The sequence below is a fragment of the Colwellia maritima genome (assembly GCF_022669015.1).
GTDB lineage: Bacteria > Pseudomonadota > Gammaproteobacteria > Enterobacterales > Alteromonadaceae > Colwellia > Colwellia maritima.
In genome coordinates this window covers 1614802-1672472 of sequence record NZ_JAKKSL010000001.1, presented here as the reverse complement: position 1 = coordinate 1672472, position 57671 = coordinate 1614802, and the positions used below count along the sequence as shown (strand labels likewise).

42 protein-coding genes and 11 pseudogenes (2 of these 53 only partly in view) are annotated in these 57671 nt (G+C 37.1%); 20 read left to right on the top strand and 33 right to left on the bottom strand.

Annotated elements, in window-relative coordinates; all coding sequences use genetic code 11:
• From fabZ to rpsB, 12 genes and pseudogenes are all read right to left on the bottom strand, one after another.
• A protein-coding gene (gene fabZ / locus L3081_RS08250) for a 3-hydroxyacyl-ACP dehydratase FabZ (protein WP_274620370.1) crosses the window boundary here: on the bottom strand, window positions 1-374 show its 5' portion. 94 nt of this gene lie to the left of the window's left edge; only the first 374 of its 468 coding nucleotides appear in the window; the start codon lies at window positions 372-374; the stop codon falls past the left edge of the window.
• Window positions 375-483: 109 nt separating this feature from the next.
• Window positions 484-1530: a UDP-3-O-(3-hydroxymyristoyl)glucosamine N-acyltransferase gene (lpxD, locus tag L3081_RS08245; RefSeq protein WP_242284815.1), complete on the bottom strand. Its 1047-nt coding sequence runs from the start codon at window positions 1528-1530 to the stop codon at window positions 484-486.
• 3 nt (window positions 1531-1533) lie between these two features.
• Window positions 1534-2052, bottom strand: coding sequence for an OmpH/Skp family outer membrane protein (locus L3081_RS08240; RefSeq protein ID WP_242284813.1), 519 nt, complete (start codon window positions 2050-2052; stop codon window positions 1534-1536).
• A gap of 125 nt (window positions 2053-2177) precedes the next feature.
• Complete coding sequence (gene bamA / locus L3081_RS08235; protein ID WP_242284812.1) at window positions 2178-4652, bottom strand: outer membrane protein assembly factor BamA; 2475 nt, start codon at window positions 4650-4652, stop codon at window positions 2178-2180.
• A gap of 220 nt (window positions 4653-4872) precedes the next feature.
• Window positions 4873-6235, bottom strand: a pseudogene (gene rseP, locus L3081_RS08230) (sigma E protease regulator RseP).
• 39 nt (window positions 6236-6274) lie between these two features.
• Window positions 6275-7468, bottom strand: a complete 1194-nt coding sequence (ispC, locus tag L3081_RS08225) for a 1-deoxy-D-xylulose-5-phosphate reductoisomerase (RefSeq protein ID WP_242285680.1) — start codon at window positions 7466-7468, stop codon at window positions 6275-6277.
• 38 nt (window positions 7469-7506) lie between these two features.
• Window positions 7507-8373 (bottom strand): phosphatidate cytidylyltransferase, encoded by an 867-nt coding sequence (locus L3081_RS08220; protein WP_242284811.1) that lies wholly within the window; start codon window positions 8371-8373, stop codon window positions 7507-7509.
• Between the two features lie 137 nt (window positions 8374-8510).
• Window positions 8511-9269 (bottom strand): polyprenyl diphosphate synthase, encoded by a 759-nt coding sequence (gene uppS / locus L3081_RS08215; protein WP_338027184.1) that lies wholly within the window; start codon window positions 9267-9269, stop codon window positions 8511-8513.
• An 88-nt stretch (window positions 9270-9357) separates the two neighbouring features.
• Window positions 9358-9915, bottom strand: a complete 558-nt coding sequence (gene frr, locus L3081_RS08210; RefSeq protein ID WP_242284809.1) for a ribosome recycling factor — start codon at window positions 9913-9915, stop codon at window positions 9358-9360.
• Window positions 9916-10033: 118 nt separating this feature from the next.
• Entirely contained in the window at window positions 10034-10762 is a 729-nt protein-coding gene (gene pyrH / locus L3081_RS08205) for a UMP kinase (RefSeq protein ID WP_242284808.1), read from the bottom strand.
• Window positions 10763-11064: 302 nt separating this feature from the next.
• Window positions 11065-11913 (bottom strand): translation elongation factor Ts, encoded by an 849-nt coding sequence (tsf, locus tag L3081_RS08200; protein ID WP_242284805.1) that lies wholly within the window; start codon window positions 11911-11913, stop codon window positions 11065-11067.
• 197 nt (window positions 11914-12110) lie between these two features.
• Window positions 12111-12842 (bottom strand): 30S ribosomal protein S2, encoded by a 732-nt coding sequence (gene rpsB / locus L3081_RS08195; protein WP_242284803.1) that lies wholly within the window; start codon window positions 12840-12842, stop codon window positions 12111-12113.
• Between the two features lie 394 nt (window positions 12843-13236).
• Between rpsB and L3081_RS08190 the strand changes: the two genes are divergently transcribed.
• The 9 genes from L3081_RS08190 (at window position 13237) to L3081_RS08150 (ending at window position 20967) form a co-directional block, all read left to right on the top strand.
• Window positions 13237-13875 (top strand): DsbA family protein, encoded by a 639-nt coding sequence (locus L3081_RS08190; RefSeq protein WP_242284802.1) that lies wholly within the window; start codon window positions 13237-13239, stop codon window positions 13873-13875.
• A gap of 26 nt (window positions 13876-13901) precedes the next feature.
• Window positions 13902-14690 carry a type I methionyl aminopeptidase gene (map, locus tag L3081_RS08185; RefSeq protein WP_242284800.1) on the top strand — a complete coding sequence of 263 codons (789 nt, stop codon included), beginning with the start codon at window positions 13902-13904 and terminating at the stop codon, window positions 14688-14690.
• A 39-nt stretch (window positions 14691-14729) separates the two neighbouring features.
• Window positions 14730-16547: a [protein-PII] uridylyltransferase gene (glnD, locus tag L3081_RS08180; RefSeq protein WP_242284798.1), complete on the top strand. Its 1818-nt coding sequence runs from the start codon at window positions 14730-14732 to the stop codon at window positions 16545-16547.
• A gap of 131 nt (window positions 16548-16678) precedes the next feature.
• The gene (locus L3081_RS28120) at window positions 16679-17365 is read left to right on the top strand and encodes an ACT domain-containing protein (RefSeq protein ID WP_242284796.1); all 687 of its coding nucleotides are present in this window, start codon (window positions 16679-16681) and stop codon (window positions 17363-17365) included.
• A gap of 31 nt (window positions 17366-17396) precedes the next feature.
• Complete coding sequence (gene dapD, locus L3081_RS08170; protein ID WP_242284794.1) at window positions 17397-18230, top strand: 2,3,4,5-tetrahydropyridine-2,6-dicarboxylate N-succinyltransferase; 834 nt, start codon at window positions 17397-17399, stop codon at window positions 18228-18230.
• Between the two features lie 253 nt (window positions 18231-18483).
• Window positions 18484-19119, top strand: coding sequence for a hypothetical protein (locus tag L3081_RS08165; protein ID WP_242284793.1), 636 nt, complete (start codon window positions 18484-18486; stop codon window positions 19117-19119).
• Window positions 19120-19123: 4 nt separating this feature from the next.
• Window positions 19124-20014, top strand: coding sequence for a hypothetical protein (locus tag L3081_RS08160; protein ID WP_242284790.1), 891 nt, complete (start codon window positions 19124-19126; stop codon window positions 20012-20014).
• Window positions 20015-20062: 48 nt separating this feature from the next.
• Window positions 20063-20761, top strand: a complete 699-nt coding sequence (prs, locus tag L3081_RS08155; protein ID WP_242284788.1) for a ribose-phosphate diphosphokinase — start codon at window positions 20063-20065, stop codon at window positions 20759-20761.
• An 8-nt stretch (window positions 20762-20769) separates the two neighbouring features.
• A complete protein-coding gene (locus L3081_RS08150) occupies window positions 20770-20967 on the top strand; it encodes a hypothetical protein (RefSeq protein ID WP_242284787.1) in 198 nt (65 codons plus the stop codon).
• A gap of 73 nt (window positions 20968-21040) precedes the next feature.
• Here the strand turns inward: L3081_RS08150 and L3081_RS08145 are convergent, their stop codons facing one another.
• Window positions 21041-22561 (bottom strand): fumarate hydratase, encoded by a 1521-nt coding sequence (locus tag L3081_RS08145; protein ID WP_242284785.1) that lies wholly within the window; start codon window positions 22559-22561, stop codon window positions 21041-21043.
• A gap of 249 nt (window positions 22562-22810) precedes the next feature.
• Between L3081_RS08145 and pabB the strand changes: the two are divergent.
• From pabB to L3081_RS08130, 3 genes and pseudogenes are all read left to right on the top strand, one after another.
• Window positions 22811-24252 (top strand): annotated as a pseudogene (gene pabB / locus L3081_RS08140) (aminodeoxychorismate synthase component I).
• Entirely contained in the window at window positions 24245-24862 is a 618-nt protein-coding gene (locus tag L3081_RS08135) for a CoA pyrophosphatase (protein ID WP_242284784.1), read from the top strand. The pseudogene pabB and the gene L3081_RS08135 overlap by 8 nt, the downstream one beginning before the upstream one ends.
• 144 nt (window positions 24863-25006) lie before the next feature.
• Window positions 25007-26383, top strand: a complete 1377-nt coding sequence (locus tag L3081_RS08130; protein ID WP_242284783.1) for an L-serine ammonia-lyase — start codon at window positions 25007-25009, stop codon at window positions 26381-26383.
• A 53-nt stretch (window positions 26384-26436) separates the two neighbouring features.
• Here the strand turns inward: L3081_RS08130 and cysB are convergent.
• A pseudogene (cysB, locus tag L3081_RS08125) lies at window positions 26437-27409 on the bottom strand (HTH-type transcriptional regulator CysB).
• Window positions 27410-27732: 323 nt separating this feature from the next.
• On the opposite strand from cysB, the gene L3081_RS08120 reads away from it, so the two are divergent.
• Both L3081_RS08120 and L3081_RS08115 read left to right on the top strand, forming a co-directional pair.
• Window positions 27733-28500 (top strand): hypothetical protein, encoded by a 768-nt coding sequence (locus L3081_RS08120; protein ID WP_242284782.1) that lies wholly within the window; start codon window positions 27733-27735, stop codon window positions 28498-28500.
• A 125-nt stretch (window positions 28501-28625) separates the two neighbouring features.
• Window positions 28626-28994, top strand: a complete 369-nt coding sequence (locus L3081_RS08115; protein WP_338027178.1) for a ribosome recycling factor family protein — start codon at window positions 28626-28628, stop codon at window positions 28992-28994.
• A 241-nt stretch (window positions 28995-29235) separates the two neighbouring features.
• Here the strand turns inward: L3081_RS08115 and topA are convergent.
• A pseudogene (gene topA / locus L3081_RS08110) lies at window positions 29236-31914 on the bottom strand (type I DNA topoisomerase).
• A 422-nt stretch (window positions 31915-32336) separates the two neighbouring features.
• On the opposite strand from topA, the gene L3081_RS08105 reads away from it, so the two are divergent.
• Window positions 32337-33443, top strand: a complete 1107-nt coding sequence (locus L3081_RS08105) for an arginase family protein (protein ID WP_242284780.1) — start codon at window positions 32337-32339, stop codon at window positions 33441-33443.
• Window positions 33444-33594: 151 nt separating this feature from the next.
• On the opposite strand, the gene L3081_RS08100 is transcribed toward L3081_RS08105, so the two are convergent.
• Both L3081_RS08100 and L3081_RS08095 read right to left on the bottom strand, forming a co-directional pair.
• Complete coding sequence (locus L3081_RS08100) at window positions 33595-35754, bottom strand: Ig-like domain-containing protein (RefSeq protein ID WP_242284778.1); 2160 nt, start codon at window positions 35752-35754, stop codon at window positions 33595-33597.
• Window positions 35711-36076, bottom strand: coding sequence for an Ig-like domain-containing protein (locus tag L3081_RS08095; protein ID WP_242284777.1), 366 nt, complete (start codon window positions 36074-36076; stop codon window positions 35711-35713). Before L3081_RS08095 ends, L3081_RS08100 begins: the two co-directional genes overlap by 44 nt.
• A 234-nt stretch (window positions 36077-36310) precedes the next feature.
• Here L3081_RS08095 and L3081_RS08090 point away from each other — a divergent pair.
• A pseudogene (locus L3081_RS08090) lies at window positions 36311-37649 on the top strand (dicarboxylate/amino acid:cation symporter).
• A gap of 104 nt (window positions 37650-37753) precedes the next feature.
• Here the strand turns inward: L3081_RS08090 and sohB are convergent.
• From sohB to rppH, 13 genes and pseudogenes are all read right to left on the bottom strand, one after another.
• A pseudogene (gene sohB, locus L3081_RS08085) lies at window positions 37754-38819 on the bottom strand (protease SohB).
• A gap of 143 nt (window positions 38820-38962) precedes the next feature.
• Complete coding sequence (locus L3081_RS08080; RefSeq protein WP_242285666.1) at window positions 38963-39580, bottom strand: EAL domain-containing protein; 618 nt, start codon at window positions 39578-39580, stop codon at window positions 38963-38965.
• A 7-nt stretch (window positions 39581-39587) separates the two neighbouring features.
• Complete coding sequence (locus tag L3081_RS08075) at window positions 39588-41159, bottom strand: sensor domain-containing diguanylate cyclase (RefSeq protein WP_242284775.1); 1572 nt, start codon at window positions 41157-41159, stop codon at window positions 39588-39590.
• 5 nt (window positions 41160-41164) lie between these two features.
• Window positions 41165-41659 carry a Rab family GTPase gene (locus tag L3081_RS08070; protein ID WP_242284765.1) on the bottom strand — a complete coding sequence of 165 codons (495 nt, stop codon included), beginning with the start codon at window positions 41657-41659 and terminating at the stop codon, window positions 41165-41167.
• Between the two features lie 142 nt (window positions 41660-41801).
• A complete protein-coding gene (locus L3081_RS08065) occupies window positions 41802-42218 on the bottom strand; it encodes an OmpA family protein (protein ID WP_242284763.1) in 417 nt (138 codons plus the stop codon).
• A gap of 26 nt (window positions 42219-42244) precedes the next feature.
• The gene (locus tag L3081_RS08060; protein WP_242284761.1) at window positions 42245-42661 is read right to left on the bottom strand and encodes a hypothetical protein; all 417 of its coding nucleotides are present in this window, start codon (window positions 42659-42661) and stop codon (window positions 42245-42247) included.
• 17 nt (window positions 42662-42678) lie between these two features.
• On the bottom strand, window positions 42679-43563 hold the full coding sequence (locus tag L3081_RS08055; protein ID WP_242284759.1) for a hypothetical protein: 885 nt from the start codon (window positions 43561-43563) through the stop codon (window positions 42679-42681).
• Window positions 43563-44108: a hypothetical protein gene (locus L3081_RS08050; protein WP_242284757.1), complete on the bottom strand. Its 546-nt coding sequence runs from the start codon at window positions 44106-44108 to the stop codon at window positions 43563-43565. Before L3081_RS08050 ends, L3081_RS08055 begins: the two co-directional genes overlap by 1 nt.
• 354 nt (window positions 44109-44462) lie before the next feature.
• Window positions 44463-45314: a thymidylate synthase gene (locus L3081_RS08045; protein ID WP_242284756.1), complete on the bottom strand. Its 852-nt coding sequence runs from the start codon at window positions 45312-45314 to the stop codon at window positions 44463-44465.
• Window positions 45314-46169, bottom strand: a pseudogene (gene lgt / locus L3081_RS08040) (prolipoprotein diacylglyceryl transferase). Before lgt ends, L3081_RS08045 begins: the two are co-directional and overlap by 1 nt.
• Window positions 46170-46220: 51 nt before the next feature.
• Window positions 46221-46927, bottom strand: a pseudogene (locus L3081_RS08035) (sulfite exporter TauE/SafE family protein); the annotation flags it as partial.
• Window positions 46928-47023: 96 nt separating this feature from the next.
• Window positions 47024-49300 (bottom strand): annotated as a pseudogene (ptsP, locus tag L3081_RS08030) (phosphoenolpyruvate--protein phosphotransferase); the annotation flags it as partial.
• 77 nt (window positions 49301-49377) lie between these two features.
• Entirely contained in the window at window positions 49378-49905 is a 528-nt protein-coding gene (gene rppH / locus L3081_RS08025; RefSeq protein WP_242284754.1) for an RNA pyrophosphohydrolase, read from the bottom strand.
• A 139-nt stretch (window positions 49906-50044) separates the two neighbouring features.
• Between rppH and mutH the strand changes: the two genes are divergently transcribed.
• Window positions 50045-50725 (top strand): DNA mismatch repair endonuclease MutH, encoded by a 681-nt coding sequence (mutH, locus tag L3081_RS08020; RefSeq protein ID WP_242284752.1) that lies wholly within the window; start codon window positions 50045-50047, stop codon window positions 50723-50725.
• Between the two features lie 12 nt (window positions 50726-50737).
• Here the strand turns inward: mutH and L3081_RS08015 are convergent, their stop codons facing one another.
• From L3081_RS08015 to L3081_RS08005, 3 genes and pseudogenes are all read right to left on the bottom strand, one after another.
• Window positions 50738-51607 carry a D-hexose-6-phosphate mutarotase gene (locus tag L3081_RS08015; RefSeq protein ID WP_242284751.1) on the bottom strand — a complete coding sequence of 290 codons (870 nt, stop codon included), beginning with the start codon at window positions 51605-51607 and terminating at the stop codon, window positions 50738-50740.
• A 110-nt stretch (window positions 51608-51717) separates the two neighbouring features.
• Window positions 51718-53928, bottom strand: coding sequence for a patatin-like phospholipase family protein (locus L3081_RS08010; RefSeq protein ID WP_242284749.1), 2211 nt, complete (start codon window positions 53926-53928; stop codon window positions 51718-51720).
• A 141-nt stretch (window positions 53929-54069) separates the two neighbouring features.
• Window positions 54070-54911, bottom strand: a pseudogene (locus L3081_RS08005) (HDOD domain-containing protein).
• A 239-nt stretch (window positions 54912-55150) separates the two neighbouring features.
• Here L3081_RS08005 and trhP point away from each other — a divergent pair.
• The 3 genes and pseudogenes from trhP to L3081_RS07990 all read left to right on the top strand — a co-directional run.
• A pseudogene (trhP, locus tag L3081_RS08000) lies at window positions 55151-56565 on the top strand (prephenate-dependent tRNA uridine(34) hydroxylase TrhP).
• 11 nt (window positions 56566-56576) lie between these two features.
• Window positions 56577-56825, top strand: a complete 249-nt coding sequence (locus L3081_RS07995; RefSeq protein WP_242284747.1) for a YfhL family 4Fe-4S dicluster ferredoxin — start codon at window positions 56577-56579, stop codon at window positions 56823-56825.
• 190 nt (window positions 56826-57015) lie between these two features.
• Window positions 57016-57671: the 5' portion of a hypothetical protein gene (locus L3081_RS07990; RefSeq protein ID WP_242284746.1), read on the top strand. Its footprint extends 508 nt past the window's final position; only the first 656 of its 1164 coding nucleotides appear in the window; its start codon is at window positions 57016-57018; the stop codon falls past the right edge of the window.

Here is a 57671-nt window from a genome sequence, read left to right as displayed (position 1 = left end):
TCTTTAATAAATTCAACATGAAGATGCATGGTGTCTCCTGGTACAACAGGTTGTTTGAAACGTGCTTTATCAATAGAAGCGAAAAGATACATTTCGTTTCCTTCTCGACCTTCACTGCTTTTAAAGCCAAGTATGCCCGTTGCTTGTGCTAATGCTTCTAAAATTAATACACCAGGGAAAATAGCAGCATCAGGAAAATGTCCAGTAAAAACAGGTTCGTTAATGGTAACATTTTTAATTGCATGTAAACTTTTATAGGGTTCGTGATCAACTACTTTATCTACAAGTAGCATGGGGTATCGATGCGGGATCAGCTCTTTTATTTCATTTAGTAATATGGGTTTTGCTATTCTGTTTATATCAAGAGAGTCCAATGGATTGTTCCTTTCAGTGGCTTGTACTAATTAATGAGTTAATAAATTAGTACCTAGGTTTGCGTTATTTTATGTTGCCTTTGCGGCTATTATTATACTTAACTATAATCTAATTATTATTTTCGAATTCTTTTTCTAATGCTTTGACACGTTGGGTTAAACTATCTAAGCGTTTTACCCGTGCATTGGTTCTATTCCATTCCTTATTAGGGGCTGCAGGCATACCTGAAGAATAAACACCAGGTGTAGAAATATCTTTTGTAACCATAGCCATACCTGTAAAAGTACAGTTATCCGTGATATTTATATGCCCATTAATACCAACAAGCCCGGCTATGGTACAATTTTTTCCTACCACGGTACTGCCGGCAATAACGCTACAAGCCGCCATGGCAGTATTTTCACCAATAACAACATTGTGCGCTATTTGAATTTGGTTATCGAGTATAACTCCGTCTTTAATGATCGTATCTTCCAGGGCACCTCTATCGATAGTAGTACTTGCCCCAATTTCAACACGGTCACCAATAACAACACGCCCTAATTGAGGTATTTTATGCCATTTGTATTGTGCATTTACTGGAGCATAACCAAAACCGTCAGAGCCAATAACCGTATTCGCTTGAATTAAACAGTCTTCACCAATAATGACATTATGATAGATACTACTATTTGCCCAAAGGCGGGTACCTTTGCCAATTGTTGTATTTTTTCCAATAAAACAACCCGCACCAATACTAACATTATCTTCTAGCTTAACACCTGACTCAATAACGGCATTAGCACCAATATTCACATTTTCACCTAGGGTTACATCATTAGCTATCACAGCACTAACATGTATCCCTTCAGCAATGTTCGGTGTTGTATCAAGTAAGTTAGCTAATATAGCATACCCCATATAAGGGTTATCCATTACTAATGCATTAACAGGACATTGTTCTAGCATGTCAGGAGAGATAATCACTGCACTAGCACGAGTATCACTAAGCTGTGAAATATATTTTTTATTTGCTAAGAAAGCAACATTGCCCTGCTTAGCATTTGCCAGTGTTGCTAAACTAATAATATGACTATCCGCAGAACACTGTGTGTCATGCTTAACAATTAACTCAGCTTGTATATGTGTTGCTATTTCAGCAAGAGTATAAGTCATAAATTATTTAAGTTTACTTACTTGCTCAACCACTTTAACAGTGATATCAGTAGCAGGCTTTGAAAATACAACTGCTTGTTTTGCAAGTACTAGATCATAATTATTTTTAGCTGAAATATTATCAACCGCTTGAGTAACTAACGCTAATAATTTATTAGTTTCTTCGTTTTTACGAACTGAAACTTTTTGTTGAAATTCTTTAACTTTTACTTGGTATTGTTGATATAAACCCGCCATTTTATTTTGCAGATCAGTTTTTTCTTTTTCACTCATTAAAGAGCCATTACGTTTTAAGTTTTCGTCTTCAAAAGTTAAATCTTTTTGAAGTTGTTCGATCACGCCTTTTTCATCCTTAAATTCTGCTTCTAAAGTTTGCATTAAAACAGCAGCTTGAGGAATTTGGCTCATGGCTTCTTGCATATTAACTACAGCAATTTTTTGTTCGAAAGCCATTGCACTACTTGCGAGTAACATAGTTGATGCTGTTGCGGTAATAACCATAGATTTAATAAATTTGTTCAATGTATTTTCCTCTTGTCTTTTTTGTATTTAAATTGAAATATCTTTTATGCACATAGGTTAATTTAACAGCTAAGTGCTATTGTTTACTAGGTAAAGTTTACTCAGTAGCAAGACTATGTATATATTTAAAATGTTTTACCAATATTAAAGCTAAAGAAAGATGTATCATCGTCTTTCTCTTTCTTAATTGTTTTAGCAAAGTTAAATATCATCGGCCCCATAGGTGATAACCACTGAATGGATAGTCCACCCGATGCACGATAACGCTCAACTTCTGAATAATCACCAATTTTGTCAAATTCCACGTCCGCTAAATCTTGGTAGTCTTTCATATCAAATTCAGTATCCCAAACATTACCAACGTCAACAAAAAAACTAGTACGAACACTGTTAGAGTAGCCTTCATCCAAGAATGGCGTAGGAACAATTAATTCAATCCCACCAACAGCAATTGCATTCCCCCCTACACTACGTGTAGATGCTCGAATATAATCATGATCAGGACCTAAACAACAAGCACTGCTTCCTGTTGCATTAGGTGTTCCACCAATCGTTGTTGGAAAACGATATATTGCTCTCGGGCCAACAGTATTGTTTTCAAAGCCACGTAGTGTATCTGAACCACCGGCCCTAAAGTTTTCCCAAAAAGGAAGTAACTGATCATTACCATTGACTTCACCGTAGCCATTACCATAACCTAACTGTAAACGCGTCAAGACTGTCCAACGCTGATCACGTGTTAGCGGAAAATAAAACTTACTATCAAAGTTCACTTTAAAATACTGAACATCCGAGGTGTTAGGTGTCGTCATCTTGAACGATAATTGTTGAGATGAACCCGCCGATGGAAAGGTTCCTCGGTTCAATGTTGAGCGAGAAATATTGGCATTAACATCATAATTATTTAATGTTTTTAACGTGCCTGGATTATCTGACTCTGAGTGCAAATCGTAAAAAGTTTGGATCTGTTCATAAGTTTCTAATGACGTAATACTATTACTCTTAAAGCCTACACCAAAACCAAGTCGTATATACTCGTTAATTGGGAATCCCCAGTTAAGACCGATACCATAAGTTTTGTTATTGTATTGTTCTAGATTAGCTTGTCCCGCATCAAACGCTTGATAAAATATTTGCCCACCTAAAGAGACTGCATCAACGGTAAAGTAAGGGTCAGTAAAAGAAAACGTAGCACTTTTTGAATATGTATTAGTATTGATATTAAAGCCCAAACGGTTACCGGTACCCAAAAAGTTATTTTGTTGTATACCCGCATTTAAACTTAACTTAGTTGAGTCACCATAACCAATACCCGCAGTAAAAGAACCAGACGCTTGTTCTTTTACAGTAAAGTCTACATTCACTAAATCTTCTTCACCGGCAATTTGATTAGTCTCAAATTCCACCGTTTCCATGTAAGGTAATCGAGATAAACGTGCTTTAGAGTGTTCAACCATGTTGTTGGATAGCCAAGCACCCTCCATTTGTCTCAATTCACGGCGTAATACCCTATCAGCAGTAACATGATTGCCACTAAAGTTAACTTTATTCACATAGATACGTTTACCAGGATCAATGGATATAGCCAACTTAACTGTATGGTCTTCATCATTAATTTCAGGGATGGTAGTTACTTTAGGATAAGCATAACCAAATCGACCAAGAAACTTACTAATAACTTCTTCGGTATACGTCACTTCAGCACCATTATAAAGCCTATCGGCTTGCAATGGATTTATCGCTTTAATGGTTTGATCAAAGCCGGCCATATCACCAATAAACTCTACTTCACTGATAGTGTAAGTTTCACCTTCAGTAACATTTAACGCGATATAGACTGATTCTTTGTCCGGTGTCATAGACACTTGTGTAGAATCTACTTTAAAACGCAAATATCCTCGATCCAAATAGTAGCTACTGATAGTTTCCATATCACCTTGTAACGTTTGCTTTTGGTATCGATCTTGCGCCATAAAATTCCACCATGGCGAGTCGAACGTAAGTTCTATCTTATCAAGCACCTGAGCATCAGTAAAAACTTCGTTACCGATTAAATTAATTTGTTTAAGCGCGGCTGCATCGCCTTCAGAAAATTTAAATTCTAAATTTACCCGATTACGAGGTAGATGAGTGATTGTGGTTGTAACATCGGCATTATATTTTCCCACACTATGATAGAAATCTTCCAATCCCATCTCAATGCCTGAAATAACAGTTCGATCTAATGTTTCACCAACACGTATATTACTACCATCTAAACTTTCAGTTAACTGCTCATCTTTTAAATCACTATTACCATCAAAAGTGATTTCACTGATTGTTTCACGTTCTCTTACACGGTAAATAATACGGTTACCATCACGATACACGCGAATATCATTAAAGTGACCAGATTTATATAAAGATTTAATTGACTGGGAAACTCTAAATTTATTTAAATTATCGCCGACGTTAAAAGGAATATGTGTTAATGCTGCGCCTAACGCAACACGTTGTAAGCCTTTGACTTCGATATCTTCAACCTGAAATTCTTCGGCTGCCTGTGTTGTTGTACCTAAAGCGCCTAGTAATACGGCAAAGGCTAATTTTTTAATTATCATAAATGTTTACTTTATTACTTCTTTTAGTTTCTACACTTAGGAGCTAGATTTAAAACCTAAAGCCTACAATTAACCTACTATCTTCACTTCAAAACTCAATCAAACTCACTTAACCTCAATCAAACTCACTTAACAATGTAATACCCATTCATCACTATAATGCAAAAGTGCTATAAGCTTTAATTAAGACAAAAGCTACAACACTCACCATCAAGTATTTTTAATTCAATACCCGGCTAAAATCATTAAACAATGCTATACCCATTAATAGCAATAAAGCTAAAGCGCCAAACTTAAATCCGACTTCTTGGACATTCTCAGGAACCGGTTTTCCTGTCAAAAGCTCTATAAGATAATAGAGTAAGTGTCCGCCATCAAGTATTGGTAAGGGTAAAAGGTTAATAATTCCTAAATTAATACTAATTAGCGCCAAAAAGCCTAAAAAATATACAAAACCATACCCTGCACTGTCACCTGCTCCTTGCGCTATTGCAATTGGCCCACTCAAATTTTTTACGGAAACATCACCTGTGATTAATTTTCCGATCATATCAAAACTCAACGTAACTAAATTCCATGTACGTTTAATACTTTCTCCTACGGCAGAAAATAATCCATAACTAATGTTAATTTGATACTCGTCTGGCCGGCTATCAGTTTTAGGTGAAACACCTAAATAACCAATCAATTTACCATTTTGCTCAACACCTTTTGGTGTTATCTCTAATACTTGTAATTTTCCGAAGACGTTCAACGGTAATAGTTACCGTTTGATTTGGGTAAAGCTTTATTTTTTTTGAAAAATCAAGCCACCCTTCTTCTAATGTTTCACTGTTTAAAGCGATAAGTTTGTCACCTGCTTGTAAACCACCTTCTTCTGCGGGGCTATCTTTGCCAATACGCGCTAATTCATTATATACTTTTGGTCGATACGGCGTAATACCTAAGCTCGTTAACGATGATTGTTTTTCGGGTGAAAACTCCCAATCTTTAGTTGTTAATTCGTAGCTTTTGGCATATTGGCTATTATTACCTTTAGCTTTTATAATGATAGAGTCTGAGCCTATTTCACCAACTAGCGCCAAATTCACGTCTTGCCAATTACGTGTTTGATTACCTGCTACCTCAACAATCTCGGCATCGTTAGGCACTTGAGCAATAGCGGCTATTGATCCTGGAGTAATATCACCAATGATTGGCTTAATACTTGGCACACCAATTAAAAACATTAAATAAAAGGCAAATATCGCGAAAGCAAAGTTAGCTAAGGGTCCCGCCGCAATAATGGCAATGCGTTGATAAATAGACTTCGAATTGAAGGTTTTATCTTTATCTTGCTCCGACACATCATCAACACGTTCATCAAGCATCTTTACATAGCCGCCAAGTGGAATCATTGCGACAACATATTCAGTACCATCAGCAGCCTTTTTACGCCATAGTGCCTTGCCAAAACCTACTGAAAAGCGCTCTACTTTTACGCCATTTTTACGTGCCACCCAAAAGTGACCATATTCATGGACTGTAACTAAAATACCTAGCGCTATAACAAAAGAGGCTAAATTCCATAAAAACTCAAACATTTTTCTTTTTAATCCTTAAATTTGCCAATAAAAATTTAACTAGAAAGTCGCTAATAATTGTTTAGCAAATTCTCTAGCACGCGTATCTAAGGAAATAACCTCATTAATATTACTTACCTGTTCTGAGACAAATTTTTTCACAGAAGTTTCATTTATTTTAAAAATATCGTTAAATTTAATTTTTTCGTCTAAGAAAGCATGCACTGCAATTTCATTAGCAGCATTCAGTGCGGTGCAAGCTCCCTGACCACTTTTACATGCCTCTATTGCCAATTTCAAATTAGGATATTTCTTAAAATCTACTGCTTGAAACTCAAAAGATCCAGTACTAAAAAAGTCTAACGGTGCTACGCCTGAATCAATTCGTTCAGGGTAAGCTAACGCATGTGCAATAGGAGTTCGCATGTCAGGATTCCCCATTTGAGCAATAACAGAACCATCTATATATTGAACCATAGAATGAATTGTACTTTGAGGATGCAGCACAACCTGAATGTCTTCTACGTCTACATTAAATAGCCACTTAGCCTCAATCAATTCTAGCCCTTTATTCATCATAGTGGCGGAATCGACTGAAATTTTTCTGCCCATATCCCAATTTGGGTGAGCACACGCCTGCGCCGGTGTTACAGTTTCAAGTTCACTAAAATCCCAAGTGCGAAAAGGGCCACCTGAGCCCGTCAGAAGTATCTTACTAATGCCATTTTGGTTCAATTGACAATGCCCAACTCGCGCTTGTTCTTGCCAAGGTAAACTTTGAAATATAGCGTTGTGCTCGCTATCAATAGGTAATAATTCGGCTCCTGATTGTTTTACTGCTTCAATAAAAATAGCACCAGATGTCACTAAAGCTTCTTTATTTGCTAATAAAACCCGTTTACCTGCTTTAACAGCCGCTAAGGTCGGCATAAGTCCTGCAGCACCAACAATCGCGGCCATAACAGTATCAGATTCAGGGTTATGAGCAATATCAAGCAAAGCTTCACTACCATAATTAACTTGGATTGCACTTAAGTTTTCCTCAAGTAAACGCAATGACAATTTTTGGGCAGCATGTGCTGAGCCTATCACAACGGTTTGAGGACAAAATTCAATACATTGCTCAACAATTTTTTCTATACTGGCATGAGCTGATAAACTCACAATATTAAACTTCTCTGGGTGTAAACGAACCACCTCTAAGGTACTTTGACCAATAGATCCCGTTGAACCTAATATACATAGGTTCTTGATACTCGAAGCATTAGGCATTTTTGATTCTATCACTTATGTTACCAACCAAAAAATACGTAACAGAGAGCATAAATTGGAGTGGTAGCCGTTAAACTATCTATTCTATCTAGAATACCACCATGGCCTGGTAAAATAGAGCCGCTGTCTTTAATACCCGCTTGACGCTTGAACATACTTTCGTTCAGATCACCTAAAACCGATACTGTTGTAATTAATACCGTCACTAACAGAATTGTAATAATTTGATCAGAATTCCATGACAGTTGATAAGCGGCAATTGCCACTAATATACAAGCAAAAACAACGCCACCCAAAAAGCCTTCAAAAGTTTTTCCTGGACTAACATTTGGCATCAATTTATTTTTCCCAAAAGCCTTACCAACAAAATACGCACCGATGTCGGCACTCCAGACCATTAAAAATAAAAACATAAGTAATTGGGCACCATGGTATGTGTCTGTTTGGTAATCGTTTGTACGAATTACCATAAAAGCAAGCCATGTTGGCACTAACGTTAGCCAACCAAAGACCCCTCGTATTGATCGATGTTTAGCCCAAAAATTACTGGCATTGGGATAAGAGAACATTAAAAATGCTGACAGTATCCACCAACAAACAGCTAACCAGAGTAAAGCTAATGCATATTCATCTAGTTGGGTTGCAGTAATCCATAACTCCGTAGGGGAAATAACTGACCAAATAGCCGCAATCAAAATGATAGTAGTTGCTGCGAAACCTATTCTTCGTTTTTTTGTATCAAACCCCATTAAAGGACCCCATTCCCACGCACCAATACCAATAATAGCGACCAACAAGGCTGCAAAATACTGTAAGGGTAAGTAAAAAATAGCTGAAATTGCAGCAGGAGCTAAAATCAATGCTGTAATAATTCGTAATTTAAGCAAGGTATATCCTTTTTATTTTAGTAATATTCAAGTCTTAGTTTTTATAATTTAATTGACTTAGTTACTTATACCAATCCCACTAACTATGTGTTCATTTCTATTTGTTAAAATAGAGCACTTAATTAATGAAACTGGTATTATTCTTTTGCCTGTTTAACTTGTTCACCCGTTTGACCATAACGACGTTCTCGTTGGTCAAAAACATCTATTGCTTTCTCAAACTGTTCTTCATCAAAGTCAGGCCACAGAATATCGGTAAAATATAATTCTGCATAGGCTGCTTGCCATAATAAAAAGTTACTAATACGATAATCACCACCGGTACGAATCAATAAATCGAGCGCCGGTAATTCGGCTAAACAAGTCTGTGAATGAAGTAATTTTTCATCAATGTCTTCCAAAGATATTTCACTATTTTTAACTTGACTCGCCAATATTTTAGCAGCGTTAGCAATATCCCATCGACCACCATAATTAGCCGCTATTGATAAAATTAAACCGTCGTTGTTGGCAGTTAGCTGTTCTGACTTTTTAATACTTTTTTGTAATTTATCAGAAAAACGACTTACATCCCCAATCACTTGAAAACAAATATTATTTTTATGCAAACGCTTCACTTCTCTCGTGAGCACATACATAAATAAATCCATCAATACACTAACTTCTTTTTCGGGTCTTTGCCAATTTTCACTGCTAAAGGCAAATAACGTTAATGCTTTAACCCCTGCTTTGCGCGCACCTTTAACAACCGCACGTACTGACTCTACGCCCGCTTTATGACCTGTAACACGTCTTTTTCCCTGAGCTTGCGCCCAACGTCCATTACCATCCATAATAATAGCAATATGTGCAGGAATTTTTTGTGCTTTATCTAGTGAGACTATATGAGTAGTCACTAACTATCCTTTCGTACCAAATTTTATTAAACAAACAAAAACGCCAGTATGTATTAACAATACCCTGGCGTTTATTTACAGAAACAACTTAAATTTCCATCAACTCAGCTTCTTTTTTAGCTAATATATCATCGACTTGTTTAACAAAAGTATCTGTCACTTTTTGAATTGTATCTTCTGCTTGGTGATGTTCATCTTCACTAATTTCTTTATCTTTCAACAAGCTTTTAAAATCTGAATTAGCATCACGACGAATATTACGAATAGCCACTTTTCCGCCTTCTGCTTCACCACGAACAACTTTAACTAAGTCTTTACGGCGTTCTTCAGTTAATGGTGGTAGTGGAATACGTATAAGCGTGCCATTTGATTGAGGATTCAAGCCAAGATCTGATTTCATGATCGCTTTTTCTACTGCTGAAATCATCCCTTTATCAAACACAGTAACAGAAAGGTTTCGAGCATCAGGCACTGAAATATTGCCAACTTGGTTTAATGGTGTTTCCATACCATAGTACTCAACACTAATATTATCTAATAGTGAAGCATGCGCACGTCCTGTTCTAATTTTATTTAAGCTGCTCTTTAGAGATTCTATGCTTTTTGCCATGCGATCTTGCGCATCTTCAATAATTTCGTCTATCACAGTATTTCTTCCTACAATTATATCAATAATGTTAAATTCAAAATCTTATACAACACCGCAAACTATAGAATATTTGCGGTGTGTTTAACCTGAGTTAGGTTATTTAAACAAAGTCAGTTTATGACTTTCTAATTACGGTGCCTTCTTCCTGTCCCATAATAACAGCTTTAAGTGCGCCAGGTTTATTCATGTTAAAGACACGAATAGGCATGTTATGGTCGCGAGCCAAGGTAAAAGCGGCTAAATCCATTACTTTTAATTCTTTGTCTAATACTTCATCAAACGTTAATTTACTATATAGCTCAGCTTCTGGATTTTTCACTGGATCTTCTGAATAAATGCCATCAACTTTCGTTGCTTTTAATACAACATCTGCTTCAATTTCAATACCGCGTAGGCACGCCGCAGAATCAGTGGTGAAAAAAGGGTTTCCTGTACCTGCTGAAAATATAACAACACGGCCTGATTTTAATAAACTGATAGCATTGGCCCAATTATAACGTTCACAAACACCCGCTAAATCAATTGCTGACATTAAGCGAGTATTAACAAAGGCACGATGAAGCGCATCACGCATTGCTAATCCGTTCATTACCGTTGCTAACATCCCCATTTGGTCACCAACAACACGATTCATGCCGGCTTGGGCTAGTCCAAGACCACGAAACAAATTTCCGCCACCGATAACTAATCCGACTTGAATATCCATTTCGACTAATTCTTTAATTTCTTGTGCCATGCGATCAAGAATTTTAGGATCAATACCAAAGCCTTCTTCACCCATAAGCGCTTCACCACTAAGTTTAAGAAGAATACGACGATAAGATGGTTTTGAATTAGTAGTCATGTGAGAAAATTCCTATTTGGCTCGCAAAAAAAAGGCTAGGGTCAAAAAGACCGCGAACATTTTAATACGTTTAGCTTATCCAAGAAAGCCTTAACTGAAAAAACTCCCTTTTATTATGCTATTTAAATGTTTTCCATGAAAAAATCGCATAAAAAAACGCCTACCAAGGTAGACGTTTTATTGTAATTCTAACTAGTTGCGCAAATAACAAGATGCTTGGGCTTTTTTATCTTGATCGCATATGCAATATGTGACTCAGTGAAAAGCAAATGCAGCAATGTTATCGGTTCAAATAGGAAGAATTAAGCTTTAGCAGCGGCAATTTGTGCTTCTACTTCTGCAGCGAAATCTTCATCTTTCTTCTCAATACCTTCACCTACTTCTAAGCGAACAAAAGAAGAAATAGTAATGCCTTTCTCTTTTAATACTTCACCTACCGTTTTCTTAGGTTCCATAATGAAAGCTTGGCCTGTTAATGAAACTTCACCCGTAAATTTACGCATACGGCCAGTTACCATTTTTTCAGCAATCTCTTGTGGCTTGCCTTCATTCATGGCGATATCAATTTGGATAGCTTTTTCTTTTTCAACAACTTCTGCAGGCACATCTTCTGGAGAAAGATATTCAGGCTTACTTGCTGCTACATGCATTGCAATATGCTTAAGTGATTCTGCATCACCTTCGCCGGCAACAACAACACCAATAGTTGCGCCATGACGGTAAGAAGCTAACGCGGCACCTTCAACATACTCAACACGACGTACATTGATGTTTTCACCAATTTTAGTTACTAACGCGATACGTTTTTCTTCAAATTGTGCTTGAAGCGTTTCAATTGTAGATTTAGCTGCTAATGCAGCGTCTAATACTTCATTAGCAAAAGCTAAGAAGTTAGCGTCTTTTGCTACGAAATCTGTTTGACAGTTCACTTCAACTAAAGCAGCAACACCGTTTGCATCTTTAATTAAAATAGCACCTTCAGCAGCAATGTTACCTGCTTTTTTAGCTGCTTTTGCTTGACCATTCTTACGCATATTTTCAATCGCAAGTTCCATGTCGCCATCAGCTTCTTGTAACGCATTTTTACAATCCATCATGCCCGCAGCTGTGCGTTCACGAAGTTCTTTAACCATTGCAGCAGTAATTGCCATGAGTTAATTCCTCTGTTTTCAGTTATCCCCATATGGCTGTTTAAGTAATGAAACTCGCCAACAGTATAATCACGGGAATAAATAGTAAATTAGGTGTCATAAAAGCAAAGAATAAATAATATGTTATTTCAATGCTTTTATGATAAACGAAATGTTTTGCTTAATTACGTTTTATTTATTTAATAATAAAAAGGTAATTATTCAGTTTCAACAAAACCGTCTTTTTCAGCTTGTACTACGATGTTTTTTTCACGACCAAAGGCAAGCACTGCATTAGCAACAGCGTCACAGTATAAAGTTACTGCACGGATTGCATCATCGTTACCAGGAACAATGTAATCAATGTTATCTGGGTTTGAGTTAGTATCAACAACAGAAATTACTGGGATACCAAGGTTGTTTGCTTCTTTAATCGCAATATGTTCGTGATCGGCATCAATGATAAAAATAGCATCAGGTAAACCACCCATGTTTTTAATACCACCCAAGCTTTTATCAAGCTTTTCCATTTCACGAGTACGCATTAACGCTTCTTTTTTAGTTAAAGCTTCAAAAGTACCATCAGTGCTTTGTGACTCAAGATCTTTTAAACGTTTGATTGATTGACGTACTGTTTTCCAGTTAGTCAACATACCACCTAACCAACGGTGATTAACAAAAAACTGATCAGATTTAATGGCTGCTTCTTTGATAGCATCGCTTGCGGCACGTTTAGTACCAACAAATAGAACTTTACCTTTTTTAGAAGAAACATTGTTAATAAAAGCAAGTGCTTCATTAAACATAGGTACAGTTTGTTCTAAGTTGATGATATGAACTTTATCACGAGCACCAAAAATGAACGGTTTCATTTTTGGATTCCAGTAACGAGTTTTGTGACCAAAATGAACACCGGCTTTAAGCATATCGCGCATTGAAACGTTTGACATTGTATTTTCCTTTATGGGGTTAAGCGTTCATACACCCAATATACACGACTCTATTCGCTGTATTCTTGTGTTATTTGATATAATAACAACAAGGTATGATTCAGCTGAGCACCCCGGTATACCTTTACTAGATGTATGTGAGTTTATAATATAATCAAGTTGCTTCTTCGCAAACATTGACCTGTTTAATTGCCGTAGAAATAAGCATCATTTATCAGTTGTTAACTGAATAACAAATAGATAAATAATCACTTAGATTTCAGCGCGGCATTTTATACCACAAAATGACAATTTTAACCAGAAAAAATTTCACTGGGATAATTCAACTTATCACGGTAAAATTAGTAATTATTGGGCTAACTAATGTGCTCAAACAAACGATTTTAGGTAAAAAATGACAACACACAAAGTACCTGCACAACTATTCTTTCTATATGATAGCCACTGCCCTTGGAGTTATGTTGCAACGAAGCTTGTAAACGAAATACACAATGCCTTTCCTGATATAACGCTAAATTTATGGCATACTGCCTTTTTTGACGGCAAGCACGATGAGCCAACTCAGAATAAGTTGAATGAAATTAAAGCGGTTGAGCAACAAGCCAACATTCATTTTTCAAGTCCTTATCTGAAACTACTTGAACAAAATAAAAATTCAATTTTAGCGGCTAATTTAATGACATGGGCACAACATAAGACGCCAAATTTAGCATTACCATTATTAAATGCACTACAAAAAGCACATTTTGAGCAAGGTAATCCAATAACGCATCCATCAGAATTAGCAACAACAATCGCTGACCTAAAATTATCGCCCCCTACAAAAGTATTCAAAAGTGATAAACTCAGCAAAGACGCAATGATGCAATTAGAAGAAATCTATGCATTGCAAGATCTAATAAACACCGAAGCCATACCGGCACTGTTGTTAGCCATTGATGATCAGTTAATACTTTTGAATCATAACTTCTATTTATCAGAGCCTAAGGCGATTGTTGAAGCGGTACAGTTAGAATTGAATAAATACACCTAAACACTAATAACGAGTAAGAGAACAGTATGTCCATACCAATTAAAAGCCAAGATGAAATAGCGAAAATGCGCATAGTCAAGCAACTAGCTTGTGATGTTTTAGAGATGATTGCTCCTTATGTAAAAGCAGGTGTCACAACAGATGAGTTAAATACTTTATGTGCCGATTACACTGAAAAAGTACAAGAAGCTATTTCTGCTCCACTAAATTATCACCATTTTCCAAAGTCTATTTGCACCTCCGTCAACCATGTTGTTTGTCATGGTATTCCTGATGATACCGTATTAAAAAATGGCGATATCATCAATCTTGATATTACCGTGATTAAAGACGGTTATCATGGTGATACCAGTAAAATGTTTCTTATAGGTGATGTTTCTCCTGAAGACAGCCGATTATGTCGTTTAGCACAAGAGTCATTATATATTGGTCTAAAAAAAGTAAAACCTGGCGCTACCTTTGGTGAAATTGGTTCTGCTATTCAAAAATTTATCAAAAGTAAAGGACGTTACTCAATTGTTAAAGACTATTGTGGACACGGAATTGGTGTAGAATTTCATGAAGAACCACAGATTGTTCATTACAAAAACCATGATAAAACTAAGATGGTTGAAGGAATGTGTTTCACCATTGAACCCATGATTAACTTAGGTAAAGCCAACACGGTATTAGACAAAGAAGATAACTGGACCGTGTACACTAGTGATGGCAAAAAATCAGCGCAGTGGGAGCATACCTTAGTCGTGACAAAAACAGGCTGTGAAATTTTAACCTTACGTAAAGAAGAAACCATAAGTCGAATTCTTCACAATTAAAACGACTTAAATTCATCAAATAACGACATAGGTACATACGTGAATAATCACCCTATACAAAGTGACATAATCCCAGAAACGTTTATTAATAGCTTAGCTATTACAACCGATATTTTATCAAGTAAAGATATTTGCCAATTAACGCTAAGCTTTCATGAATGGCTTAATAGTGCCTTTGCCGATAATGATGTTAAAGACTTATTAATAGCTCGTGCCGTATTTGTTGATGCCATATTAACTAAATTATGGTGTCAACATCATCTTGATGAATTTCAAATCGGCTTAGTTGCTGTTGGTGGTTATGGACGTGGTGAACTTCACCCTTTTTCAGATATTGATATTTTAATATTAACTCAAACGGAAATTGATTTAGAATTAGAAGAAAAAATCTCCAGTTTTATCACGCAACTTTGGGATATAAAACTTGATATTGGTCACAGTGTACGTTCTATTAAAGAATGTATTAAGCAAGCGATCGATGATGTAACCGTTGCAACCAACTTAATGGAACTACGGCAAATTACCGGGAATGAGATATTAACGCAACAATTACTGCCTTTGATCAATGAAGATGTATTTTGGACGTCAGAAAAATTCTTTATAGCCAAACGAAAAGAACAAGCAAAAAGACATTTGCAATACCATGGTGCCGCATACACGTTAGAGCCAAATTTAAAAGCTAGCCCAGGGGGATTACGTGATATTCAAACCATTGCTTGGGTTGCAAAACGTCATTTTTTGGCAGATTCTTTAGAAGAGTTAGTAGAACATAATTATCTTTATCCAAATGAATTAGCCGAGCTTATTGAAGCACAAGATTATTTATGGCGAATGCGCTTTGCTTTGCACTTTGTTGCTAAACGAAGCGAAAACCGTTTGTTGTTCGACTATCAAACCGATGTGGCCAAAATGATGGGGTTTGGCGATGAAGGTAAAGCCCCAGTAGAACGTATGATGAAGCGTTTTTTTCGCATTATTGCACGCGTTGCCGAGCTAAATACCATTTTATTGCAACGCTTTAAACAAGAAATAATTCAAGATCCAGAACAAGCTAATAGTAAAATGATCAATCAGGATTTTGAATTGGTGGATACATTGATTAATACCACCAATGACAGAATTTTTATGCGACCTGTCAAAATGATCGAAATGTTCTTAATTATTGCTCAACAACCTGAAATTAAAGGGATTCATTCTCATACACTCAGATTAATGCGAAATGCAAGACGACGCTTGATTTCAGGTTTAATAGACTATGAACAATGTCGTCAAATATTTATGGCCATTATTAAGCATCCTCGCGGTTTAGGTTTAGCATTCAATTTAATGCATAGGTATGGAATTATTGGCTCGTACCTGCCATTATGGCGTAATATTGTCGGTCAAATGCAGTTTGATTTATTTCATGCATACTCTGTTGATGAACACAGTTTCCGCGTAGTTAAAAACCTATATCAATTTAGCCAAAAAGAACACAACCATAAATACCCTTTATGCAGTAAAATAATGCAGAAAATTCGTAAGCCTGAAGTTTTATACTTAGCGGGAATTTTTCATGATATTGGTAAAGGCCGAGGTGGAGATCATGCAAAACTCGGCGCTGTAGACGCCTTGTTTTTTTGTCAATCACATAAAATGAGCAATCACGACAGCAAAATGGTGTCTTGGTTGGTAGAAAAACATTTACTTATGTCAGTAACCGCACAACGACGCGACATTAATGATGAAAATGTTATTCGTGCTTTTAGTAATATTGTACGCGATGAAGCACATTTAGATTACTTATACTGTTTAACCGTCGCCGACATGCGAGCCACGAACGAAAGCTTATGGAATAGCCGAAAGCAAATCTATTAAATGATCTGTATTTCAATACATTAAGAGCATTACGTCGTGGATTATCAAAACCTGTAGAAACTCGCTCTAAAATTCGGGAAAATCAACAGCAAGCAAGGGATATTTTAGTTGAAACTCAAGTTGACGAAAATGTGCTTAATTCCTTATGGAAAGAATTTAGAGCTGACTACTTTTTACGTTATTCTCCAGAGCAAATAGCCAGACACTGTCAACGTATAATCGGTCATAACAGAGAAGAACCACTGGTAATTATCAGCCCTAAACCCTATCGAGGGGGAACTGAAGTTTTTGTTTTCGCTAAAGAAAAAGTGAATACTTTTGCCACTATTGTTGAGTTATTAGGTAGTAAAAGGCTGTCGATCCATGATGCAAAAATAATTACCACGAAAACAGGTTATACCGTTAATACGTTTATTATTCTTGATTCTCGTGGCAAAGCCCTTAAAGAAAGTTATCAAACGAGTGAAATTGCTAACGCTTTAAGTACGAAACTGAAACAAGACAACCTATGTGATATTCCGCTGCAACCGGCGCGTAGAGAAGTGAAACAATTTAACTTTCCACTAAGGGCAAGTTTTATCAAAATCAGCTCCAAAACGAAAACGATGATTGAAATTATTGCCTTAGATAGACCCGGGTTACTGGGTAATATTGCCCAGGTATTTCAACAACTTAATATTAGTATACATTCAGCAAAAATAACCACTTTTGGCGAAAAAGCCGATGATGTTTTCACTATTTCAACCAATGAAAACGCAGCATTAACAGAACTAGAAAAACAACAACTCGCTGATAAACTAACCCAAGAAATAGATTAAACAATTTGAAATAAGTAATAGGAATTTATAAATGACTGATTTAACCGCCTTAGAAAGTACAATTGAGCAAGCTTTTGAAAACAGAGCAAATATTAGCCCTGCAACCGTCTCTGATGAAGTCAAAACTGCTGTACTAGCTTCAATAGCAGCACTCAATAATGGCTCTGCACGTGTTGCAGAAAAAATAGCGGGCCAATGGCATGTACATCAATGGCTTAAAAAGGCTGTATTATTATCATTTCGCATTTGGGACAACCAAGTGATTGATGGGGCCGAAAGTACTTTTTTTGACAAAGTCCCCATGAAATATAGCGATTACACCCAAGAAATGTTTGAAGCAGACGGTGTGCGTGTTGTTCCTGGAGCCTCAGTACGTACCGGCAGCTTTATTGGTAAAAATGTTGTAGTGATGCCTAGCTTTGTAAATATAGGGGCATTTGTTGATGAAGGCTGTATGGTTGATGGTTGGGCAACCGTTGGCTCGTGTGCTCAAATAGGTAAAAATGTACATTTGTCTGGTGGCGTAGGAATAGGTGGCGTATTAGAGCCATTACAAGCTGGCCCAACAATTATCGAAGATAATTGCTTTATTGGCGCACGTTCAGAAATAGTAGAAGGGGTTGTAATAGAAGAAGGTGCTGTTATTTCAATGGGGGTATACATTGGTCAAAGTACCCGTATTTATGACCGCGAAACAGGTGAAATACATTACGGTCGTGTACCCGCAGGTTCGGTTGTAGTTCCCGGTAACTTACCATCAAAATGTGGTAAATATAGTTTGTATGCTGCAATTATTGTTAAAAAAGTTGATGCGAAAACTCGTGAAAAGACTGGCATTAATGAATTATTACGTTTAGCTGAATAAGAACATCGGCGTAGATTAAAAGTTAAGATAAATATTTCTCCGCTAAACACAAAGCCAATAGTCTTAAACTGTTGGCTTTTTTATTACACCAATTATATTAAATATACCCAAACCTCTATAATATTACATACGATATGATCTACATTAACCTAGTTGCGATTTTTTTTGTTTACACTATTCAAAATAGGTACGGAATTTCTGTACCGTGTTTTACCAAGTAACGTAATAGCCCATGAATTAGGATGAATAACCTATGCTTAAACTTAAATCTGTTGCCATAGATACTTTTAAAGAAAATGTTGTTTATTTACATCGAAACTGTCCTTTGTATCGTACAGAAGGTTTTCAAGCATTAATGAAAATAGAAATTTACATTAGAGGAAATGGCTCGCCTGTATTAGCTGTTTTAAACATTGTCGATGATACTGCCATAGTCGATATAGACGAATTAGGGTTAAGCACTCAAGCTTTTAAGCAGTTAGGACAACCGGAGGGCATCAAAGTTTACATTGCACCGGCCAAGCCCCCTATATCACTTAAAGCTGTTCATAAAAAAATTGCCGGTGAAAGCCTCAGTGAAAATGAATATCATCTTATTTGCCAAGATATTTTAGAAAATCGTTATTCAAAAATGGAAATAGCGGCATTTTTAGTCGCCTGTAGTCATAATGGATTAGAACGTGAAGAAATATTCTTTTTAACAAAAGCCATGGTTAATTCTGGGAAAACTCTTAATTGGGGGGAGCCTATTGTGGTAGACAAACACTGCATTGGCGGAATACCTGGAAATCGTACAACGATGATTGTCATGCCAATTGTCGCAGCGCATGGAATGCTAATGCCAAAAACGTCTAGTCGAGCAATCACTTCCCCCAAGAGGCACAGCTGATACAATGGAAGTATTGGCAAAAGTTGAACTTTCCCTAGAAAAAATGAAAAAAATTGTTCAGTCTCACCGCGGTATGCTTTCTTGGGGCGGAACAGCAAAACTAGCGCCAGTTGATGACATTTTAATTTCCGTGGAACGCCCTTTATCAATGGACTCTACGGGCCAATTAGTCGCCTCCATTTTATCAAAAAAAATTGCAGCCGGTTCCACTCACTTATTAATTGATATTCCTATTGGTGCTTCTGCTAAAATTCATGATAAACAGGAGGCATTACAATTAAGAAAACTCTTTGAATATATTGGTGACCTGTTTGCTTTACATATTGAAGTGGTTTTCACTGATGGATCTCAACCAATAGGCAATGGTATTGGTCCAGTATTGGAAGCAAGAGACGTGTTACAAGTGTTAAGTAACCACATTGACGCACCTGCTGATTTGCGTGAAAAATCACTGCGCTTGGCCGGTCGTATATTAGAATTTGATCCTGATGTAAGAGGCGGCCAAGGTTATGCTACAGCGCGCGACATACTCGAATCTGGACGGGCTTTTGATAAAATGCAGGCTATTATATTAGCGCAGGGCGAACAGAAAAAACACGAGAATCAACCACCTTTACAATATGAAGTTATCGCGTATACAAATGGCTATATACATACAATAGATAACTTAAAAATAGCCAATATAGCCGACTTAGCCGGTGCACCTAGAGACAAATGTGCGGGTATTGATTTATCAAAAAAAGTAGGGGATCACGTAAATAAAGGTGATACGTTATTTACTATCTACGCTTGTTATAAAAGTGAACTTGAATTTGCTAAGAAACTCGCTGATGAAGGCAATGTTTATACTATTAACGCAAAAGCGCCCTCTAATAACGCACATTATTATATCTAGCTTATCTCATTTTACTAATTTAGCGCTCAACAATAAACGGGAACTAACATGACATTGCTACTAGGTTTTGACGACTATTTACCTCAAGCTGAAAAGCTTGCGAATGACTTAACTCTTCCAATGAAGGTAGTTAACTTACATCAATTTCCAGACGGTGAAACAAAAGTCACCTTACCCCCCTCATTACCACAGAAAGTAATTATTTGTCGTAGTTTACATCAACCAAATAATAAATTAATTGAGCTGATAATAACGGCTGCGGCTGCGAAAAACCAAGGGGTTAAACATATTACTTTAGTTGCACCCTACTTATGCTATATGCGCCAAGACAAAGCCTTTCATACCGGGGAAGCGATTAGCCAGAAAATTATTGGTAAATTACTAAGCGAATATTTCGATCGAGTTATCACAGTGGATCCGCATTTACATCGCATTAATAATTTAGGCGAAGCAATCCCCAATAGTGAAGCCGTCACATTGAATGCCACCCTCGCTATCAGTGATTTTATAAAGCAAAAATTCACTCAACCTATTATTATTGGACCTGATGAAGAGTCTCAACAATGGGTTAAAGCTATTGCTGCCCCGCACCGTTGGATGTATACCATAGCCACAAAAGAACGATACAGTGATACACAGGTGAAAGTCAGTTTTTCAGACAATACCAGTGAAAAAAACATATCATTAGATTTAGCAGGACAAGATCTCATTATTGTTGATGATATTGCCGGACAGGTAAAACACTAATACAGGCGGTGATCCAACTTCAGCATCAAAAGCCAAGAAGTATCTCAATCATTGTGACCCATGCATTTTTTGTTGATAGTGCAATAAAGCAACTTAACGAGTTAGGTGTTAGTAATATATGGAGTTCTGATAGTATTCCTCATGCTACTAATGCCTTTAGTATTATCGATACTGTCGCTGAGAAAATAAAAATGACCTTGAAATAAATGGTATTTCAAGGTCATTCACTAATGTTTTCATGGTCAATTACTAAGGGTTAGTCTTTAACGATTAACATTACTATTTTTGACCTGATTCTTCAATTTTAAGTTTCCAGATAGCAGGGCCAGTCACATGTGCAGACTCTCCGTTGCTATCTACAGCCACGGTCACGGGCATATCTTCAACTTCAAACTCATAAATGGCTTCCATTCCTAAATCTTCAAAGGCGACAACTTTCGCTTTTTTAATCGCTTTAGAAACTAAGTAAGCAGCACCGCCCACGGCCATTAAATAAACAGACTTGTGCTTTTTAATATTTTCTACGGTCGCTGCACCACGTTCTGACTTACCGATAGATCCTAGAAGACCCGTTTCAGCCAAGATCATTTCAGAAAATTTATCCATACGTGTTGCTGTTGTAGGGCCTGCAGGACCAACGACTTCATCACCAACGGCATCAACAGGACCAACGTAATAAATAAATTTGTCTGTAAAATCAACAGGTAACTTTTCACCGGCAGCTAACATGTCTTGAATACGCTTATGGGCAGCATCACGGCCAGTTAAGATAGTGCCGCTAAGTAGAACAGTTTCCCCTGTTTTCCATTGTGCTATATCGGCTTTAGTTAAACCGTCAACATTAACACGGCGAACATTTTCACCCACTTCCCACGTAATATCTGGCCAATCTTCTAATTTAGGTGGTGTTAAATCAGCCGGGCCAGTGCCATTTAAGTGAAAATGAACATGACGCGTTGCTGCACAGTTAGGAATCATTACAACAGGTAATGATGCTGCATGTGTTGGAACAGCATTAATTTTTACATCGACAACGGTAGTTAAACCGCCAAGACCTTGTGCACCGATCCCTAATTTATTCACCCGATCGAAAATTTCTAAACGTAGCTCTTCTTCTGAATTTTGAGGACCTCTATCCATCAATTCTTGAATATTAACAGGATCCATCAAGCTTTCTTTCGCTAATACGGCTGCTTTTTCTGCCGTACCACCCACACCTATACCTAACATACCAGGCGGACACCAACCTGCGCCCATCGACGGCAACGTTTTCACTACCCAATCAGCAATAGAGTCATTAGGATTTAACATCACCATTTTAGTTTTGTTTTCACTACCGCCACCTTTAGCCGCAATCATCACTTCAATTTCATCGCCTTCAACCAAGTCGACATGTACAACAGCAGGAGTATTATCTTTCGTATTTTTACGAGCACCGGTAGGATCAGCAACAATAGAAGCACGTAATGGATTATCAGGATTCATATAAGCACGACGTGTGCCTTCATCTACCATTTGTTGCACTGTCATATCGGTTTTATCCCAGGTAACGCCCATACCTACTTTCACAAAACACGTAACAATACCTGTATCTTGACATATAGGACGTTTACCCGTAGCCGCCATACGCGAATTAATAAGAATTTGCGCAATGGCATCTTTGGCCGCTGTATTTTGTTCTTTGTGATAAGCTTTTTCTAACGCTTGAATAAAATCAAGAGGATGATAATAAGAAATATATTGTAGTGCGTCTTCAACACTGTCGATTAAGTCTTGTTGTTTGATAATTTTATGGGACATGGTGCTCTCAACTCTCGTTAACGGTGTGAATACCCAAGTACACTAAAACCTGCAATTTCAATTCATTTGGGTATATAATTTGTTTTCATTATAATACCTTTCTATTGAAACTGCGGCTAGTAGCCAATAGTAGAATATGAACATTTATTAGATAAATATCTAATAATTTTTTAAGCAACTGAATAGTCAATAACTTGAGTAACTACCGTCTTGCAATCCAACAATCTATCACTGAGTAAACCATTATCACTGTCTGTTGAGAAATTAACCTTAGCAAGAACAGTTAAACCCTTAGATTTATTTACACCATTAGCGCAAGAGCCTTGGGCTATTTGGTTAGATTCAGGTGAAGGTGGGCATATTAATGCCTGCTTTGATATTTTGGTTTGGCAACCTGAAGTGACCTTATGCACTTACGGCGATAATACACAAATACATTATAAAAAATCCGATAAAACTGAGATAAGTGATGATGATCCGTTTTCTTTATTAGAAAAAATTCAACCTCAAGTAATTTCAACAGTACATGCGACGCAATATGACTTACCTTTTTTAGGGGGGGCATTAGGGTATCTTGCTTATGATTTAGGTCGTCGTTTCGAAAAATTGCCTACAAACGCAGAACAAGACATTAGCTTGCCTGAAATGGCAATGGGCATATATAGCCAAGCCGTGATCTTTGATCATAAACGGCAACAGTACTTTTTACTCTGTCCTGCAGAAAAACGTATCGCCTTGGAAAAGTTTATACAAGCATTAGTTACTCGACAACAAAATAACGCAAAACCTTCGCAAAACTTCACTTTAACAACGCCTTGGCAAAGTAGTATGGATCAAGCTTCGTATATTGAAAAATTCAACCAAGTCCAACAATATTTATCCACGGGTGACTGTTATCAAATTAATTTAGCACAACGCTTTAACGCACAATATTTAGGGGATGAGTTTCAAGCATACTGCGCTCTTAGAATAGAAAACAAAGCGCCCTTTTCAGCATTTATACGTTTGAATAATGCCTGTATTTTAAGTCTATCGCCTGAACGTTTTTTGCAATGTAAAAATAATAAAGTACAAAGTAAACCCATTAAAGGTACTATGCCTAGAAGCAACAATACTGAACAAGATAGCGCCAACGCTGCAATATTACTCAACTCAATAAAAGATCGAGCTGAAAACTTAATGATTGTTGATCTACTGCGTAATGACTTATCAAAAGTGTGCACCCCAAACAGTGTTGTAGTGCCAAAATTATTTGATATCGAAAGCTTTCCGGCCGTACACCATCTTGTAAGTACAGTTGAAGGCGAACTTGCTGAGCAATATAGTGTGAATGATTTATTGCGTGGTGCATTTCCTGGTGGGTCAATTACCGGTGCCCCAAAAATTCGCGCAATGGAAATTATTGAACAACTTGAGCCCCACAGAAGAAGTGTCTACTGTGGCAGCATAGGCTACATTTCAAGTTGTGGTACGATGGACACCAAGATCACTATTCGCACCTTAATCGCGTTAAACAATCAAGGTACCTCTAGATCTTCCTCTGTCACTAATCAGATATACTGTTGGGTGGTGGCGGCTTAGTTGCTGATTCAACCGCTTCAAGCGAGTTTCAAGAAACCTTTGATAAAGTAAATCGAATTTTGCCCATATTAGAGCAATTAGGTAAACAAGAGGGTAAACATAATGGATAAAGATGAGTTTTTATTTAGATTTCATTTAAAACAGCAATATGATTCTTGTCATAATTACCAACACCATGCCCCCTTAAGATCTGCAGCAGTGCTAATCGCATTGTTTGATGATTCCAAGACAATGGCTAATCAACTAAATACTGAACAAGATACCTATTCAACAAATGGTCTACAAGTACTATTAACTAGACGTGCTAGCCATTTAAAACACCATCCTTCACAAATAAGTTTTCCTGGGGGCAAAGTAGAGCATACTGATATAGATCTAACGCACACAGCACTGAGAGAAGCACAAGAAGAAATAGGGCTAGATCCGGAAAACGTTACGGTTATTGGACAATTGCCAAGTTATGAAATTATTAGTGGTTATCAAGTTACACCTATCGTCGCGATGATTGATTCACTTCAAACTTATATAAAAGACAAAAATGAAGTAGATGAAATATTTCATGTGCCATTACAACATTTTTTACAAGATGAAAATCACCATATCATCGATTCTTATCGGCATGGACGTCATCATAATGTCCACTTTTATCCCTATAGACACTATAACATCTGGGGTGCGACAGCAGCCATCATGAAAGATTTAGTCAATAGAATAAAATAACCTTTACCACATGAGTGTTTCACTTCAAACATGCTCGTTAATTATTGCGAATATTTATTGTCAAAAATAATAACTTTCAGCTATCATTACCATATTAACATCAGCCAAAACATAAATTATTAAAATTTTATTCGGAATTAAGTCATGATTAGCGTATTTGATATGTTTTCAATAGGTATTGGTCCATCAAGTTCTCACACTGTTGGTCCAATGAAAGCAGCCAAGTTATTTGAAGAAGCACTCAAAAAACAATCGTTGCTCACTAAAACCGACCGTGTTAAATGTGAATTATTTGGCTCTTTGGGTCAAACAGGCATTGGTCATGGTACAGGTAAAGCAATTATTCTAGGTTTATCAGGTGAAACGCCTGAAGACATCGCTGTTGATTCAATAGACACTATCCTGTCTCAAGTGGTTGAAAGTGAAAAAATACTACTCGATGGAAATTATTCTGTTAATTTTCCTAAAGATAATGCCATTATTTATCATCATAGAAAAAGGTTGCCTGCCCATTCAAATGCATTGACACTTTTTGCTTACCAAGGTGAAACAATTATTTTACAGCAAACTTATTACTCTATTGGTGGTGGTTTTATTGTACAAGATTGTGATTTCGAGAAAGAAAAAGATAAAGCGTTATCCCTGCATGAAAATATCGATAGGCCTCATCGATTCACTAACGCAGCTCAACTCCTTGCCATTGCGCAAGAAAGTGGCTTAAGTATCAGTACTATTATGATGCAAAATGAAAAGTGCTTAAATGATGAAACTACAATTCGCTCTAAACTCGTAGGTATTTGGCAAGCGATGCGCGGCAGCGTAGATCGAGGAATAATTACCGAAGGGATTTTACCCGGTGGTCTGAAAGTGAATCGTCGTGCGCCGGCATTATATCGCTCTTTAATGGTTGAAAAATCAAGTGACCCTCTTACAGCAATGGACTGGGTAAACTTATTTGCATTAGCTGTTAATGAAGAGAATGCTGCAGGTAGTCGTGTAGTTACAGCTCCGACAAATGGTGCAGCAGGGATCATTCCTGCCGTATTGTGTTATTACGACAAATTTGTAAATCCCGTTTCTGATGATGATTGTATACGTTATTTACTTACTGCCGCTGCTATTGGCATTTTATATAAAACCAATGCTTCTATCTCTGGCGCCGAAGTTGGTTGTCAAGGAGAAGTAGGCGTTGCTTGTTCCATGGCAGCCGCCGCTTTAACCGAGATTATGGGTGGCTCTCCTATACAAGTTGAGAATGCTGCTGAAATAGGTATGGAACATAATCTAGGCTTAACCTGTGACCCGGTAGGTGGTTTAGTGCAAGTTCCCTGTATTGAACGAAATGCCATGGGGTCAGTTAAAGCAATCAATGCTTCTAGATTAGCTCTTCGCGGAACGGGGACATCTAAAGTTTCTCTAGATAAAGTCATCAAAACCATGTGGGATACAGGCAATGATATGAAAACTAAATATAAAGAAACTTCTCGGGGTGGATTAGCAGTGAATATTACTGAATGTTAGCAAGTATCTAGGTATCATTTTACTCACTGATAACTTTTAATATAGTAGTTACATTACCTAATGGGTAATGTAACGTCAGCGAACATTTCATCAACTTCTACATTATTTTTTAACAACATAGCTTGTGTAACCACATGTTTATTTAAATGCGGCGCAAAACGTTCAATAAAGTCAAACATATAACCTCGTAAAAAACTACCACGTCTGAAACCTATTTTAGTTGTACTGGCTTTAAATAAATGACTCGCATCAATACTAACAAGATCGTTATCAATAGCAGGATCGATCGCCATCGTCGCTATGACACCGACGCCGACGCCTAGACGAACATAAGTTTTAATCACATCGGCATCTGTTGCAGTAAAGGCAATTTTAGGCTCTGCTCCTGCTTTCTCAAAAGCAGCATCTAACTCGGAACGCCCAGTAAAACCAAAAACGTAAGTCACGAGAGAATACTTTGCAATATCTTGAATCGTTAAATTTTGTTTGCGCGCTAAAGGATGATCTTTTCGAACAATAACACTACGGTTCCAATGGTAGCAAGGCAACATCACTAGGTCATTGTATAAATGCAAAGACTCTGTGGCTATAGCAAAATCAGCCTCACCTTTCGCTGCTGCATCGCTAATTTGCGGGCGTACCTTGAGACATTTGTAGTGAAACTTTACTATACTTCTTAATAAAGCCTTGTATAACTTCAGGTAAAGCATAGCGAGCCTGAGTATGTGTTGTCGCAATGCGTAATTTCCCTTCATCTGGTTGCGTATGCTCACGAGCAACCGCTTTTATACCTTCAACTTTAGAAAGAATTTCTTGGGCAATGTTAATGACCTCTTGCCCTGCGGGTGTAACATGTGTGAGATGCTTACCACTGCGACCAAAGATTTGAATTCCCAATTCATCTTCAAGCATTCTAACTTGCTTGGAAATACCGGGTTGAGACGTAAAAAGTACCTCTGCCGTCGCAGAAACATTTAGGTTATTATTGAGTACTTCTACTATGTAGCGCAATTGTTGCAATTTCATTATGTATACCTAAGCTGCTTCAAACGTCGAGTGTAGGAACTTTTTTAGACCAAAATAATATACTTAATTGAAGATTTATTCCATATCAAATTTAATTTTTTGTAAATTAAATTCACCATAATTTAAAAAATTGCGTAATAACTTTATTACCTAACTTATAACACAAAGAAAATAATTCAACATTCAAACCATCATTTATCCATCTAAATCTTTAAATTAGATAATAAATTGTAAGTTACGCTTTGCTAAGCATCACATTTTTTGTAGACTGCTAACTATCATCGTGGATAGTTGTTCACATTTTTAAAAATAAGAGCTTTAACATGGTCGCTATTATTATAGGTTTACTCATTACCTTAATCATCTTTGTTGTTGTAGTTAGCGCAATACAGCAACATAAAGAAAAACAAGATGCAGAAAAAAGAGTAAAAGTAGCAAAACAGAAAGCCATCATAGATGAAAGCGAAGAGCTTATTCTAAATTTATCAAATATTCCTGCCAGTCCAAATATTGCGCAAATATTAAATAAAAGGTGTCTAAATGCAGCGAAAGAAATGCAGAAACTAATGCCTGATGTTACGGGACTTAAAAAGAAAATTTCCGCGCTAAAATCTCGTTTAGACGCAGCAGAAGATTTAGCAGCGAGTCAAAATAATGAAGCAAATTTTATTTTACCTGATAATGAGAAACAAATATTAGCAACCTTGCAATGCATAAAGAAATTGCGTGCAATATTAAAATCGGAACAATCGAAAGGTGCATTAGACCCAAGTACCTTTACGCAAGAAGATCAGCGTTTAGATGCAATGCAATTAAAAATAAACATTGAAAGTTTACTTAAACGAGGCTGCCAAGCACAAAATAAGGAAATGTTTGGCTCTGCACGCCAATATTTTGAAAAAGCATTACAAACCTTGGAAAATCATGGTAAAAAAACAGAATACACTACAGCCAAAAACGCCGAAATAACCACTTTATTAGAAGAAATCACTGAATCTTTAAAAATAACTAATGCATCTGACGCAGCAAGAAAAGCCAAAAGCGAAGAGAACGAATTAGATATCTTGTTCCAACCTAAAAAGAAATGGTAAATTTTATTTAGGTGGTTACTTGTTCAAACATAATAGAAACTTAATTACATTTTACTAAAGTGTTCCATTAACTTATTAAGCCGGCTGTTCTTTGGCTTTTTCATAGGAATAATTGAGATTATAGCGTGGAAAAAGTCAATTCCATTACATTAAATTCTTTTTTGAGAAGAACAATGAAGGCTTATGCTTTAAAGGCTCACATAAGGTTGCAAGGCTGTGAGCTGAAACGTATAGGGCGCTCTCGTCATTGGCTACTCAATGCTAATTTTGAACAAATACAATCTATTATAGAATTTATAGAATCATCAAACGAGCCAAGTTGGCTGTGGTTAGCAAAACAATTAAAAAGTGAATATCAACATTTAAGCCATGAGGAATTATTAAGAATCGCGGCAACAATTGACAAAGTAACCATCAGTGCTTTAATCGCACGAAGTGATTGTACAATAGCACAAGCAAGAAAAGTCATTGATGAATTAGAAGGATTAGATTGAACACAAAGTTCTAGAACAAGTAATACCCGTTTCATTAATTAAGTAATCTATTTTATACGTAAAAAAATTGCCTAATACAAGGCATTTATTTCAATAACGAGTTGTTCTAATGATTAAATAAATGACGAGGTAGTTGGTGATTTCTGCAAGTAGAAATGATCACATAGTTGCTAAGATTGGTATAACAAGCAGAAAAACGAAAACAACTTGTTGAAAAGTTGTTTTCGTAACTAACTTAAAATTAACTTTCTTCTTTAGCGACTGCTTTTTTCTTTACTGCCACTTTCTTTTTGGCGACTTTTTTCTTCGGTTTAGGAATATCTTCAACCCATTTGCCATCAATATACTTGGCAGTCCGGCCAATAGCCTTACCTTCAATCTCTGTCATTACATACTGTTCTTTAGTTTTACGACTATAGCGAACAATACTAGGATTACCTTTATTGTCTTGCGGCGGGGCATCAGCTAAATAATAGAACTTAGGTGATATTCGGTCTCTAAAACGCTGTAACTCTTCTACTTTTGGTGCTCTTGTTTCACGCGAGCGTGGAAAAGTATTGGCAGCCAAGAATATACCGACTGCACCATCACGTAATACAAAATGTGCTTCAGACTTTTCACAGGCAAGTTCAGGTAATTGAACAGGATCTTCTTTTGGTGGCGCAGCTTCACCGTTAGCAAGTAACTTACGAGTATTCTTACACTCCGCATTGGTACAATCAAAATACTTACCAAAACGGCCAGATTTTAATTCCATATCAGCTTGGCAGCGATCACATTCGAGGACAGGTCCATCATAACCTTTAATTTTAAACGTGCCCTTTTCAACTTCAATACCATCACAAATGGGATTATTACCACACACATGCAATTTTCGAGTTTCATCGATTAAATAACTATCCATTGCGGTATTACATTTTTTACAACGTGCATAGCGCGCAATGCTTCAGTTTCTTGATCTTCAGCTAAGACACTTACAGCTTCCTCACCAGGCGTTAAGTTCATGGTGGTAGTACAACGTTCTTTCGGTGGCAAAGCATAGCCTGAACACCCTAAGAACACACCTGTTGAAGCCGTTCGAATACCCATTTTACGTCCACATGTTGGACAATCAATGTCCGTTAAGACGGGATCGTTATTTGGCATGCCTCCTTCTTCAGAATCAAGGTTGGCAAGTGCTAACTTTTTACTGAAATTTTCATAAAATTTATCTAAAACAGCTTTCCAATCAAGTTCACCAACAGCAATCGCATCAAGTTCTTGCTCCATATTGGCGGTAAAATCATAACTCATTAATTTTTCGAAACTAATCGAAAGGCTATCAGTAATTATTTCACCCATTTTCTCAGCATAAAAACGTTTTTTATCTAACCGTACATAACCTCTATCTTGTATGGTTGAAATGATAGACGCATAAGTTGATGGGCGACCGATAGAGCGTTTCTCTAACTCTTTCACCAAAGAAGCTTCACCATAACGTCTTGGTGGCTTAGTAAAGTGTTGTGCTGCTTCTAAGTTATCTAATGTTAAGGCTTCACCTACCGTTAAATCAGGTAAATGCTTGTCATCGCCTTTAGCCAGTTGAGGATGAACGCGCGTCCAACCATCAAACTGCATGACACGACCTTTCGCTTTTAAATCAAAGCCGCCTGCACTGATTGTCAATGTACTTACGGTATATCGTGCGGCCGTCATTTGACAGGCAACAAACTGGCGCCAGATTAAGTCATAAAGCTTTTTGGCATCGGGTTCAATACCTTCCATAAAAGCAGATTCAACTTTTACATTTGACGGACGAATCGCTTCATGTGCCTCTTGTGCCCCTGCTTTTGAGCCATAAACTTTCGGTTTTTCTGGTAAATAGTTTTCACCAAAGCTTTCACTAATAAAAGTTCGGCACATATCAACCGCATCTTTACTTAAGTTTGTTGAATCAGTACGCATATAGGTTATGTGCTTGACTTCGTATAAACGCTGTGCTAACCCCATGGTGCGTTTTACACCATAACCTAATTTAGTGCTCGCGGCTTGCTGTAGTGTTGAGGTAATGAAGGGAGCCGACGGAGTACTTTTTGAAGGTCTATCTTCACGTTTACTCACCACATAATCCGCTCGGTTTTAATACGGCTAATGCCTTATCGGTATCCGCTTTGTTTGTGGGCTTGAATGCTTTGCCATTTTCATGGGTTACATCGAGCGTTAACGCTTCACCTGAACTTGCATGAGTATCGGCAACTACTTCCCAAAACTCTTTGGGGTCGAAAGCTTTTATCTCACGCTCTTTCTCAACAACTAATTTCACTGCCACGGATTGCACTCGACCGGCCGACAAACCACGAGCAACTTTTTTCCACAGTAACGGGCTAACCATAAAGCCCACAACACGGTCAAGAAAACGGCGAGCTTGTTGTGCATTTACACCAGGCATACTTAATTCGCCAGGGGTAGCAAAAGCTTGCTTGATTGAGCTTTCCGTTATTTCATTAAAAACAACACGACGGAATTTATCGTCATCCCCACCAATTAGCTCTTTTAAATGCCAGGCAATCGCTTCTCCCTCGCGATCCAAATCGGTTGCGAGATAAACAATATCTGCTTTTTCTGCCAGTTTTTGTAGCTCGGTCACTACTTTTTCTTTTCCTGGAAGAATTTGATAATTAGCCGCCCAATTTTTTTCAGGATCGATTCCCATGCGGTTAACTAACGCTTGTTTGTCACGTTTAGCTTTGTATTTAGCTTTTGCTTCAGGTGCCATTTTACGCACTTCTGCAGGTGATTTAGTGGCAACTTTCTTCCCTGTACTGCTGTGGGGTAAGTCGCGCACATGCCCAACACTCGACTTTACAATAAAGTCTTTTCCTAAGTATTTATTAATTGTTTTCGCTTTGGTCGATTCGACAATAACAAGTGATTTTGCCATAAAAGTTTGTAATCCTACTTACTTCAACCGTTTATCTACAGGTGAAGTTAAATTAATTTCTGTTTTATTATTCATTCACTATTTGAGTTAAAAAGTGCGAGCATACTCTTTAATATCACTCAAACAAGGCTAATTAAGGGTATCGTTTTTAAAATATGATTGCATACCTATTTATACATATATCTATAATTATGCAAATTGACAAGCATTTATTTTTTGAGCCTGCTTGCCCGTCTATTACTCTTAGCTGCTTTTGACTATAATGCGCATGTACTCATACTAATACCAAGCTTATAAAAAATAATTAACGCTATTTTCAGCGCAATCATAATCGACTTTGCGGAAAAAAATAAGGGTTAACGTCTAAAAAACTAAATTAAGCAGGTAATTTTTATTTATTAATATCTTATACTGAGGCTACAATGTCGCAATTACCCGAACAACTAAAAAATAAATTAATTCACTGTTTATGCCCCCCAGGAAATGGTGTTTTTACTGTCAATACTGCAAAAGAGCGTAAAGCGCAATTACATCAAACAATTTTTGGTCAGGCTAGTGGCATTGAAGATTTATGGAAAAGTTCTTTAGACACGCTGCCTGATACCTCTCGTGCCATTATTTTAGGTGTAGCATCAGATTGTGGCGGCGGAATTCTTAGAGGAGCTAATTGGGGACCATTATTTCTACGTAGCGCCTTGCTAGAAAAATATCCACAATTGAATACATTTGATCTTGGGGATGTTCGCGTCATTCCTCATTTATTGTCAGATAAATATTTAAACGATGCAACTATAGCTAACTGTAGAAAAGCACTATATCAAGATAGCCAAAGTGAATATTATGTCAGTCCATTAAGTATCACCGAAGATGTATTACATGACTTTTATGCCGCTTTTCCTGATAAAGGTATTTTTGGTATAGGTGGCGATCATAGTGTTAGCTATCCGCTAACCAAAGCATATTTACAAGCCAAAAAACAACAAGGCAAGCGTACTGGCATTATTCATTTTGATGCACATACAGATTTACTCGTTGAACGATTAGGAATCGATTTATGCTTTGGCTCGTGGTGTACCCATATTTTAGATGATTTACCTGCGCCAGAACATTTGATTCAAGTTGGTATCCGCTCAAGCGGAAAACCTAAAAGTCATTGGGAAAGTACATTTGGCGTAAAACAGCACTGGGCAGCTGAAGTAAAAACATTAGGCGTTGAAAAAGTCATTGAAAATATTCTAGCGCAATTGGCCGTTCAGAATATTGATGAGTTATATGTTAGCTTTGATATTGATGCCATTGATGACAGTTATGCAAGTGCTACTGGCACACCTGAACCAAATGGCTTAATGCCGGCTGAAGCAATGGCAATACTACGAGCTATTGCTGCTCAATATCCAATAACAGGGGCTGATATGATGGAAATAGCGCCGTTTACTGACAGCTCTGGATTAGGGGTAATTAGCCAAGAAAAAACATTAAAGGTAGCAGGAGAAATATCTGCATTTTTAATTAGTGAAATGAATAAATAGTACTAAATGACCTGATGTGATGGTTTCCTCCCAATACGTCATCTATGTACCATGATTGAAGTTGTTAAACACAATCAAAAATGCCGGTAACTTTACTGTTTGCTTTATTAAGTAAACGGTAAAGTTAACGGCATTTTCAGTTTTATAACAATTATTCTATGATAATTCTAACAGGAGAAAAAGGGGTTATAATCGCACCGTCTAACGTTTCAACACTTACATAAAATACGCCTGAAGTCGCTTCTTTCGCGCCTTTAATGCCAACAACAAAGGTTAACCCACCATTATGATTATCATTAGGCCAGTCAAAACTACTAGGTGTTGCCCCACCACCTACCGAGGGAGTGAAAGTAATTTTGGATCCCGCCGGCATAGGCTGATTATGTAAATCCGCAATAGTTAAGGTAACAAACCCCGTATTTTCACCAGTAATATATAAGATTTCATCCGATGGATTAAATTTGGAATTAGGTACACTAGCAGCCTGATCATTTGGATCATCGGGGTCATCAACAAAATTTGGATCATCAACCATTAATTCAACAGCATCCTCTGTTGCAATAAGTTCCAAATTTGCTGTACTCCCTGACATCACTAAGGTTAATTGAGCTCTTACATTAAGTGATTTGTTATCAGAACAACCTGCATGCGCAGGAATAGAACAAAGCACACCATTATATTTCCCATCGTTAGTTGTAAAAACACCGTCATTATTAAAGTCTAAAAACTCTTCTAACTCGCCACCAATTTGTTCTGATGCATTAGTTTCGCCGGGGTTATAAAAACCATCTTCGTTATAATCAGCAAACGCTTCTTTTAAGTCATAAGGGCGACCACTGACATCATTCCCTTTAAAAGCGGTTACTTCGCTAGCATCAAAACGACCATTTCCGTTTAAATCAGGAAATGATTCTTCACCAATTGCCGTTGCAATAATGGTTGCCCTGCCACCGTATCTTTGTCCCATCGTATTTTGCTCTTCAGGCACATGATTTGGGTTGTTCACATCACCTAATACATGCCCTTCTGGACGAGGATATTGGCTTGTCCAAGTTACACTACAAGCACCATTAGCAGTTACACACGACGGCTCGATAGAGCCACCTTCCGTTGTAAAACTGACTGCAGTGCCATCTGGTACAGGATTGTTATATGCATCAGCTAAACGAGCTGTTACCTCTACCGTTGTACCATCACGACTCCGACCTTCTGGGTTTAATATATCTGCAGATAAACTAAAACTATCTTGATCAGGAATACCCGTAGACACCACTAACACACTTGATTGTGATGAAATAGCAGGGTCGCTACCATCTATGGTTGCTTGTACTCTCACACTCGTTGCAACAGTCCCTGAATTAATCACCGTTTGCACAATACCTAAATTATTTGTTGTAGCGCTGTCAGGAATAAGTTTAATACCACCAACATCCGTATTTAAAGAAAAGTTAACTAATTGATTATTTACAGGGTTTGAGTTGGTATCTAATACTCTAAACTTAACGGTTGAACTTTCTGAACCGCCTAAACTACCCGTACCCAATATAGAAATATTTTCTGGCGAGGCTGAAATAAACTCAATACTACCAATATTAGCAGGCAAAACATTCACAGACGTTGTTGCTGATAAGTTAATACCACCCGCATTAGCGGTAGCATTAATAGGATCATTTCCAACACATCCTTTTGCCAGGTAGGTACTGGTTGCTGTGCCATTAGATGTGGTAATTGGTGAACTTAATTCAGCTGTTGGTGTATTTAAACTAGAACAACTAGACGAGAAATTTACATCAACAGGCTCAGTAAACAATGCACCTTGATCATCAATAATACTGACCGATACCACGGTTGTACCACCGGCCGAAATCTGCGCTAAACTAATTTCTGCTTTCCCTTCAATAAAAGGACTTCCACTCCCCATTACAACAGTCGATGAACCAACAACTAATAATGCTTCTCCTGATTCGCCACTTTCAATTGAAGCGGTAACGGTTCCTGCACCTAAGCTACCACCGGCTAATATATCAACACTAGCTTCGTTACTATCATTTGTAATAGCAGTCGCTATAGGAATAATACCGACATCAGTTGTAAATGTAACAATCATAGGTTTATTACTACCATTAACCGTAGCAATCACTTTACCCGGCTTAGATGAAGTAATGGTGCCCGTTGAATTCCCATCACTATCAACCAAATCAACAGTAATATAGACGTCACCAACAAGGATGTCATCACCTTGTGTGCTGAAGGCTATTGAGCCTTCCTCACCGGAAGAAACAGAAGCAAATATGGTACCGGACTCGCACATTACCTGCGGTAAGCGTTATTTCGGCAATACCTTCGTCATTAGTTAGCGCGGAACCAGAAGTAGGAGATAAAGCACCAAGATCGGTTGAAAAAGTAACCACTGTATTGGCAACAGGAGTACCTTTACTCGTCACTTTTGCTAATACTGTCACAGGCTCTTGTCCAGTCACATTAGAATTAGAAAGTGCTAATGCAATAACAACTGTACTCGAGTCAGAGCCTCCACTATCTGTCGAAAGGCCTGCGTCACCGCCTCCACATGCTGTTAACGTGGTTAGCGTCATTAATAACAGAGTAAAACTAAATCGTCGAAGTAACTCCATAAAGGTATCCCTATTGTCTTATGATTAAACTAAATATCCAACTTTAAACATATTAACTGATAAATAACAAAAAAGTACAACTTAATCCTCAATAAAAGTAAAAAAAGCGTAATCATCCGGCAAGTTAACTAAAAAATAAATTTATCCCTTGGTTAAATGTGTAAAAATGTTTTTAATCTTTTGATTTGTTGCTAACCTAGCAAGTCTAACAAAATAATAACGCATATAAACACTATGACTTCTTCTCATAAAAACAGTTTAACAACTCGCATTGTCATCGGCATGATTGCGGGAATAGTTCTTGGTTCTTTCTTACAGTGGCTAATGCCAAATGGCCGTGATTTAGTCTTTAGTTTATTCTTTTTTGATCTATCACTTCAGGGTTTTCTTGTTAATGGTGTACTCGAAATAATAGGCCAAGTTTTTATGGCAAGCTTACGTATGTTAGTTGTGCCTTTGGTATTTGTTTCGCTTGTTTGCGGCGTATGTTCGCTGCAAGATACCACTAAATTAGGTCGTATAGGCGGCAAAGCTATTGGTTTATATTTGATTACAACAGCCATCGCAATTAGTTTTGCTATCTTCGTTGCCATACTTGTTGGCCCTGGTGAAGGCGTTGGGATGACGGCAAGCACCAGTTTCAGCTCAAGAGAAGCGCCTTCATTAGCACAAGTGATTATCCAAATGTTTCCTACTAATCCTTTTGATGCTTTTGCTCAAGGGAAAATGTTACAGATAATTGTTTTTGCACTTTTATTTGGTATTGCAATTGCTCTATCGGGCAAAGTCAGGTGAACGGGTCGCTGCACTTTTTGAAGATTTAAGTGAAGTAATCATGCGATTAGTTGCCATTTTAATGAATATTGCACCCTATGGCGTATTTGCCTTATTAGCAACATTATTTACTACCGTATCTATAGAAACTTTCGGTAATTTGATCATTTACTTTTTAGTCGTCTTCTTTGTATTAATTGGTCATGCCCTGATTACTTATCCATTAATACTTAAGCTGCTGACTGGATTAAACCCCTTTATTTTCTTAAAAAAAATGCGAGATGCCGCTATATTTGCCTTTTCAACAGCGAGTTCAAACGCAACCATCCCTGTTACACTAGAAACAGCGACAAGAAAAATGGGTGTTAAAAATTCAATCGCCTCATTTACGGTACCATTAGGAGCCACTATCAACATGGATGGTACCGCTATAATGCAAGGTGTTGCTACCGTATTTATTGCCCAAGTGTTTAGCCAAGATTTAACCCTAGCTGATTATGTCACGGTCGTTTTAACAGCAACCCTGGCGTCTATTGGTACGGCAGGTGTACCCGGTGTTGGTTTGATTATGCTAGCTATGGTATTACAACAAGTGGGCTTACCCGTTGAAGGAATAGCCTTAATTATTGGTGTTGATAGATTGCTTGATATGACCCGTACAGCAGTTAATGTAACTGGGGATAGCATGGTTGGTATTATCGTAGCAAAATCTGAAGGGCAATTTGACAATGATATGTATCTCGATGCCGAGGCAGGCAATAAGATAGAAGAAATAGACTTTCATCATTTGAAAGATTAATAACAAATAAAAAGGCTGTAAGTGTACTACCTACAGCCTTGGTTTAGACTAACACTTGTATTTAATTTACAAAGAGCCTTTACAACGCGAATTACTAGTCAACGTTAGCTTGGAAAGATACGATTTTTTTGCATTAGTTTGCCCAATACACTATCGACAGAAAGTGATGCTGCTTTTCCTAACTTCTCTGCTAAACCTTTTTTCACCTCATACTTAATGGCTACAACTTTATGGCTTTTGCTGCGCTTTTGTAAATACTCGTCACTGGTTTGTATTGAATCAATCAGCCCAAGTTCTAGGGCTTTAGTGCCAAACCAATGCTCACCCGTTGCCACTTTTTCTAAGTCTAAGTCCGGGTCTGTGTTCATTAACAAAATCTTTGAATAAAACATGGGTTTCTTCAAGTTCTTCAATGAATTTTTCTTTGCCTTTCTCTGTATTTTCACCAAACATAGTTACAGTACGTTTAAATTCACCGGCAGTAAACTGTTCAAAATCTATATCATTTTTCTTTAATAACTTATTAAAGTTCGGCAATTGTGCAATGACACCAATAGAGCCAAGAATCGCAAAAGGGGCTGCAATAATATTATTGGCAACACAAGCCATCATGTAGCCGCCTGACGCCGCAACTTTATCAACGGCAACCGTTAAAGGTATTTCATGTTGACGAATTCGGTCAAGTTGTGATGAGGCTAAACCATAACCGTGTACCATTCCTCCGCCACTTTCTAAACGAACAAATACCTCATCATTTTTTGTTGCAACAGATAATATAGCTGAAATTTCTTCGCGAAGGGAACTGACTTCCTTGGCGTCAATGCTGCCTTTAAAATCAAGAACGAAAACTTTAGATTGAGTTTCGGTCATATCCTCAGAGCCTGACGTGCCTCTTTTTTTAGCCGCTGCTTTGTCTGCTTTAGCTTGCTCTTTTGCAAGTTTTTTATCATTTTTTTCTTTGTGCTTTAATTCTTCTTTATTCAACAATGCATGAACAATTTCTTGTTCTACTTCTTCAAATTGTTCAGACAAATCAGTGATGTCTAATTCACCTTTTTTATGTTTATTTTTAATCGCTGATGCTGTGGCTACTGCTACAATAGCAATAACGGCAATGACAAACGTAACAGTTTTGGCTAAAAACAAACCATATTCGTATAAAAATTCCAAGCTTTACTCCTGAGCGCTGCACGCTATGTTAAATGTTCATATCAAGTTGATAAGGCTATATGACAATATGGGGATAAAAAAAATAAAAAAAACCTTTAGTTTCAGCTAAAGGTTTATTGCTTAATTTAAAGTCTTACTTTGTACTATATGCTATTTTTAGACCTCTTAGTTTCAAGTAACTCAATAAAGGCATCAAATGGAATGGGCTTGCTAAATAAATACCCTTGTACTGAATTACACAAATTATCTGAGAGAAAATCCAATTGTTCTTGGGTTTCCACACCTTCTGCAATCACACCTAAATTCAAATTATGTGCCATCGCTATTACCGCTCTCACAATCGCTTGATCATTGTCATCACTCACTATATCTCTGACAAACGACCGATCTATTTTCAAAAAATCTAGTGGCAATTGCTTTAAGTAAGACAAGGAACTGTAACCCGTTCCAAAATCATCAATAGCAACACTCATACCGATAGCTCTTACTTTATTAAGCAATTTTTCAGTAATAGCATAATCATCTATCAATACACCTTCCGTTATCTCTAACTCTAGTAAGCCAGGATCAACTTTATAATGCTTAACACAAGCATGCAAATGAGAAAAAAGATTCTCATCAAATACTTGGGAAGGGGAAAGGTTCATTGATATTTTAACTTGATATCCCAGTTTGTTAATTTTTTCTGCTATTTGGCAAGCCGTATTAATTACCCACTTGCCAATTGTAATAATTAAGCCGCTTTTTTCAGCAACAGGAATAAAAACGTCAGGGTAGATAATACCTTTTTCGGGATGATTCCGGCCGAATTAACGCCTCAGCTTTCACTATTTGATTCCGTTCCAGATCAATAATGGGCTGTAAAAACAGTTCAAACTCATCATTATTAATGGCTTCTCTTAAGTCATTTTCAATCTCAATTAACTTATGTGATGCATCTTTTAGTGATTGTGAATAAAACTGTAATGAGTTAGCTTTCACTTTTTTTCCATTGTAAGCACTCAAATCAACAAACTTCATTAATTCTTCAACACTTTGCGCGTCTCGAGGAAAGTTTGCAGCACCAATACTGATAGTGATATTAAAACTACCCGACTTACGTGTTTCAAAACTTTTTTTCGTACAATCAATAATTCTTTTAACTATGTCTTCACACCATTGCTGATTATCAATCTGCGTCAAAATAATCGCAAATTCATCTCCTCCCACTCTGGCAATAAAATCTGATTCTTTAATCGTACGCTTTATACGCCCACTGAGTTCCACAAGGAGCTTATCGCCCTCATCATGTCCATAAAACTCGTTATGACGCCTAAATTCATTGATATCAACATAAAGTAAGTAAAAAGGTGTATTTGTAGCAATCTGTTTTTCAAGGGTTTGCCAAAAGGCAATACGATTAGGTAACTCAGTTAACATGTCTTGCAGAGCAAGTTGTTCATTTCTCTGCACTAAATATTTTAGATTACTGATATCATTGGCAAATACAATCCAATTTTTCACTTGGTTAAACTCATCTACAACCGGGTACAATGCTACTTTAAGCCACTTTAAGGTTGATGGTGGCGACATCCAACAAAGCTCTCCATCCCAACATGATTTAGTTGATATTATTCGTTCATATTCTGGTAATTGATTTTCTAATAAATGTAGGATTACATTCATTGGCTTCGATTGTTTTTTATTAATATCCTCACCCGAAAGGTTGTCTTGGATGCTATCTTGTTCAAATAACTTGAGGGCTGCTGTATTGGCAATAATAGTAACTAAATCACTGTCAGTAATTAACACAGCAAAACCGGCGTTTTCAATCGCTTTAGTTAATGCAGTAAGAATATTATTTTGTTTGGTTGGTTTTTTTAATATGGCAAGCAATCGTTCGTGTAAATATTCATTTTGCTCAACTAAGCGATCATTATGTTGTAAAAGCTCTCGAGCCGATTGCAAGGTGTTTTGACGAAAAGTAAATTCTTCTGCTTGATTACTGATAATCAGTAGATTGTACGAGGCATGCCTGATAGCAATCGCTTCTAAATGTAAGGCTTTATCCTTTGAAACAACTTCGGTCCAAAAACCAGACCGTATTCTGGCATTTTTATTGCCTCGCCATATGAGCCGGCCATCAATAAGAAAATCTTGTAAAAAAGGCGTACTTTCATCGATTCTGAAAACAGAATTATCCTTGGAATGAGGAAATAACTCTCGAACCCACTGATTTTCGCCTTCAATTAGTCGAACCGTTCCCGTATCCTCATCAACAACCTCAAGTACAACTTGTTCCATGGCATTTAGTACATTACTGAGTACCTGACTTGGATCATTATTGAATGAAGTGGCCATGCGACTTAATCCTTTAGCAGCAATCGCGCTAACGTAGAAAACATATTTTCTACGTTCTCTCCTGTTTTCGCACTCGTATAAAATTGTAGATCAAAAAGGTCTTTATAGTCTTCTAACCCTTTATCTTCCCAACGCCATTCTGGCTGAAGATCTTGTTTATTTATTGCTAATATTGCAGGACAGTTAGATGATTTTCTAGCAAGGGCATGAATATTTAAACCTTGCATCAGCGACGATATTCGAGTTTGGTCCACCACAAGAATAAAGGCAGAAGCACCACGTAAATAGCGCTCTTGGAAAACATTATAGCGGTCGTTACCTTCAATATCCCATAGTAAAAATTGAACTTTTACATCATCAATTGAAACCACTTTTTTATCAATTTTAACCCCAATCGTTGTAAGATATTTTTCATTAAAAATACCTTCAACAAATTGTTTAACTAAACTTGTTTTTCCAACGCTAGAAGCACCTAGCAGACAAATTTTATGTTGATACAAAAGCCATCTCCAATCTATGGACTATTTAATTTCAAACGCCATTTTATATACGGCTTATCCTTTGAACCCTTTTTTCATTATAGTTATTTATAGACAAAAAACATTATAACCTTCAATAATTAATGAAAAAGATTTGTTTTCATTAATTATTCTTTTTCACCGATAACACATTAAACATCACTTTTCTTGCTTGATTTTTGACCTTTATTATCTCTATTTGCCCTAATCCCGTAATAAACATATTCTGTTCATTAAACCCTAATTCGTTTAGAACTTTGCCAGTGTTTTTGGCCCGTTGAAGGCTCAAACGGGTATTATTTATTCTATTGCCTGTATTATCACTAGAGCCAATCACTAATAAACCAATATTTAATTCAAGCTGTTCTGCCAGTTGGGTTAATTGTTGTAAATAAAGAGACACTTGCTGCAAAGTCATATGCATTGTTGGTGTTATTTCATCACTTTTAACAGGGAAATCAAGTTGTATTGTAGATATTCTTGCTACAAGGTCATTAAACACTTGTTGAGTAATGGTTTTATTCGTTGCGATTCCATTCATTGAGGGTAATTTTAGATTATCGATGACTAGATTTTTTCCTTCCGAGAAACCGGAATAGCAAGGCCTTGCTTTAATTTTTCTAGTTGTAGAGAGTCTAAAATACCTGAAATCTTTAGAATTTCATTCTCCCATACCATTTTCAACTCTGGGTATTGAGATAATAGTTGCTTTGCACGAACAAATAAAATTTCAGATGATAACGAATGATAATGGCGTTCAGTTAAAATAAGTTGCCCAATTGTTAACTTATTGTTTTCTAGCCAATCTGCTAACTTCACGGCATGAGGATCACGTAATATATCAAGCTTAACCTTTTTATCACCAGATACTTCAATACTGTTAACGACAACGCCAGGTTGGCGATCAAACAACATCAACTGATCGGTTAGCTTATCATTTTCCCACCACTGAAAAGCTTTAGAACAGAAGATGGCTACAATCATCAAAACTAATATCCAGGCTAGCCACGGTTTTTTTGAGTTGTTGATTCTGGCTTTTTTTGTTCGGAAAGTAAGCAATCGAGTAATAATGCTTCACAATTAACAAAACTTTGATTATTGCCATCAAATTGATTCAATTCACGATTATAAAGGCGATGAATATCTTCTAACGTTATCTGCAATTGATTACTGATGGCTTGCGGCGGATTTCCCATAACAGCGGCAGCAATTGAAGCATAAGGACCCGGTTTTATTAATAAGTTAAAGTTATCTGTTGTAACTGTTTGTAATTGTTCTTTAGGACCATTGTCACTATCCAAAAAAGAATCACCGACAAAATCATTAATAGCAGTCAACATGGATGAGATTAAATCAGCATCACCTTTACTTGCTTTACTTAAATTGACAGAGTTGAGTAATAATCCAGTTTCTCGGTGAATAAGCAAAACATGTTCGACTCGATAAGAAAAAGTTTGTGAAGCAACATATTGAGAAAAGCTGACCCCTGCTTGCCAAGCTTTTATCCGCCATTTCAATCCTTTAAGGGTAAAGCTACTATCGATTAGCTGATTTGTTTTTTCCATAAAATCAGTTAAAAAAGAAGTTACGGATTTTCTAACTAAGCTTCCCATTAATGGGTAAAGCGAATTAACTAATTTATCACTATGGTGCATCACCGAATGCTCAACAGAATCTTCGATTAGCGGTAACAAAACCTTATTTACCGATCCATCTTTCTGTTGTCTGTCATGTAAAGCCTCTGTGAGAACATCACCGACAATATCTCGGGCTTCTTTTTTGATACCATCAGTCACCACTTGGTTGTTTTTACCAAGTATCAAGCCTCTGAGTTGATCGAGTTGCTGTTGAGAGTTAACTTGTTCGCTTGATGCAGACTTTTGCATTATAACTGGTCATCTTCCAAGTTCGTTGCCATTGTCGCTAATAATTTAGCAAGGGTTTTACGATCCGTTTTAGATGAACTTAGTTCTTTTGAAACCTCTTCAAGGTGATTTTTCAATTGTTCCAGTTGCTCATTGAAAGTACTCGATAATGATGTGCTTTCATTATCAAGAGTCTGTTCAATACTTTTAAAATCTTGTTGCGTAGCAGCAGCAAACATTTCATGCTCTGATGCCAAACTTGCATGTTCTTTTTGAATAGTCGATTCAATATCTTCATGCATTTTATCAACAAAATGTATTCGTTTATCCAACTCATCCAATTGATGAGTTATATCTTCTTGCATTTTATCTAAACGAAGTGAAAACTTTTTATCCTGCGCATTTAGCGCTTGTTCCATATCACTGCGTAATGTCGCTAACTGTTTAATTAATTGTTGTTGAGCATCGCCAAAAACTATCTGTCGGAGCCGGTCGAGTTCACTTATTTCATGGGAGGAATGCGCAGAATCTGGTTGGGTTTTATCATTATTTTTCTTATTTGACATACTTACATCCGTTTTCAGTAAAATAACTCTTTAATACTGAGTGTAACAGTAAATTTGAAAAATGCTTTTTTTTTGTTGTTTTTTTGTACTTGTTTTTTGATTTTTTCTAGATCAAACGTATTGATTTAACATGGGTTAACAGATCTAAATACCTCTTTAGTTGTGCTCAATCTCCATAATAATCAGGATTCATCCTATATTCCAAACGAAATGCCGAAATATGATTGTTAAATCCTGTAATGTATCAAAAAGACAGAAAATTATTTCGATTTAAAATCAACTTAAGTGATTGATTTAGAAAATTGAGTGCGCTAGAAAGAGCGTAATGCCTACAACACCACACTCAAACACATGTTAAACCGCAAACGGATATTGAATCGCGTCGTGGCATTGATATCCTTCTACTGAAAAATCATCCATGGTTACCCAGGTTTCAAGATCTTTAAGCGATTTAATATCAGGATTGATAATTAACTTAGGTAAAGGTAACGGTTCACGTTTTAGTTGTACGTCTTTCATCAGCGCTAATTGATCCTCATAAATATGCGCATTCACAATTTTATGATAGGCGACTCCGGGTTTAAGACCCGTGATTTGCGCCATAATGGCTAAAAAGAAAAACACCTGCACTTGATTGAAATTCAAACCCAGTGGAACATCACAAGAGCGCTGATAACTAGTTAAATAAAGCGTGCCATCCAAAATTGAAAAATTATGAGTATGCATACAAGGTCTTAAACAGCCCATGTGAAATTCACCGGGGTTGTAAAAAGTCAAAATTTCCGCACGGTCATCTATCCCTTGGCTTAAGTTGTCCACTATTTTTTGCAATTGGTCAAGACTACCCCCATCAGGTTTAGCCCAATTTCTACCTTGCACGCCATATACTCGCCCCATATCATCCTCACCTTTGCGGAAAATATTATTGAGCCAAACATCGTTTAGGTTTGCATTCGCATCCCATGTTTTTGTACCAAGTTTGCGAAAGTCCGCTGCATTATCATATCCACGAATATAGCCAATAAACTCAGCTATCGCCGATTTAAAAAAACTCTTGCGCGTGGTGATCATGGGGAATTCATTCGCCGCAACATTATACTCTAAATCAGCATTGATCACGGTTAAGCAGCGTTTACCTGTACGGCTATTCTCAACCCAAGAGCCTTGTTCAACAATGCGTTGACATAAATCTAAATAAGCCCGCATTATACTTTTCCTTTTTTATCCATAGTTTTACCATTAGCCGTTTTTGTGTTTGCTATCGCAGATTTTTCTTGAATTAAATAACCGAGGTAAATAATTAGCATGCCGCCTAAAATCATCGGAATACTTAATATTTGCCCTTTTGAAATAAAGGAAAAATATAATCCTAAATGCGCATCAGGCTCTCTATAAAACTCAACAATAGATCTAAATACACCGTAACCAATTAAAAAGATCCCCGAAGCCAAGCCAAGATTTCTTGGTTTACGGGTAACAAAATACATAATAATAAACAGTACTACACCTTCTAAGAAGAACTCATATAATTGTGATGGGTGTCGAGGTAGTTGCAGTGAATCAGTGGGAAATACCATCGCCCATGGAACATCTGTTTGCCTGCCCCACAACTCCGCATTGATAAAATTACCTAATCGCCCCATGCCTAATCCAATGGGTACAAGAGGCACAACAAAATCACCTACCGATAAAAATGATTTTTGGGTTTTTCGAGCAAAAATATACACAGCTGCCGTCACACCTAATAAACCACCATGGAATGACATACCTCCTTGCCAAATTTGGAATAGGTAAAGTGGATCAGATAGAAAATATTCCCATTGATAAAACAGTACGTAACCAATGCGTCCCCCTAAAACCACCCCTAAAAACCCATAAAACAATAAATCACTGACTTGCTCACGAGTCCAGAGCCCCTGGCTTTTATCTGCTGCTTTATTGGCAATAAACATTGCCCCAATAAAACCCACTAAATACATCATGCCGTACCGAAAGTGCAACAGGTCCTATACTAAAAATAATAGGATCAATTACGGGAAATTGTAAAAACTGTTCTGTCATTTTTTATCCATCTAAAGTTTCGCGACTATGTTTACATTCGCGTGAGAAAAATTAAGTTAACACCATTTTTATTGCCACCAAAATAAGAAATATGGCAAAACATTTTTTTAATGTTTGTACGGGTAAATTTATCGCAAATTTAACACCAATTGGTGCAAATAATGAAGATGTTAGTACTATACCTGATAAAGCAGGTAAATAAACATACCCTAAACTCCACTCTGGTAATAAGTGATTATCAAGACCCGTAAGGATATAGCCTAAGGAGCCAAACAATGCCACCATCACGCCACACACTGTTGCTATACCAATACAATGTCTAAGAGGCATGCCAAAATAAGTTAATACTGGCACTAAAATAGCCCCTCCACCATCCCCATTAAACTCGCAATGGTCCCTGTAAGAAAACTAATAAATTGTAACGTGATTTTTCCAGGCATCTGGCTAGCTCGATTTGCCCGAATAGAGACCAATAAATAAGTAGCAAGTATAATAACAGCGCCCGCGAACAAATTTTTCAATGCTTGTGCTGAAAGTTGATCAGCAATAAAAGCGCCAACTAAGGCACCTACTGCAACAATAAACATTAACGGTTTGGTTATTTCCCAAGGAATATTTTTATTTTTATGGTGAGCAATGGTAGCACTTGATGAGGTCATAACAATAGCCGCAAGTGACGTAGCTAGTGCCATTGGCATGATAACTTCGTGACTAATACCTAACTGAGGTAATAAATACACTAAAGCGGGTACAACAACCAAACCACCGCCTATACCAAGCAATCCGACTAAAAAACCAGTGAATGCTCCAAGTAATATGCAACTAATAAAAATTAAAAACATTACATTCCAAAGACGAATAAACCCACCTAAATCTAATTGTTCAAGTTGCTCGTTCAAATAACTATGCACTTGTTTAGCCGTGGTAAGTTTTAAGGTATGAGACAAAATAATTTTTGCCCTTGTAAAATCTACGTGTCGAATAACCCATTTTATTCGCGCTATATTATGCCCATTCATACTGAGTTTATCAAAACCCATTGCTAATAATAATATTGCCCCTGCGGGTTCACCTGCCAATTCACCACATAAACTTAATGGCACTTTGAATTTCACTGACTGTTTAGCAATAGTATTTAATGCTCTAAGTACGGTCGGGTGATACGCGTCATGCAAACTAGCAACTTGTGCATTATTACGATCAACAGCTAACAAATATTGCGTCAGGTCATTACTCCCCACCGAAAAGAAATCGACTCGTTGCGCTAACTCTTCTAGTTGAAATATGACTGAAGGCACTTCTAGCATAATACCTATTTTAGGACGAGGTAGTTGAACTAAACTTAACTCATCATTTACTTCACTGTGTTCCTCATTACTTACTTCAAAGTAAGCTTGATTTATTAAGCGGATAGCTTCATCTACTTCATTAACATTGGACACCATAGGTAACATTATTTCTAAATTATTATGGTATTGATTCGCTCTGATCATAGCTCTAACCTGCACTAAGAATATTTCAGGATGATCCAAGGTGATTCGAATACCGCGCCAACCTAAAAAAGGATTATCTTCAGTAATGGGAAAATAAGGTAAAGACTTATCCCCCCCTACATCTAATGTGCGCATGGTTACCGCTTTGGGTGAAAACTCCGCTAATATTTTTTCATACAGTTTGGTTTGTTCTTGTTCTGACGGAAAGCAGTGACGATCCATAAAAGGAATTTCGGTACGGTACAAACCTATTCCTAAAGCATCCAAATTATCAGGACACTCAAAACCTGTAGATAAGCCGGCATTCAGTTGTAATTCTATTTCTTTACCATCTTGAGTTATGGTAGGTAAATGCACTTCTTGCTGAATTTTACTAATTAATTCGCTTTCCTGAGCAACTAAATACTGATATTCACGTTTTAACGCATCATCAGGGTTAATAAATAATTCACCACTATAGCCGTCAACAATGGCTTGTTGACGATCAAATTGTGCAATAGGAATTCTAGCAAGTCCCATGATAGCAGGAACTTCTAATGCGTGAGCTAAAATAGCGGCATGTGAGTTAGCCGATCCAGACAATGACACTATCGCTTTTAACCCTTTATGCTGATGCTCAGCCGGCATTGATGCACTCACTTCGTCGGCAAGTAAAATAAATGCTTTGGGTAATTTCAGTTTCTGCGATTTTTGCTGAAGGTTAAGTAATAGTCGATTACCTAAATCGCGAATATCGCTAGCACGTTCTTTGAGATAACTATCATCAATGGCCTCAAATTGAAGCACATAGTGTTCAATAACAAGTTTTAATGCACTTTCTGCTTGCCAACCCAGTCCTATTTTTTCAACTTCCTGACGAATATCCGCCTGCGATAATAACTGCTTATAGACATCAAAAATGGCCAAATTGTCATCGGTAATAAATTCACTGAGTTTTTGGCTTAATTGTTCAAATTCTGCCGGCGTTTTACTCACGGCTCTTTCAAAACGTTTACTTTGTTTGTTTTGCTGAGCTACACTAACTTTTTTTAGTGCCAGTGTTGAGAGTTCAACTTTAGGTTGGTATACAACAATTTGGCTTAATGCAATTCCTGGTGCTCCCGCAATGCCTAGTAAATGTTTTACGCTTTTATTTTTATCTTCTTGATTAAATAAATTTTTTATTTCTGCATTCGCTAAAGCGTTGGCTAACTGTGCAGCAAGTGTGACTAAAAATGCTTCTTCATTTTCAGTAAAGTTTCTCGCATGCTTTTGTTGGATAGAAAGAATACCCAACACTTTTCGTTGATGGATAATAGGGGTTCCCAAAAAAGCATTAAAATCATCTTCTTCAACTTCCGGCGCATGTACAAAATGTTGATGCTCACGTGCATTAGCAATATTGATGGGTTCTTCTCGCTGACCAACCAAGCCAATTAGCCCCTCAGAAAAGCCTATTGTTGTTTGTCCAAAAGACTGTTGGGCTAAGCCGTCAGAAGCCATGAGTAGAAAATGCTGTTGCGAATAATCGGCCAAATACACAGAGCAGCAATCAGTCTTTAATGCTTTTTTAATTTGATTAACCATACGCTCTAATGCTATTTGCAATTGCGTTTCTTGACTGAATTCAAGCACTATTCTGCGTAGCGTGGTTAACATAATGTCCTATAGATTTAATAAAATGGATAAAAAAGCCCACGTTAAGCAGGCTTTAAAGGTCTAACTCATAGTAATAATTAAGCTGAACGTTTACGCCGGGTAGGTCGCCTGTCGGGGCGTTTTTCGTATGAGAAAGCTAATGCCTGTGAAGCGAACTCTTTCATAACCTTTCGATAAACATCGCGCTTAAATGACACAACTTGTCGAACTGGATACCAATAACTTACCCAACGCCAATCATCAAATTCAGGATGAGAGCTGTTTAGTAAATCAACGGATGACTCAGGGGCGGTTAATTTTAATAAAAACCACTTTTGTTTTTGTCCAATACAAACAGGTTTACTGTCGTGTCTAATATAACGTTTTGGTAATTTGTATTTTAGCCAATGCTTGGTTGACGCAACAATTTTCACATGCTCTGGTTTTAAACCAACTTCTTCATGTAACTCTCGATACATGGTTTGCTCTGCTGTTTCTTCTCCATCAACACCACCTTGAGGGTATTGCCATGAATGTTGCCCAAACCGTCTTGCCCAAAATACTTGTCCCCTGCCATTAATTATTACTATGCCGACGTTGGCTCGGTAGCCTTCGGCATCGATCACAGGAACTCCTGAAAAACTAAAAATCATTGTATAGATTCAACCACAATAACGCCAACTGAGCAAATGATTACTTTGATTTTTTCAGTAATTCACTCGATAATATGCCTTTAGTTAGATTGTCGTTGGTGATAATAACAAAATGAATATCCCCACTTGTGAGCAAGAATTACTTGAAAGAGTGCAAAATCTAGCCGGATTAACGCTAGGCGAAGTCGCATGCGACGCTAATATAGAAATTCCTTTGGATCTAAAACGGAATAAAGGGTGGATAGGTTTACTCCTTGAACATGTGCTTGGTGCCGGCGCTAGTTCTCGACCTGAGCCTGACTTTCCATCTTTAGGTATTGAATTAAAAACATTACCAATTAATAGCCAAGGTAAACCACTTGAAACCACTTTTGTTTGCGTAGCCCCTTTAACGGGATTGGTAGGTATTAACTGGCAAAATTGTTGGCTTAAACAAAAACTGTCAACCGTTTTATGGGTTCCCATTATTTGTGATACACCCGATAAAAAAAATATTCCCTTAGCTGAACGGCGCATTGGTAGTGCGTTTCTTTGGTCGCCTTCAGTAGAAGAAGAACAACTCTTAGCGCTAGACTGGCAAGAGTTGACTGATATGATAGTGTTAGGTGAAGTTGAAAAGATTCACGGCAAACATGGACAAGTATTACAACTTAGACCGAAGGCAGCTAATGCGCAAGCAAAAACCCAAGCTTTTGATAAAAATGGCAAACCCTTTCTGACTTTACCACGTGGTTTTTACTTAAAAATTCCTTTTACTCAAGCGATCTTAAACAAAAATTTACGTATTAATTAGCATTTAGTCTATTCATGACCAATTGAGATGACTTGTTCCATGGTGGCAGTCTGTCCAAGCTAGTCGTTGCATTTGAGTATTAGCCGCCTCCAAACAAACAAACTCCTCTTCGCCGTGAGTATGAACATCCGCCATAGCATTGGCTAATTCTGTCCCCGGATTCCAAAAAACCCACTGGTTTGTGTTGCTCGCATTTAACTCAATTGTTCGTTGCCATTGAGCGTCTATAATTTTAACAATTTGATTTGTATCATAAATACGATCTACTGGGCCTGAAAAACTTTCGAGTGATTGTGGCTCATGTAATTGGTCTGTTAACTTATCATAAAATGGTGCCTGATCTAATGCTGTCATTTTGATAGTGGTAGGTGAACTCACCGAAAAATAACTATGTAAAGCGCCTGTATAGTACGCATCTTGGTCACTTAAATTTGTCATTTGAAGTACTTGTTTAAATGATTGTCCAATAAAAATCACTTGTTTTAATTCGCTTGAAAAAGGCCATAAATCACTCATATTTACGCCCTGCCAATATAAACAAATTTCAATACCTTCTTCGCTAATTTCAATATTGTCTACTTGCCATTGTTGCGTTCGGGCAAAACCATGATTACCCATTTTATTTTCAACATCATTAGGATGCGATCCAAACCAAGGCCAACATAAAGGTATACCTCCACGAATCGCTTTGCCTTGTTCAAAATCAGACGTTTTGGAGAGCCAAAAAACGTCTTTTTCACCTGTAGGCTGCCAACTAAGTACCTGTCCACCATACAAGCTAATTTTAGCTTTCGCATTATTATGCGCGACTTCTAGCACAGATATGCCTTGCAATAGTTTTTTTTGATGTACTTGACCACATTCATTTTTACTTAACAACATTCTTACATTCCATCATTGGCGCACCATCGAAAAATAATCTACGTAACCGTAAATCGAGATAAAAACTAGCGTAAAGTCGATTCTAAAAAAATAACAGCTTGTTGGAAAGCTTAAAAGCTTTTACCGAAAGATAAAAAAACAGTGCTCTCCCCTTCAGAAGCGAAACCAATACCAAAAACAGCCGGCCCAAAATCAGTATCAGTACCTAAATAAAAACTGCCTGAATGAACAAGACCATCTAAACTAACCGTTTCATTAATATCCCACACATTCCCTTCTTCTAAGCTTAATCCTAAATACAAGGGCAAACTGGTTTTGCCAAACAATTCACGCCCTAAATTATACTGATAAACTAAGGCAAGAAAGCCTTTATGTGCCCCAATCAAGGCGTCCTTTTGATACCCCGAAAGATTCAAAAAACCACCGAGTTCGGTAACATGCACAGTAAAATCTGTATCATTATCCACGGTGGCAAATGAAGCAATACCAACAAAGGTGTGATTTTTAATATGAAAGGCACCACGCCAATCAAACCTAATTTCAAGTGACGTATCTTTGGGAGCAAGACCATTGGATTCTTGATAGTTATCATTACGCCACGCTAGGTTGAGTGAAATTCTATTACCTTCTGTTGGAAAATTCATACTGTTTAAGTTATCAAAATTAAAAGAAAAATATCCACCAAGGGAGTCATGGTCCAGTGAGGTGCTTGTTCCGTCTTCAAAGGCAATTTTTCCTTTTTCACCAATAAAGCCTAATTCTACGGCCCCATCATTTTGGTAATTAAAGCCAACACCTGCTTTAGCTAAAAAATACTTATTAATAATCTCAGATCTTTCCTTAGATGACGCCCATTTATCATGAGCATATTGTAGCCTTGATCTAACAAAGTAATGTTGCGTTTCTTCTAAGGGTAAATAAAACTCACTAGCTAGCATAGACTCCCAACCTAGTTTAATTTTATTAGTCCACATTCCGCCATAATGAGTCATTTCATTTTGAATATACGCGAAATCTAAATCAACAATGGAGCCATTGGCAAAATCACTTTCAAGATTAAAACCAAGTCGTAGGTAATTTGGACCCCACGATTTTGCCCTGGTGATTAGCACTAATTCTCGCCCTTGGGGTAAGTTAACAAACTCAGCATCAACATGCTCAAATTCATCAATAGCATAAACGCGGTTAAGCGCTAACTGTAGTTGCTCTTTACTAACGATATCTCCTACATTAATACCAAGTTTTTCTTTTATTACTGAGGTACTTACAGATGAGTTATTTTGATATTCAATTGATATAATCGGTTGAATGAATGGCCTAAACCACGTGAGACTTTTTTGCATTTTTTGTTGTTGAAAGCGCGCATATTCTATCTCTGTAACTCGGAGTTTTTTTAATTCTTGTTCTGCAAGTAAAGCCGCTTGTTTTCCTAATTCCAGGGATTTCTCCATCATTGAAAAATCCGTTGTGCTTAATTCATCAATATTTGGGCGAATTAAAATATCCTTTGTGGAAATATATCTTTTTTGCGCAAGCGTCGTGTTATTCGTTAATATTGTTGATAACTGCTCAATTACATCAAAGGCGCTTTTGATATTGTCCGTTGACAGTAATGGCGCACCAATATCGACTGCTATCACAATTTCTGCTCCCATCGCTTTAACAACATCAATAGGCAAATTATTAACAATTCCGCCGTCAACAAGTAATTTGCCATCAATCATAACCGGATTTACAGCCCCTGGTACTGCAGCAGAAGCATGCATTGCTTTTGTAATGCTCCCTTTATCAAGAACCACCATTTTTGCCGTTGCTAAATCTGTAGCAATAGCTCGATAAGGAATAGCTAAATGATCAAAATGGTCAAATGTAGGCACAACATCAGTTGACAGTTTTAGGAGGTTTGCCGCTGACTGCCCCAATAATAAACCACTGGGTGATTTTAATTGCCCATCGGTAATACCTAGGCGAATTGGAATATTATATAAATCTCTTAATTCTTTATGTTCAAATGACAATAAATTTCTAGGAATTAAATCCGAGTAACTATCATCCCAAGGAATGTTTAGCATGATCTTTTCAATGTCATCAACACTATAGCCGAGTGCATACAAACCACCTACATAGGCACCAATACTCGTACCAACCACATAATCAATAGGAATTTTGTTAGCTTCAATGATTTTTAGAACACCAATATGTGCCGCGCCTTTTGCTCCTCCCCCGCTGAGTACTAACCCTATTTTCGGGCGGGGTTGAGCATATAAAACCGTACTGAAAAGCAAGGTAAAAATAAAAGTGAAAGAAAAAAAACAGCGCATAAAATTTAACATATTGAATAAAATAACAATTGGCTGTAAATCTTACCGTTTTATGTTGATTTAAACCAATAATAAAACCAAGACTTATACCGTCAAGCTCCTACAAGGTCAGATTACAAAATGGCAAGGTTTTGTATTTGTCTAAACAAAAATTGATTTAACATCCGCACATCGTGCTTCAAAATCTGCTGAATTCATAAAATCGATATCAGGCAGCACGCCTTTTTTCACATAACAGTTCAATAATGCATCTTGGGTTGCTTGATTTTTAAATAAATTATGTTTAACAGCACCTGCACGAATAAAGTCGAGATAATGAATCTCCTTTGGCAACACCGTTAAATCGCTCCAATTACCGCCAAAAATACAAGTTCATCAGAAAACCCCCACTCACGTGTTATTTCTGCACTGATTTTACTTGATAATTTGACAATAGCTTTTTGAATAAATGTCGGGTTTGCAAAAACATCAGGGTGTTGTTCTGCTTCTGTTAAAATAGGCAATACGCCAATATTGTAAACTAATGACGCGAGAGTGATTGTTTCTATGCTCAATGGTGAACGCTTATTATTTTCGCGATAAATACTCATTAAACTAACGGCGACTGAAGCAATATTGATTGTTTTCATCCATGACTTTTTCATATACAAAGAAACAATTTCATTTTTTGAAACAAAAATTTGCTTGAGCACCATCGCCGTTACAATATTTTTTATTTGACGTAAACCTATGCGTGTTACAGCCTGATTAACACTTTCAACTTTAATCCTTCTCCCAAGTAAAGCACTATTGGCAACTTTAATCATTCCTAATGATAAAGCCGGATCATGCCCAATAATATGACCTAAATCAGCCAAATTTACCTCGGGGTCGTCCGCAGCTTCTCTCACTTTTAACGCCACTTCAGGCAAAGTAGGTAAAACTAGGGCACCCTGCTTTAGTTTTTCCATTAAAATTACATATAACGCATTTTCAACAGCCATATCATTCTCCTTTGTCACTGCATTAACCTTAAAATAGCACATTTATCACAAACAACAGCGAGCTTTTACAATACTTTTTAACTTTGTATGCAGAAACGCTAGCAAGCCATTATTATTTGTTAAGCAATGTGCTGATTTATAGACCTTGATCAAGGTTATAGATTGCCCCTATTAACACTTTTTCTTATAATGCGTTCTTGAATCCCACTTTGTTTACTCGCAACTCAATAGATGATTTTATGTTAAAACCTGAATTACTTTCACCCGCCGGTAGTCTAAAAAATATGCGTTACGCTTTTGCATATGGCGCTGACGCTGTTTATGTTGGACAACCACGTTACTCACTAAGGGTTCGTAACAATGAGTTTTCGTTAGAGAACATTAAAATAGGGATAGATGAAGCGCATGCTTTAGGTAAAAAATTCTATTTGGTCAATAATATTGCTCCGCACAATGGTAAATTAAAAACTTTTTTAAAAGACATCGCCCCTGTGATTGCTATGCAACCTGATGCTTTAATCATGTCTGATCCTGGATTAATCATGATGGTGCGAGAAAATTACCCTGAGATATCTATTCACTTATCAGTGCAAGCTAATGCGGTAAACTGGGCAACCGTGAAATTTTGGCATCAGCAAGGAGTTGAGCGAGTCATATTATCTCGAGAGCTTTCCCTCGATGAAATTGAAGATATTCGCCTCCATTGTCCAGACATGGAACTTGAAGTTTTTGTTCATGGTGCATTATGCATGGCATATTCAGGACGATGCTTACTTTCTGGTTATATTAACAAACGCGATCCAAACCAAGGTACTTGCACTAATTCATGTCGTTGGAAGTACGATACTCATGAAGCCAAAGAGACTGAAACAGGCGATATTATTGCAGTTGATCCGGAAGCTCTTTGCCTGAAATTTATACGCCTGACACCGCTATTGTCACACCTAACGACTCTTTAATTAAGAATCAGCCAATTGATGATGTGATTTTATTACAAGAGCAAGGGCGTCCTGGTGAATATATGCCTGCTTTTGAAGATGAACATGGCACTTATATTATGAATTCAAAAGATTTACGTGCTGTAGAACATGTAGAGCGTTTAGTTAAAATGGGGGTCCATTCTCTAAAAATTGAAGGAAGAACCAAATCTTTTTACTACTGCGCACGTACGGCCCAAGTCTATAACCAAGCGATTAATGATGCCATGGCCGATAAAGCATTTAATCCAAATTTGAATACGGATCTAGAACATCTAGCACACCGAGGTTATACAGAAGGATTTTTAAAACGTCACCGCCCTTCTGATACACAAAATTATGACTACGGCTACTCAAAAAGTGATACGCAACAATTTGTGGGTGAAGTACTAGGCAGAAATGAATCATCAGGTTTAATTGAAATTGATGTTAAAAATAAATTTTTAGTGGGAGATGAACTCGAATTAATGACCCCCGAAGGTAATATTTGTTTCACCTTAACTCAAATGATCAATAGTAAAACCGGTGAAGAAATTACTGATGCCAAAGGCTCTGGCCATAAAGTTTCTATTGCATTAGAGACAGAGTTAAATTTAGCCTTTGGCATTATTATGCGTTATTTAACTGACGGCGGCACTACTAGACACCCCTTTGCCCAAAATCAAGCAGACAAATAGGGTCAAGATTTATGGCATTGTTAATTGAAGACAGCTGTATTAATTGTGATATGTGTGATCCAGAATGCCCTAATGAAGCAATTACCTTAGGTGAACACATTTATGAAATTGACCCAGATAAATGCACTGAATGTATAGGCCATTATGACAAACCCACCTGCGTTAGTGTTTGCCCCATTGATTGCGTAAAACCTGACCCGGATAAAGTTGAAAGCGAAGACTCTTTATTAGCAAAATTTATAAAAATGCATGGTGCTTGATACCGTGTTATTTATATACCCAAACCACCTTCTATATAAGAAAATATTCACGCTAAAGTAGAAACACGCTTGCTCTTAAGCACATCCCTAAGTCATAATTAATCAATTGGCATATAACGAGTAAAAAAATAATAACCTTATATGTGAATTAACCTACGTTAATTTTTAAAAACGTTATTAAAGGATTTTTTTGAGTAAGCAATCACTGGATACCTTGGCGATTACTGCTATTGAAATCCTTCAATCTTATCTATCTTCACAACACCTTACAGCCCATATTCATTTTGAATTAGAAGGTTGTGTTCGTAGCCAAAGACAGCATACCATCGCGATTAACTTTGCAAAAATCAATAAAAAAATAGCAGAGCATGGCATTGAAGGCCAACTTGTACCCGAATATTGGCGTAATCAATGGGAATATGTTTCACTGTTTGCCGGTCAATCTCCCTTAAAGGAAGCTCATAATTTAACAAATGTTATAAAACTATTACCTTCTTTGTTTAAACAACAAAATATTGATGAGGTATTAATAAAACCCGTTGTTTGGGGAGGCGACCAAGTACAACTACTACTGGGTAGTAAAAATATTTTTCAAGGACTCAATAAAAATATTCATATTCCTAATGCGATACAAACAAATATCAGTATTAGTGATGAACAGGGAATAAACTTAATTGCAGATTCCCCTTTAGGAGAATGTTTACAGCAATGCTTAATGAATACGAGTTATGCGTGTGCTTTATTATTTTTGCCTGAGCATGATGCTTATGAGCGATTAACATTAAAAAGTAAATATGGATTGAATGATGAATTATGTTCCCCCACCGATATTTCAGGGGGGCATCA

What these genes read in the sequence shown, in the direction of transcription:
- lpxD (WP_242284815.1), bottom strand. Translation starts at nt 1,530, where the DNA reads ATGACTTATACTCTTGCTGAAATAGCAACACATATACAAGCTGAGTTA.
- bamA (WP_242284812.1), bottom strand. Translation starts at nt 4,652, where the DNA reads ATGATAATTAAAAAATTAGCCTTTGCCGTATTACTAGGCGCTTTAGGT.
- pyrH (WP_242284808.1), bottom strand. Translation starts at nt 10,762, where the DNA reads ATGACTACTAATTCAAAACCATCTTATCGTCGTATTCTTCTTAAACTT.
- tsf (WP_242284805.1), bottom strand. Translation starts at nt 11,913, where the DNA reads ATGGCAATTACTGCTGCAATGGTTAAAGAACTTCGTGAACGCACAGCT.
- rpsB (WP_242284803.1), bottom strand. Translation starts at nt 12,842, where the DNA reads ATGTCAAACGTTTCAATGCGCGATATGCTTAAAGCCGGTGTTCATTTT.
- L3081_RS08190 (WP_242284802.1), top strand. Translation starts at nt 13,237, where the DNA reads ATGACAACACACAAAGTACCTGCACAACTATTCTTTCTATATGATAGC.
- map (WP_242284800.1), top strand. Translation starts at nt 13,902, where the DNA reads ATGTCCATACCAATTAAAAGCCAAGATGAAATAGCGAAAATGCGCATA.
- dapD (WP_242284794.1), top strand. Translation starts at nt 17,397, where the DNA reads ATGACTGATTTAACCGCCTTAGAAAGTACAATTGAGCAAGCTTTTGAA.
- L3081_RS08165 (WP_242284793.1), top strand. Translation starts at nt 18,484, where the DNA reads ATGCTTAAACTTAAATCTGTTGCCATAGATACTTTTAAAGAAAATGTT.
- L3081_RS08160 (WP_242284790.1), top strand. Translation starts at nt 19,124, where the DNA reads ATGGAAGTATTGGCAAAAGTTGAACTTTCCCTAGAAAAAATGAAAAAA.
- prs (WP_242284788.1), top strand. Translation starts at nt 20,063, where the DNA reads ATGACATTGCTACTAGGTTTTGACGACTATTTACCTCAAGCTGAAAAG.
- L3081_RS08145 (WP_242284785.1), bottom strand. Translation starts at nt 22,561, where the DNA reads ATGTCCCATAAAATTATCAAACAACAAGACTTAATCGACAGTGTTGAA.
- L3081_RS08135 (WP_242284784.1), top strand. Translation starts at nt 24,245, where the DNA reads ATGGATAAAGATGAGTTTTTATTTAGATTTCATTTAAAACAGCAATAT.
- L3081_RS08130 (WP_242284783.1), top strand. Translation starts at nt 25,007, where the DNA reads ATGATTAGCGTATTTGATATGTTTTCAATAGGTATTGGTCCATCAAGT.
- L3081_RS08120 (WP_242284782.1), top strand. Translation starts at nt 27,733, where the DNA reads ATGGTCGCTATTATTATAGGTTTACTCATTACCTTAATCATCTTTGTT.
- L3081_RS08105 (WP_242284780.1), top strand. Translation starts at nt 32,337, where the DNA reads ATGTCGCAATTACCCGAACAACTAAAAAATAAATTAATTCACTGTTTA.
- L3081_RS08100 (WP_242284778.1), bottom strand. Translation starts at nt 35,754, where the DNA reads ATGTGCGAGTCCGGTACCATATTTGCTTCTGTTTCTTCCGGTGAGGAA.
- L3081_RS08095 (WP_242284777.1), bottom strand. Translation starts at nt 36,076, where the DNA reads ATGGAGTTACTTCGACGATTTAGTTTTACTCTGTTATTAATGACGCTA.
- L3081_RS08075 (WP_242284775.1), bottom strand. Translation starts at nt 41,159, where the DNA reads ATGGCCACTTCATTCAATAATGATCCAAGTCAGGTACTCAGTAATGTA.
- L3081_RS08065 (WP_242284763.1), bottom strand. Translation starts at nt 42,218, where the DNA reads ATGAATGGAATCGCAACGAATAAAACCATTACTCAACAAGTGTTTAAT.
- L3081_RS08060 (WP_242284761.1), bottom strand. Translation starts at nt 42,661, where the DNA reads ATGATTGTAGCCATCTTCTGTTCTAAAGCTTTTCAGTGGTGGGAAAAT.
- L3081_RS08055 (WP_242284759.1), bottom strand. Translation starts at nt 43,563, where the DNA reads ATGCAAAAGTCTGCATCAAGCGAACAAGTTAACTCTCAACAGCAACTC.
- L3081_RS08050 (WP_242284757.1), bottom strand. Translation starts at nt 44,108, where the DNA reads ATGTCAAATAAGAAAAATAATGATAAAACCCAACCAGATTCTGCGCAT.
- L3081_RS08045 (WP_242284756.1), bottom strand. Translation starts at nt 45,314, where the DNA reads ATGCGGGCTTATTTAGATTTATGTCAACGCATTGTTGAACAAGGCTCT.
- mutH (WP_242284752.1), top strand. Translation starts at nt 50,045, where the DNA reads ATGAATATCCCCACTTGTGAGCAAGAATTACTTGAAAGAGTGCAAAAT.
- L3081_RS08015 (WP_242284751.1), bottom strand. Translation starts at nt 51,607, where the DNA reads ATGTTGTTAAGTAAAAATGAATGTGGTCAAGTACATCAAAAAAAACTA.
- L3081_RS08010 (WP_242284749.1), bottom strand. Translation starts at nt 53,928, where the DNA reads ATGCGCTGTTTTTTTTCTTTCACTTTTATTTTTACCTTGCTTTTCAGT.
- L3081_RS07995 (WP_242284747.1), top strand. Translation starts at nt 56,577, where the DNA reads ATGGCATTGTTAATTGAAGACAGCTGTATTAATTGTGATATGTGTGAT.